This is a genomic window from Methylocystis sp., assembly GCF_051061225.1.
Lineage (GTDB): Bacteria > Pseudomonadota > Alphaproteobacteria > Rhizobiales > Beijerinckiaceae > Methylocystis.
This window is the reverse complement of the sequence record NZ_JBPFEB010000011.1, coordinates 1-48,616: the sequence shown is the minus strand read 5'-3', so window position 1 is coordinate 48,616 and position 48,616 is coordinate 1. Positions and strand designations below refer to the sequence as shown.

The window sequence follows — 48,616 nt, the reverse complement described above, 5'->3', positions numbered from 1 at the left end:
GCCAGCGCCCAGCCGGCATAGTCGTCGATATCGGTCGCAAATCGCAATTGCGCCCCGGGCCGCATGACCCGCGCGAGCTCCTCCAATGTCTCTTTCGAGACGAAGCGGCGCTTGCGGTGCCGGCGCTTGGGCCAGGGATCGGGGTAGAAGAGAAAGACCCTGCCGAGGCTCGCGGGCGGCAGGACGCGCAGAACCTCGGCGGCGTCGCCCTGGTGAAGGCGGATATTGGAGAGGCCGAGCGCGTCGATGCGGGCGAGGAGCTTCGCCATTCCATTCACGAAAGGCTCGCAGCCGATGAAGCCGACATCCGGCCGCGCGGCCGCGGCGGCGACGAGATGCTCGCCGCCGCCGAAGCCGATCTCCAGAAACACATCCTCGACGTAGGGTGAAAACAGGCCCCGCGCCGAAGGGCAGGGCGCGGAAAGGTCGAGCGTCAGCCTCGGCAGCAGCTGCTGCAGCAGGCGCGTCTGGCCGGCGCGAAGCGCTTTGCCCTTGCTGCGGCCATAGAGGCGGCGCGCCTTGGGGGCCGCGCCGCCGCTGGTCTCGATCATGGCGTCGTCGTCGCCAGGGATGGTTTCAGTCAGGCGAAATGCGCGTTCAGCGCGTCGACGAGATCGGTGCGCTCCCAGGAGAAGCCGCCTTCTTCGTCCGGCGTGCGGCCGAAATGGCCATAGGCCGAGGTGCGCGCATAGATCGGGCGATTGAGCTGCAGATGCTCGCGAATGCCGCGCGGCGACAGGCGCAGAATCTGTGGCAGCACCGCCTCGAGCTTGTCCTCCGGAACCTGTCCGGTGCCGTGCAGATCGACATAGATCGACAGCGGCTCGGCGACGCCGATGGCGTAGGAGAGCTGCAGCGTCGCCCGATCGGCGAGGCCGGCGGCGACGATGTTCTTGGCCAGATAGCGGGCGGCGTAGGCGGCCAAGCGGTCGACCTTGGTCGGATCCTTGCCGGAGAAGGCGCCGCCGCCGTGCGGAGCCGCGCCGCCATAGGTGTCGACGATGATCTTGCGGCCGGTGAGGCCGGCGTCGCCGTCCGGGCCGCCGATGAAGAACTTGCCGGTCGGGTTGACGTGCCACACCGTCTTGTCGGTGATCCAGCCTTCCGGCAGCGCCGCACGAATATAGGGCTCCGCCAGGGCGCGGATGTCGGCGGGGGCGAGGGTCTCGTCGACATGCTGATGCGACAGCACGATCTGGGTCGCCTCGACCGGCTTGCCGTCAACGTAGCGGACGGTCACCTGGCTCTTGGCGTCCGGCCCGAGGCCCTTCTCCTTGCCGGAGTGGCGGGCCTGCGCGAGAGACTCGAGGATCTTGTGCGAATAATAGAGCGGGGCCGGCATCAGATCCGGGGTTTCGCGAACGGCGTAGCCGAACATGATGCCCTGGGCGCCCGCGCCCTCGTCCTTGTTGCCGGAGGCGTCGACGCCCTGCGCGATGTCGACGGACTGCTCATGCAGCAGCACTTCGATGTTGGCGGTGTTCCAGTGGAAGCCGCGCTGCTCATAGCCGATCGCGCGGATGGCGTTGCGCGCGATCTCGATGATGCGGTCGAAGGAAATATGCGGACCGCGAACCTCGCCCGCGATGACGACCCGGTTGGTGGTCGCAAGGGTCTCGGCGGCGACGCGGATCGCGTAAGGGTCAATGCCGGCCTTCGGTCCCTCGCGGAAGAACTCGTCCACGATTTCGTCTGAGATTCGGTCGCAAACCTTGTCCGGATGGCCTTCTGAAACCGACTCGCTGGTGAACAGATAATTCTTCCGGGTCACGTCCGAATCTCCCAATGACCGCAGAGGCGACGAAAACATTCGCGCGATTCTACGAAGTTAGCGGCGTTGATGTGCCAGCCGCCGTTCGTTTCGTCAAGCCAGACGGGCGCAAGCGTTCGTTATAGAGAACTGCGGCGCGGGATGGGCCGGCGTCAGCCCTCGCTTGCTTCCTGGTCCGCGAGCGTGCTCACAAGGTCAAGGACACGCTTGCGAATTTTGGGGTCCTTGATGCGGGCGAAGGCGCGATTGAGATGCAGGCCCTCGGCCGTGGACAGAAAGTCGACGACATATTGCGAGGACGATCCCTCCGCGAAGCCGACCGGTTCCGTCGAAAGGCTTGGCGCGCCCTCGAAGAAGAAGGACGGGGGGACGTTCAGCGTCTTCGAAATCTGTTGCAGCCGGCTCGCGCCGATGCGGTTCAGCCCTTTTTCATATTTCTGCACCTGCTGGAAGGTGAGGCCCAGAGCCTCGCCAAGTTTCTCCTGACTCATTTTCATCAGGATGCGTTGCATTCGTACACGGCTGCCCACGTGACGGTCGATCGGATCCGGCGTCTTCTTCACGTTCCACCACCCTCCTGCCACGTTTTAGCTGAATGCCGGTCGAATGCAAACAAAATTAGTGACTTATCGGTGGGCAACCGAAAAAAGGCCATATCCCTCCAGCAGAAGCGTAACAATGCTCCATCCCGGAACCCGCACTGGAGCGTGCCGGGGCGAGCGCTTCCGGAGGCCGTCGCCGATCTCGTCGAGAATCCGAACACGTCAGATTTCCCGAGACGTCGAGGCCAGAATCCGACCCGCCAGGGCGAGGCCGAAGACCACCGCCCACAGAACCGCAAACACAATCGGGCCGCGCCGTGCGAAAAACGTAACGGGCGCCGCCTTGGGGAGACGCCCGTCGATGACGCCCTCCACGCCGAGCGGAAGCGACTCGATCACGCGACCATAGGGGTCAATCAGGGCAGAAATCCCGGTGTTGGCGACGCGGATCATCGGGAGTCCCTCTTCGATGGCGCGCAGTCGGGCCTGGGCAAAATGCTGATAGGGGCCCGGCGTTTGCCCGAACCAGCCGTCGTTGGTGACATTCAGCAGAAGTTGCGGTCGGCTCCCCGTTTCGCTTCCGGCGACGGCTTCGCCGGGGAAGACAGCTTCGTAACAGATCAGCGGCGCGATCGGCGGCAGGCCGGGCGCCGTGAGCGCGCGCGGACCCTGTCCCCGGTCCCAGATTCCGGGAACCAGTTGCGTGACCCCGAGCGGGCGCAGCAGCGTCTCGAAGGGGAGATATTCCCCGAACGGCACCAGATGCGTCTTGTCGTAAAAGGCGATGATGCGATCGCCTTGCAGCACTTCGACGGCGTTGAAGATCCTGCCGCGCCGGCCGCCGCCGTCGCCCTCCACCCGCGCGGCGCCGGTGATCAGGATTTTCCCTTGCAGCGCCCGCGCGATGGCCGCCAGCGCCTGCGGCTCGCGCGACAGAACGTAGGGGAAGGCCGATTCAGGCCAGATGAGATGCGTGACGTCGGCGACGCCCGTGTGGTCCGGTCCCGTCGCGCGATCGGAGAGCGCCAGATAATGGCGCAGAATGGCCGGCCCGTTGTTGGGGCGGAATTTCGCGTCCTGGGGCAAGTTCGGCTGCATCAGCCGCAACTTCACATCCGCGACTTCTTCGGTCGCGTTCAGGCTGAGCCGCAGGACGCCATAGACCGCCAGACCCGCAAGCAGAATGGCGGCCGCGAGCGCGGCGCCGTTGGACAGAAAGCGTGTTCCCGGTCGTCGGTCGACGATGGCGGCAGGCGCGGCGAAAATCACGATGGCCGCCAGATCGAGCCCGTGCAGGCCGACGAGCGCGGCGCCCTGGGCGAGCGGCCCCGCCTGCGCGAGGGCCATGCCGAAGTCATTCCAGGGAAAGCCGGTGAGGACATGCCCGCGCAGCCATTCCGACCCGCCGAGACCCGCGGCCAGCGCGAAAATGCGCAGGCTTCCCGGCGACCACAGCAGGCGGGCCATGGCGAAGCCCAGCGCCGGAAACACGGCGAGAACCGACGGCAGGCCGATGACAGCGAGGGGCAGGGCCCAGGCGAATTGATCCGCTTCGACCAGCATGGCGGCGCCCAGCCACCACAGCCCCGCGAGAAAATAGCCGAATCCGAGCCACCAGCCGGCGCCGGCCGCCGAGAGCAGCGGGCCAAGGCGCGTCCCGGCGCCGCGACCGACCGCGCCGTCGATCAGCCAGACGGCCGTCGTCAGCGGAATGGCCATCGCTGGCGTAAAGTCGAACGGCGGCAGGGCGAGCGCTCCGAAGGCGCCCGCGGCGAAGGCGACGCCGCGTCGCGTCCAGCCATCGGCGAGAATGATGCGGGCCGGAAGAGACGACAGTCCCGCCCGGGCGCCGGTCGTTTGCGCGATCTCGGCCATCGGACCCCATGCGAATCAGCCGCCTGGCGGCGACCGCTGCGTTATAGCCGGATAGTCCGCGACTGTGATGTCCAAGGTGTGTCTCCCGCCGACGGGCGGGGGGGCAGCCGCGGGTAACCCTGCCGCCGCTCAGGTATGGCGCCGCGCGCGCACCCGAAGCTTGCCGACGCGGCGGGGATCGGCCTCGACGATCTCGAATTCGAAGACCTCCACGGGCGTGGCGATGATCTCCCCGCGCATGGGCACGCGACCGGCCAGCCAGGCGACGAGTCCGCCCAGCGTGGTCACCTCCGCGGGCGTGTCCTCGAGGCGGAAGTCGACCCCGAGCCGCGCCGTCACTTCGTCGAGATCGGCGCGCGCGTCGACAAGGAAGTCGCCGTTGTCGAGCTCCTCGATCTCCGGCGGCTCGACGACGTCATGCTCGTCCTCGATGTCGCCGACGATCATCTCCATGATGTCCTCGATGGTGACGAGCCCGTCGGTGCCGCCATATTCGTCGATCACCAGCGCGAGATGGGTGCGCGTCGTCTGCATGCGAATCAGCAGATCGAGAGCCGGCATGGAGCGCGGCACGAACAGCACGGGCTTGAGCAGCTCGGCCTGCGAGACCAGCGTATCCAGATTGATGCGCGCCGAGTCGGCGCAGACCGCGATGTGATTGACGAAGTCGCGGATGTGAACCATTCCGCGCGGATCGTCGAGCGTCTCCCAATAGACGGGCAGGCGGGAGTGGCCGGCGTCGCGGAAGACGGCCAGCGCCTCGCGCAGCGTCGAGTCCCCGGGAATGGCGATGATGTCCGCGCGCGGAATCATCGCGTCCTCGACGCGGAGGTCGTGGAGCCCGAGCACGTTCTTGAGCAGCGCGCGCTCATGCGGCGTGACGTCGCCGGCAACCTCCTCGAGCGCGTCCTCGATGTCCTCGCGCACGGAGGCCGGCGCGAGACCGAGCAGGCTGCGCAGGCGATCGAGCAGATTGCCGCGCGCCTCCTGGCTGCGTCTTAAGGGTTCCTCTGCGTTTTCAGATCGTATCGACATGACCTTCGTTCAGTTCGCCCGCCCCGTCCTGATCGTCGGCCGCTTCGTCGGCGTAGGGGTCGCGCAGGCCCAACCGCGACGCGATCCGTCTTTCGAGGCCTTCCATCACTTCGGCCTCGGCGGCAATCTCGTGATCATAGCCGATCAGATGCAGAAATCCATGGATGACCATATGGGCGGTGTGCTCAGGCAGGGTCTTTTCCTGCTCGGCGGCCTCGCGCGCGACAGTCTCATAGGCAATGACAATGTCGCCGAGCAGCGGGCGCGCCGCGAGTTTTCCGGGAGTCGGGAAGGAGAGCACATTCGTGGGCTTGTCCTTGCCGCGCCAGTCGGCGTTGAGTTGCGCAATCTCCGCGTCGTCGCAGAAGGTCACGCTGACTTCGCAACCCTCGACCAGTTTCGCGCTTGTTTCGGCGAGGCTCGCCTCGACGCAGCGGCGGACGAGCGCCTCCAGCCCCTCAACCTTGTCCCACGCCTCGGCGGAGAGATTGACGTCGACGTCGATGGTCATGCTTCGCCGCGCGGCTTGCTTCTGGCGCGGGCGGCGCGGTCATAGGCGCCGACGATCTGGCGCACGAGATCGTGACGCACGACGTCTCCCTCGGAGAAGGTGACGCGACCGACGCTGTCGATCTCGGAGAGCAGGGAAATGGCCTCCGACAGGCCGGATGTCTGGCCCGGCGGCAGATCGGTCTGCGAGGGGTCGCCGGTCACGATCATGCGCGAGCCTTCGCCAAGGCGGGTGAGGAACATCTTCATCTGCATCGAGGTGGCGTTCTGCGCCTCGTCGAGCAGGACGCAGGCGCGGGTCAGCGTGCGGCCGCGCATGAAGGCGAGCGGCGCCACTTCGATGATGCCCGTCTGCATGCCGCGCTCGACCATGCGCGAATCCATGAAATCATGCAGCGCGTCGTAGATCGGCCGGAGATAGGGGTCCACCTTCTCGCGCATGTCGCCGGGAAGGAAGCCCAGCCGCTCGCCCGCCTCGACTGCTGGCCGCGACAGAATCAGCCGCTCCACAGCGCCCTGTTCCATGAGCTGCACGGCATGGCCAACGGCGAGCCAGGTCTTGCCGGTGCCGGCGGGGCCGGAGCCGAAGACCAGCTCGTAGCGCTTCAGCGCGCGCAGATACTGGTCCTGCGCCGCGTTGCGGGCGCGCACGAGGCCCCGCTTGCGGGTGATGATCTGCTCGAAGCCGCCGCGCGCGGGTTCGGCGTCCGGGAAGAGGCTGCGCTGGCGCGCGGTTTCCTCGATCGCGCCGTCGACGTCGCCGATCGCGACGGCCTGGCCCTTCGCGATGCGCTCATAGAGCGCCTCCAGCACGCGCCGCGCGTGCTCGCAGGCCTCCGTCTTGCCTTTCAGCGTGACGTGGTTGCCATTGGCGAAGGAGGCGATCTTCAGCCGCCGTTCGATCTTGGCGAGGTTCTGGTCGTAATGGCCAAAGACAAGAGAAGCGTATTTGTTGTTTTCGAAGGCCAGGGTGATTTCCGCGTCGGGCTCGGCCGCCTCGTCCGGGCGTCCGGTCCGCGTGTCGTCAATCGTCGTCAAGCCTTCGCCTCCTCGCCCACCAGCCGGCCCGCCAGGGAATTGGACCCCGCCGCGACAATCGCGACCCGGCCCACGCTTCCGATCATGTCAGCGGGGCCGCTGACATGCACTGCTTGCATATAGGGACTTTTGCCCGCGATTTGACCCTCGTGGCGGCCGGGTTTTTCAAAGAGCACGTCGATCGTTCTGCCGACAGTCGCCCCGTTGAAGGCCTGGCGCTGCTCCTCGAGCAGCGCCTGAAGGGCGGCGAGGCGCTCGCGCTTCAGCGCCTCGTCGATCTGATCCGCCCGTTCGGCGCCGGGCGTGCCGGGGCGCGGCGAAAATTTGAAGGAGAAGCTCGACGCGAAGCCCACCTCGCGCGCCAGCGCCAGCGTGTCCTCGAAATCGGCGTCGGTTTCTCCCGGAAAGCCGACGATGAAGTCGGAGGACATCGCCACATCCGGCCGCGCCCGCCGCAGGCGCCGGACGATGTCGAGATAGTCGTCGGCCCTGTGCTTGCGGTTCATGGCCTTGAGCACGCGGTCGGAGCCCGACTGAACGGGCAAATGGACATAGGGCATGAGCTTTCCGATCGACTCATGCGCATCAATCAAATCCTGCTCCATGTCGACAGGATGACTGGTCGTGTAGCGCAGGCGCGCGATCCCCTCCATCTCCGCGAGATGGGCGAGCAGGCGCGCAAGGCTCCATTCGCGGCCCGCGCCGTCGTGACCGCGATAGGCGTTGACGTTCTGGCCGATGAGCGTGATCTCGCGGACCCCGGCGTCCACGAGCCGTCGGGTTTCGGCGAGAATATCGGCGACCGGCCGCGAGACTTCCGCGCCGCGCGTGTAGGGCACGACGCAGAAGGAGCAGAATTTGTCGCAGCCTTCCTGAACGGTGACGAAGGCGGAGACGCCCCGGGCGCGGATCTGCGCGCGGCTCGGCTGGGGCAGGGCGTCGAACTTCTCCTCGACATCGAATTCCGTGTCGGTCAGGCGGCGGCCGTCCTTCGCCTGTTTCAGCAAGTCCGGCAGGCGGTGGTAGCTCTGCGGACCGACGACGAGATCGACCGCGCGCTGGCGCTTCAGCACCTCCTCGCCCTCGGCCTGCGCCACGCAGCCGGCGACGACGATCCGCATGTCGCGCCCCTCCGCCTCGCGGGCGCGCTTTTCGAGCGCCAGCTTGCCTAGCTCCGAGTAGATTTTTTCGGCCGCCTTTTCGCGGATATGACAGGTGTTGAGGATGACGAGATCGGCGTCCGCCTCGTCGCCTGTCTCGACGTAGCCCTCGCGTCCGAGCAGATCGGCCATGCGCGTGGCGTCATAGACATTCATCTGGCAGCCATAGGACTTGACCAGAACCTTGCCGCCAGCGGGCGCGCCCTCGGCGGTCGTCGTCTCAGGCGCCTGGAACAGCGCCGCCGCAGTCGAAACCGGGTTGGTAATCGTGAAGCTCCCTGACGCGCCAAGCGCCCGACTCATCCGGCGCTTTCCGTCTCCTGCCGGCAGTATAGGCGGTTTTGCCGGTCCCGCCGACTCCAATATTTCAGACAGCCGGCCGCGTGTTTAGCGCGCTGCGCGACGCTTGGCGGGGCTCACATCTCCAGCCGCAAATTCACCGCCGCGCGGCGTTCGCCATTGGCCCGCTGGTAGTAATTCTCGCGCCGGCCGATCTCCCGGAAGCCCGCGCGCCGATAGAGCTTCAGCGCCGCCGCATTGTCGTCCGCGACCTCGAGGAACACCAGACGCGCCCCGCCGCGCTCCAGATTTTCGAGATGCCGCTCCAGCAGCATCCGCCCGAGTCCGGCGCCGCGCCGGGCGGGATCGACGGCGAAGGTCAGCACCTCTCCGTCCGGCGGCAGAAGCCGGGACAGGATGAAGCCGCCGAGCCGGACCTTGGCGCCCTCGCTCACGGCGCCGTCGGCGATGACATGGGGGTCGGTGAGATAGCTCTCGAAGTCGATCTTGGACCAGCCGTAGGCGAAGGAGCTCCCGTGCAGGGCCTCGCACTCCTCGGCGCGCTCCGCCCCGATGGGGCGCACCACGAAAGTCGGTTTGGCGAAGAAGTTTGTCAGCAGGCTCATGGGGATAGACTACGCCTGCGCAGCTTCGCTGGCGAGCGTCTCATTGGCCGGCGGAGCGCCGGCGAGGCCCGATGGCGCCGCCGCCTCCTGCGGCTTGCCGGCGACCGTGACATCCGGCTCCTTGAGATAGAGCGGGCGCGCCGGCGCGCTTTCGGGCTTCGCCGCCAGACCGAGGCGCGCGACGTAGGCGATTTCGGGGGACGCGCGGTCGCTGACGATCCTGTGCGCGACGCCGCTGGCGCGCGCCTCCCGGGCGAGCAGCTCCGCGCCGGAGCCGACCAGCAGCAGCGGGCCGTCGCCCATCGCCCGCAACGCCTCATGGGCGCCGGCGCGGCGGGGAGGCAGCAGCGCCCGGCCGTCCGGGCCGAAGGCGGCGACAAAGACCTTCTCGTGACGGGCGTCGATGGCGGCGGCGACGACGCCGTCGAATTCCTCGAGGATGAGCGGGGCGGCGAGCGCCGCCAGCGTCGAGACGCCGACGACGTCCGCCTTGCAGGCGAGGCCGATGGCCTGGCCCGCGGCGAGTCCAATGCGAATGCCGGTGAACGAGCCGGGGCCGACCGCCACCGCGACGCGGTCTATGCTGGCGAAGCCGCCCTCGACCTTGCTCATGACCCGCTCGATGAGCGGCATGACAGCCTCCGCATGACCGCGCTCCATGGCGATGGTCTCGGAGGAAATGGGCTCCTCCGCCTCGCTGTCGAGCACGCAGGCCGATACGGCGGGCAGGGCGGTGTCAATCGCAAGGATTCGCATGGGCGGAGAATAGGACCCTTTTGGGCGCCTAAGCAACAAAGCGTGGGCGTGAAAAACCGGAAGCGTCCGGCGGCGTTGCGCGCGCATGGCCGAGCGGCGGCGATTTCCGCCGTCTGGGTAAGATCTTGCAGCGCCCGCGCGCTAGCGTAGCGAGTGGCTCAGGGCCTCGTAGAGCCCAAAATCCACCGCCGCGAGCATCACCCCGATCAGCGCGGCCTGCGCGACGAACCAGTAGTTCCGGCCGGTCTGCATCTCCAACTCCCCGCTCTCTGGCGGGAGGTAGCGGGGGACTGTTCCCTGGCAAGGGTTTCCGTCGGCGCTTTGGTCAACGGTCCGCGTCCGCTCGCTCTTCCGAGACCGGGAGGCGCGCGGGCAGGGGGCTCAAGGCTCCTCTGGCCCTTTGTAATTTGCCGGAACCGCGCCCGTCAGCGCGCCGAGGAAGGCGACAATGTCGGCGGCGTCCTGATCCGACAGCGTGGCGCCGAGCTGGGTCTTGCCCATGATCTTCACCGCCCTGGTCAGGTCCGCGACCGAGCCGTCGTGGAAATAGGGGGCGGTCTTCGCGACGTTCCGCAGGCTCGGGACCTTGAAGACGTAGAGATCGGCGTCGTTCTTCGTCACGTCCGCGCGCCCCTTGTCAGGGTTCGCGACGCCCGTCTCCTTCCAGTAGTCTTCCGCCACGCCGAATTTCTGGAAGGCGCCGCCGCCGATCCCCGCGCCATTATGGCAGCCGGCGCAGCCCGTATCGATGAATTTGCGCAAGCCGGCCTGTTCCTGCGGGGAAAGCGCCTTGGCGTCGCCGCCCAGAAAAGCGTCGAATTTCGAAGGGGTGAGCAGCGTGCGCTCGAAGGCGGCGATGGCGACGCCCCAGTTCTTCGAGCTGATCGGCTCCTTGTCGCCAGGGAAAGCCTTGGCGAAAGCCGCTGAATACTCGGGGGCTTCCTTCAGCTTGCCCATCGCCGTGGCCTGATCGGGATTTCCGAAACTCGCGGGGCCGAGGAGCGATTTCTCGGCCTGCTCCTCGAGCGAGTCGCGGTCTCCGCGCCAATGCTGCCGGAAATTGAGCGACGCATTGAACACGGTCGGCGCGTTGCGCGGATTCTCCTTGCCGAAGACGCCGATGGACTTCGGCAGGCCGTCGCTCCCCTGCTTGTCCGGCAGGTGGCAGTGCGAGCAGCTTACATTGCCGTCCATCGAGACGCGCGGCTCGAAGAAAAGCCGCCGGCCCAGGTCGATGCGGGCCGCCTGCAGGGGGTCCTTTGGCGCGGGGGCGGCCGAGATCGGCTGAAAGACCGCCTTGGCGTCGTCGAGAAGTTTCTTCGCCTCGCTTGCCCCGGCGGCGGGCGCCGCGATAGCGGCGGCGATGAGAAGGGAAGGGAGAATCGCGTGACGCATGGCTGCCCCCGGCGCGGGATTGGCTCTGTCGGTTTTGGGCAAAAAAAATCGAGCCAAGCAAGACGCGTCGCCAATGCGACGCCCATCTTACCGGCTCGATTTTTGGGAGCGCCCGCCGGAAAGCGGCGGCGACTCGCGCGAAATCCTTAGATTTCAGCCGACGAGTAGGCGGTGACTTCCATGCCCACGCAAACTTCGACGATCACAGGGGTGGTCCAAGCCATTTCATTTCCTCCATAATGGAACTCTGCCGGCTGCTCCTGCTCTTGTTTCCTCGACTTCTCGGGGTCGGGCGACGGGGGCAGGTTCGAGCTCGGCGAGAGCATTATCATGATCCACCGGGCCGCGCAATCTGGCCGCTCTCCACATGGAAAACGATTGTTCAGCAGCGACAACGCGTGTCGTGTTTGCGACAGGATGTCCTCTTTGCGCGCATGACGCGCCGGGCGGAAAGGATTGAAATCAATGAGGTTCGACGTCGCCGCGGCGATGGTTTCAAAATTGCTGGGACGGCTTTCGATTTCAAAAAGAGGGGAGCGCGGTCATGGACGGGACGCGAATCGGACGGCGGCCCGCCGCTCTCATCCTGGGCCTCAACGAGATCGCCTCGGCGACGGCCGTGGCCCTGCACAGGGCGGGCTACGCCTGCCTGATGTCGCACGATCCTTTCCCGCCCGTCATCCGGCGCGGCATGGCCTACCATGACGCGCTGTTCGGCGAGGAGATCGTTCTGGACGGCCTTCCGGGGCGCCGGGTCGAGACGGCCGCGGAGATCGCTGGCGTGCTGCGCGAGCGCCGGGCCATCGGCGTGACGCCGCTCGCGCTCACCGACATCATCCCCTTGCGCCTCCCGGACCTCCTGATCGACGCCCGGATGCAGAAATATCTGGCGACGCCCGACTGGCGGCATATCGCGCGCCTCACCGTCGGGCTCGGTCCGAGATTCGAGGTCGGGGCCAATTGCGACATCGCGATCGAAACGCGGCCCGCCGATGTCGGCCGCATCCTGCGGCGCGGCGTCACCGAGGCTGCGGACCATGCCGCCCGCGACCTCGGCGGGCTTGGCGCGGAGCGCTTCGTCTATGCCGAGCGCGACGGCCTCTGGCACACTGCCGTCGAGATTGGCGCGCGGGTCTATCGCGGCGTGGTGATCGGCCGGCTGGACGGCGCGCCGGTGACCGCGCCCCATGACGGCGTGCTGCGCGGCCTCCTGCGCGACGGCGGCCGCGCCTTCGCCGGGGCCAAATTGCTGGAGATCGATCCGCGCGGCCGCGCGGCGCGCTGGACCGGCGTCGACGAGCGCGGAGCGCGTATCGCCCGGGCTGTCGCCGACGCCGTGCGGCTCAAGGAGGCGGAGCAGGCCGCCCGACTCGTGGCGACGCCGCTGTCGACAGATTAGGCCGCGCCGGGCTGACGTCAGGTTGTTTTCCCTACGGAAGAATCGCCGGCGAGGCGCCTGGCGTCTCGACAGAGCGCCGGACGGCTGCTACGCATACGGCGCCTTCTGGATGGGCGCGCAACGCCGCGTCCGCGCCTGGGGCGTTGCAAGAAAAAGTCCTGGAATTTTCCTCCTGCTGACGGCTATAGCGGAGAAAGTTTCCGAGCCGCGGGGCGTTTCGCCGCGCGGCGTTCCAACAACCGCCAGGCGGCACGAGGCAGAAAGCGGATGAGCAAGGCGACGCTCGACGGCAAAGCGATTGCGCTTGAAGACGCCTATAAAGAGGCGGCGCGGATTTTGAGCGGCGCGACCTTCCCCCTCGTCGCGGGGCTGGGCGCCGACGTTCCCGGCGCGCGCGCGGCGATTCTCCTCGCCGAGCGGCTGCGGGGCGCCTTCGATCATCTCGCCTCGCGCGATTCGCTGGCCGACCTCGACGTGAAGCGCTCCTTCGGCATGTTCACGACCACGGCCAACGAGGCCCGCGTGCGCTCCGACGTGGTGGTGCTGCTCGGTCCCGGCCTCACGAAGCAATGGCCCGGCATGCTCGAACGCCTCGCGCTCGAACAGGCCCCGCGCCACGGCTCGCAGGCCGGCCAGCCGCGCAAGGTCATCTGGGTCGGCCCGGAGGCGGGCGAGGCCGCGGCGGTTCCAGGCGCCAGGATCATTCCCGCGAGCCTTCGGGAGATTTCGGGCCTGCTCGCCACATGGCGCGCGCGCGTCGGCGGCCGCCGGGTGGCGATGGACGCCGCCAGGCTCGAACTCGTCGACGGCGTCGCGCAGACCCTGAAAGACGCGAAATTCGGCTGCTTCGTCTGGGCGTCGTCGATCGGCCTCGACCCGCTGGCCATCGAAATGATGCAGGCGCTGGTGACCGACCTCAATGTCACCACCCGCTTCACCGGCGTCCATATCGGCGCCCGCGCCGGGGCGGGCGGCGTGACGCAGGCGGCGGGCTGGATGACCGGCTTTCCGCCGCGCACGGGATTTGGCCGCGGCTATCCCGAACATGATCCGTGGCGGTTCGAGGCTTCGCGCCTCGTCGACAGCGGCGAGGCCGACGCGGCGCTGTGGATTTCGGCCTTCGACGGCGAGGCGCCGGCGTGGTCCCGCAAGGACATCCCGCTCGTCACGCTCGCGCCGGCGGGCGCCGCGCCCGCGCGCGGGCTTTACATCGAAGTCGGCCAGCCCGGCGTCACCCATGACGCCGTGCTCATGGCCCAGGAGACCGGCGGCCTGACGCTGCGCGCGGCGACGGCGCCGTCCGACGCGCCGACGGTCGCGCATGTCATCGACGCCATTCTGGCGAATGTTTCGGAGGTCGCGCCTTGCTGACAGTTTTGCGTGGCGGCCATGTCGTCGACCCGGCGACGGGCAAGGACGGCGTCGGCGACGTCTGGTTGGAGGACGGCCGCATCGTCGCGCCTCCGGCGGGCGGCAAGGCCGACAAGGAAATCGACTGCGCGGGCCATGTCGTCATGGCCGGCGCCATCGACATTCACTCGCACATCGCCGGCGGCAATGTGAACACGGCGCGTCTGCTGCTCCCCGAGCTGCACCGCGCCATTCGCGCGCGTCGCGAGGGCACGCCGCTGTCGACGGCCAAATGGTCGACCTATGAGACCGGCCGGCTCTATGCGCAGATGGGCTTCACCACCGTGGTGGAGCCGGCGATGGCGCCGCACCACTCGTTGCAGACTCACTATGAGCTGAACGATGTGCCGATCATCGACAAGGGCGCGCTGACGGTTCTCGGCAACGACGACTTCCTGCTGCGCCAGATTCGCGCCGGCGAGCCGGAAAGCGCCATCAACGACTATGTCGCGCAGACGGTGAGCGGCACTCGCTCGCTGGGCCTGAAGTGCATCAATCCGGGCGGCTGCGAGGCCTTCAAGGAGAACATGCGCGCCTTCGGCCTCGACGACGAAGTGCCCTTCTATGGCCTCACCTCGCGCAAGATTTTCCAGGCGTTGCAGAAGGCGACGCAGGCGGTGGGCATCCACCACCCGCTGCATCTGCACATGAACAACCTCGGCATCGCCGGCAACATCCAGACGGCGCTCGACACGATCGACGCCGCGCAGGGCCTGCCGATGCATCTGGCGCATGTGCAGTTCTACGCCTATGGCAAGGAAGGCCCGAACGCCTTCTCCTCCGCCGCGGCCGCCTTCGCCGAGAAGATCAACGCCCATCCGAATGTCACGGTCGACGTCGGGCAGGTGATGTTCTCGCAGACGGTGACGATCTCCTCCGACGTGCTGAAGCAGTTCAACAGCATGCCCGGCGGAAGCCCGAAGAAGGGCGCGATCTTCGACGGCGACGCCAATGGCGGCGGCATCGTGCCCTACGCCTACAAGATCTCGAACTACTACAACGCCATCCAGTGGGCGGCCGGTCTGGAGCTGTTCCTGCTCATCAAGAATCCCGAGCAGGTTTTCTTCACCACCGACCATCCGAACGGCGGCCCCTTCACCGCCTATCCGGAGCTGTTCGCGCTGCTGATGAGCGCCGATCTGCGCGCCGAGGTGATGGCGCGGCTGCCGGCGGAGGCGCTGGCGCACACGACGCTGCCGTCGATCACGCGCGAATACACTTATTATGAACTCGCGCAGATGAGCCGCTCCGGCGCCGCGAAGCTTTTCGGCTTCACCGATCGCGGCACGCTCGCGCCGGGCGCCGTCGCCGATGTCGCGGTCTACAAGGAGAGCCGCGACAAGGCCGGCATGTTCCGCCGCGCGGCCTATGTCTTCAAGGACGGCGACCTTGTGGTGAAGGACGGCGAGGTGTCGCATTATCGCCGCGGCAAGACGCTGCACATCAGTCCGCGCTTCGACAAGACCATCAACAAGCGGCTGGACAGCTATTACGAAGAGCTTTACGGCCTGCCGCGCGGCATTTTCGATGTGCCGGACGCCGCGCTGCCGCACAAGGACGCCTTTGCGGAGGTTGCATGCAAGGTATAGTTCGCAACGGCGTTCGGATCGACGAGAGTTTCGCCGAAGCCTTCCCGATGGCCGCGACGGGCATCATCGTCACGGCCCCCACGCGCAAATGGGCCAATCAGGCGGCCCAGGTCGCGACCGGCTACGCCACCTCCGTGATCGGCTGTGATTGCGAGGCCGGGATCGACTGCGAGTTGTCCGAGGAGCAGACGCCGGACGGTCGCCCGGGCGTGCGCCTGCTGTTCTTCGCCTTCTCGGCGAAGGGCGCGGAGAAGGCGCTGGTCAATCGCGTCGGCCAGACGATCCTCACCTGTCCCGGAACGGCGCTCTATTCGGCCTTCGACGGCGATCTGAAGATCAAGATCGGCGACTCGATGCGCCAGTTCGGCGACAAATGGCAAACGTCCAAGTCCATCGACGGGCGCCGCTTCTGGCGCGTGCCGGTGATGGATGGCGAGTTTTTCGTCGAGAGCCAGGTCGGCGTGCTCAAGAAATGCGTCGGCGGCGGCAATCTGCTGATAATGGGCGCCGATTGGGACTCGACCATGCGCGCGACGGAGGCGGGGGTGGCGGCGATCCATGCGGTGCCGGACGCCATCATGCCGTTCCCCGGCGGCATCGTGCGCTCGGGCTCCAAGGTCGGCTCGCAATACAAGGGCATGAGCGCCTCCACCAATGACGCCTACTGCCCGACGCTGAAGGGCGTCACAAAGACGGCCCTCGAGGACGACATCGGCTGCACGCTGGAAATCGTCATCGACGGCCTGACCGACGAGGCCGTGCGGGCCGCGATGCGCGCGGGCCTGAAGGCCATCATCGACATGGGCCCGGAGACGGGCGCGAAGCGCGTCGGCGCCGGCAATTACGGCGGCAAGCTCGGCCCGTTCCACTATCACTTGAAGGATTTGCTGCCGTGAAGCCCTTCACCTTCACGCTCCGCCAGGAGCCGTCGCAGCGCGTCGATCTCTCGGCGCTGACGCCCGACCGCCTCGCCGGCAAGTCCGTCGCCGACATCGAGAAGATCGAGATCGGCACGACGCGCGCCTCGATCAAGGCGGGCGACGTGTTCAGGATCGCCGAGGGCGATCTCAAGAACGTCCGTTACGAGGGCGGCTCGTCGCGCTTCGACCTCGTCGGCGCGAAACTCCTGCCCGAGTTCTCGATCCACGTCGAAGGCGACGTCGGCGCCCAGCTCGGCCGGCTGGCCAAAGGCGGCAGGATCACGGTCTCGGGCTCGGCGGGCGTCTATGCGGCGTCCGGCAACGAGGCCGCTCATATCGAGATCAAGGGCGACGTGGGCGATCTGCTCGCGGCTCCGCTCGCGGGCGAGCTTGCCGGCATGTCGGGCGGCCGGGTGGTCGTGCGCGGCAGGGCCGGCGCGCGGGCGGGCGACCGGCTGCGCCGCGGCATTCTCATCATCGAGGGCGACGCCGGCGAGGATCTCGGCTCGCGCTTCATCGCGGGCACGATCGTCGCGCTGGGCAAGACCCCGGGCCGCGTCGGCTATCTCAACAAGCGCGGCTCGCTGGTGCTGGCCAAACGTCCGGACCTGCCGCCGACCTATGTCGACTGTGGCCCGCAGAACCTGACCTTCGCGAAGGTTTTCGCCCGCGGCCTGAAGGCCGACAGCGCCGGCGCGGCGGCTGTTCTTTCGGGGAAACTCCAGCGTTTTGGCGGGGACACGTCGGTCTATGGCAAGGGCGAAATATTGACCCCCGTCTGACCGGCATTACCCTTGCTAGTGAGAGAACGCCGCCCGAAATGGCGGCGTTGACGCAAGGGGTCGGGCCCATGAATTTCGTTCAACTGATCCTCACGGTCTGCGCGCTGTCTCAACCCACCGCCTGCGATGAGCGCAGGCTGACGCTCGAATCCGCGACAGGCTCCACACGCAACTGCATGATGCAGGCCATGCCCTATATCGCTCAGTGGTCCGGCGAGCATCCCAATGTGGCCGTCACGCGCTGGCGCTGCGTCACGCCGGGCGCGGAGGGAAGCAAAATCTAGACTGGCGCCTCGACGGCGACGCGCGCGTTGCGGTTGGCCCCTCACCCCAGCCCTCTCCCCTCGGGCGGGGAGAGGGGGTTTTCTGCTTCTCTGTTGCTCTTTGTTAAGCGTCCTGTGGCAGGATGTTACGGTCGAAATGAATTCGATGGGCGAACGCTCTTCCCTGTTCGGGAGATCAGATCGCCATGACGGCGATCAGGGGCGTGAACCAAAGGCGGCGCTCATGTACGGCCACTTCACTGGAGCGGAGCTTCCGGGCCATCAACTCGTTGCAATCCTGACATCAGAAACGACGCCGGAGGGCGACTCCGGGTCGGCCTCGGACGGTGACGCGAACGCAGCGTTGCTCGCGCTCTACCAGCACAAATTCCGTGACAATGTCGAGTTCTACGGGCGCATTCTCATGGCGCAGCCTGGCGTCTGGCCGGGAGAGGCGGCCGACGGCTGACGGGGTCTCGGGGCGGCGGGCCGGGCGCGGAGGGGAACAAAATCTGGACTGGCGGGCGCCTCGACCGCGACGCGCGCGTTGCGGCTTGCCCCTCACCCCAGCCCTCTCCCCGCAGGCGGGGAGAGGGGGCCGCCTCCCAGCGCCGGCGCGGCCATCTGTGGCGAATTGAACGCGTCCCTCGTCCCGAGCCCTTCCGCGTCCTCTTTCGCGCGCCCATATCCCTCGTTGGAGTGTTGTTTCAGCGGAACATGAACGAGGCGCTGCGAGACCGTGACAGACGCCAGAGAAGAACCGCCGCCATTCGCCGCGCCTTACGCGCCGCCGGACGAGGCGTTCGCCGCGCGCTTCCTGTCGCGGCCAATTAGCGGCGCGACCCGGAAAGCGATCGACGAAATCGCGCGCGCGCTCATTCGGGGGATGCGCGCCGAGCGCAGCGCGCTGGGCGGCGTGGAGGACTTCCTGCACGAGTTTTCGCTCTCCTCCCGCGAGGGTCTCGCCGTCATGGCGTTGGCGGAATCGCTGCTGCGCGTTCCCGACGACGCGACCGCCGACCAGTTGATCGCCGACAAGCTTTCGGCGGGGGATTTCTCGCATCACGCCGCCGAGTCGGATGTGCTGCTCGTGCAGGCCTGCGCCTTCGCGCTCGGCTTGTCGGCGCGGCTCGTGGGGCAGGGGGAGCCGCGCGGCCTCGTCGCCGATCTGGCGCGACGCATCGGATTGCCCGCGCTGCGCACGGCGGCGCGGCAGGCCATGCTGCTCATGGGGGCGCATTTCGTCTTTGGCGAGACGATCGGCGACGCGCTGGCGCGCGCGCAGGGGCGCCGGGAGAGATTTTCCTTCGACATGCTCGGCGAAGGCGCCCGCAGCGCGGCGGACGCCGATCGCTATTTCGACGCCTATGCGACGGCCATTCGCGCGATCGGGGCGGCGGCGGGCGGCAAGCCCCTTCCGGCGCGGCCGGGCATATCGGTGAAGCTCTCCGCGCTGCATCCGCGCTATGAGGCGCTCTCACGCGAGCGCGTGCTGCGCGAATTGCCGCCGCGCCTGCTGGAACTAGCGCGCCTCGCCCGCGCGCATGATCTCACCTTCACCGTCGACGCCGAGGAAGCGGACCGGCTGGAGCTGTCGCTCGACGTGGTCGACCGCGTCATCGCCGACCCCTCGCTTGTGGGGTGGGAGGGTTTTGGCCTCGCCGTGCAGGCCTATCAGAAGCGCGCGCGGGATGTGATCGACCATGTCGCCGCGCTTGCGGAGGCGCATGATCGCCGCTTCATGCTGCGGCTGGTGAAGGGCGCCTATTGGGACAGCGAAATCAAACGCGCGCAGGAGCGTGGCCTCGCTGATTATCCGGTGTTCACCCGCAAGGCGATGACCGATCTCAATTACGACGCCTGCGCCGCCGCGCTGCTGGCGGCGCCGCGTCTCTATCCGCAGTTCGCCACCCACAACGCCCGCAGCGTCGCCGAGATTCTCGTGCGCGCGGGCGAGCGCAAGGATTACGAATTCCAGCGCCTGCATGGGATGGGCGAACCGCTCTACGAAGCGCTGGCCGGCGTCAGCGATGCGCCTGTGCGCGTCTATGCGCCGGTCGGGCCGCATCGCGATCTGCTGGCCTATCTGGTGCGGCGGCTGATCGAGAACGGCGCCAATTCGTCCTTCGTCGCCCGCGCCGCCGATCCGGAAACGCCGGAAGACGCGCTGATCGCCGATCCGCGTGACGCCATCCGCCACGGCCAGACCCGCCATCCGCGCCTGCCCTTGCCCGCGGACATCTATCTGCCGCTGCGAGCCAATTCCAAAGGCGTCGAATTCGGCGACCGCCGCGCGCTGGCGTCGCTTCTCGACGAGATTGCGTCGGCGCGCGGTCCTTTCGAGGCGCGGCCCGCGATCCATTCGTCGAAGGCGCCGCGCCGAGTGGCGTCGCCGATCGACGGCGCCGAGCTGGGCAAGGTTGTGGAGGCGGATGACGCGGCGGCGCGCGACATGATGGCGACCGCCGCGCGCGCCTTCCCCGAGTGGAGCGCGAGGCGGGTCGAAACGCGCGCCCGCATGCTGGAGCGCGCCGCCGATCTGCTGGAGAGGCGGCGCGGCGTCTTTCTGGCGCTGTTGCAAAGCGAGGCTGGCAAGACGCTGGACGACGCGCTTGCGGAAGTGCGTGAAGCGGCGGACATGTGCCGCTATTACGCCAATCAGGCGCGTCTCGTTTGCGGGGACGTGACGCTTCCCGGCCCGACCGGCGAAGACAACCGGCTGCGCTACGAGGGGCGCGGCGTGTTTGTCTGCATCTCGCCGTGGAATTTCCCGCTGGCGATCTTCCTCGGGCAGGTCGCGGCCGCCCTTGTCACCGGCAACGCCGTCGTCGCCAAGCCGGCGGAGCAGACGCCGCTCATCGCGGCGCAGGCGGTCGCGCTGCTGCATGAAGCGGGCATCCCGCGTGGGGCGCTGCAACTCGCGCCCGGCGCGGGGGAGGTCGGCGCCACGCTGGTCAGCGATCCAAGGACGACTGGCGTCGTTTTCACCGGATCGGTCGAGGTGGCGCAGCACATCAATCGGGCGCTGGCGGCGCGTGAGGGGGCGTTGGCGACGCTCATCGCCGAGACGGGCGGGGTGAACGCCATGATCGTCGACTCGACGGCGCTGATCGAGCAGGTGGTCGACGATGTGCTGGCCTCCGCCTTCCGGTCGGCGGGGCAGCGCTGTTCGGCTCTGCGGCTGCTGTGCCTCCAGGAGGACATTGCGCCCGTCGCCATCGAGCGTCTGATCGGCGCCACGAAGGAATTGCGCATCGGCGATCCGCGCGAGCTGGGCGTCCATGTCGGGCCAGTGATCGACGCGGAGGCTCAGGAGAAGCTGGCGCGCTACGTCGCCGACGCCAGGGCGGCGGGGCGCCTGCTCTATGCCGGAGAGGCGCCGGGGGGCGGCTATTTCGTGGCGCCGGCGATTATCCGCCTTGCCCGCGCGGGCGATCTGCGGCGGGAGGTCTTCGGGCCGGTTCTGCATGTCGCGACATGGCGCGCGGGCGCGTTTCCGGCTCTTCTCGCGGAGATAGAAGCCGGCGGCTATGGTCTGACATTCGGGCTGGAGACGCGCATCGAGGCGCGCATGCAGGCGGTCGCGCGGCGCGCGCCGGCGGGCAATGTCTATGTCAACCGAAACACCATCGGCGCCATTGTCGGCAGCCAGCCGTTCGGCGGATTCGGATTGAGCGGGACGGGTCCGAAAGCCGGCGGTCCCGATTATCTGCGCCGCTTCCTGCGGGAGATCACGGTGACGGTCAACACCGCGTCGAGCGGCGGCGACGCGGGTCTGCTGTCGCTGGAAGAAGACTAGCCGCGATCCAAAGCTTTCGCCGCGCCGTTCAAATAGGCGGGGCGCCCGGCATATGGACTTGGAGGCGAGGAAACGACGCGCCATACTGAAGGCCGCGCCGTCGCTTTTTGGGCGCCTTGCTTCAGGGATTCCCGTCATGCAGGTCGAGGATTTTCTTGCTCACGCCATCCAGCTTGAGGCGGAAGCCGCCATGCGATTTGGCCAGTTGGCCGACGCCATGGCGACCAACGGCAATCCCGAAGCGAGCAAATTGTTCCGGCGCCTGTCCGATTACTCGCGGCTGCATCTCTCCGACGCGCGGGCGCGGGCCGGGTTCAGGGACTTGCCCGAGTTGCGGCCCGAGGAGTTCGTGTGGCCGGACCTCGAAAGCCCGGAGAGCGCGGCGATCTGGGGCGCCGATCCCTTCATCGGACGGGAGGAGGCCCTGAACATCGCGCTTCAGGCGGAGATGGCCGGGCTGGATTATTATCAGCAGATCTTCGAGACGACGGACGATCCCGAGACCAAAATCCTCGCGAAGGAATTCGTGGAGGAAGAGCGGGACCACGTGTCTGAGCTGCGCAAATGGATCGCGGCCCATGCGGCCGGCGAGTCGCTGCCGACCGATCCGTGATGTTGCGGGAGGCGCCCTCCGTTTCGAAGGGATGACGCCCCCGTTCGGCGGATTACATCGACGCCTGTTCGACCGACTTCACCTGCGGCAGGAAATGACGCAGCAGGTTTTCAATTCCGTTGCGCAGCGTCGCTGTGGAGGAGGGGCAGCCCGAACAGGCGCCCTTCATGCCGAGGTAGACGACGCCGTCACGGAAACCGCGAAACACGATGTCGCCGCCGTCGCCAGCCACGGCCGGGCGCACGCGGGTCTCGATGAGCTCCTTGATCGTCGCCACCGTCTCGGCGTCGGCGGCGTCGTAGAACTCGCCGTCGTGATCCGTCTCGGTCGCGGCGCCGTCGGTCAGCAGTGGCGCGCCGGAGACGAAGTGCTCCATGATCGTGCCGAGGATGGCGGGCTTGAGATGCGCCCAGTCAGCGTCCTTCTTGGTGACGGAAACGAAGTCGCCGCCATACATGACCGCCTCGACGCCCTCGATGGCGAGCAGAGCCTGCGCCAGAGGCGCCTTGGCCGCGGCCTCCGGCGAGCGGAACTCCATCGCGCCCTGGCCGAGCACGCTCTGGCCGGGCAGGAATTTCAGCGTCGAGGGATTGGGCGTGGCTTCGGTCTGGATGAACATGTTTCCACCTCCTGCGCCCGGTTCAAGGCCGGGGAATTGGCGCGTGCTTAGCACAGTTTCGGTTGAGCGCGATAATCTATGATTTAAGGACTCGGGCGGCCGGCCGAAAGAGCGCGCGGATTGCCATCGACACGCAAATGGCTGAAGGTCAGCGCATGGATGAAGACGCCCTCCTCGCCGCCAACCGCGCCTATTACCGCGCTTTTGCCGGGCGCGACCTCGCCGCCATGGAGGCCGTCTGGGCGGAGGACGGCGCCACCTGCGTGCATCCGGGCTGGCCGGCGCTCATCAGCCGGGCGGCGGTGATTGCCTCCTATCGCGACATCTTCCGCAATCCCTCCCAGGAGGCGGTGACGGCGCGCGACGAGCGCGCGCTGATCGACGGAGTCGACGGGCGCGTGTTCTGCGTGGAGGAAGTCGGCGGCGGGCTGCTGCTGGCGACCAACTGGTTCCGGCTGATCGACGGGAGCTGGCGGCTGCTCCATCACCAGGCGAGCCCGCTGGCCCCGGTGAAGCCGCCGCCGGAGGTCAAGCGGTCGTTTCACTGACCGAAAGACGGCCCTCGCCTCATTGCGTGAGATCCGAGAATTCCGGGTGTCGCCGCAGATAGGCCACGACGAAGGAGCAGGTCGCCCGCACCTTGAGCCCCTGCGCGCGCGCCGACAGCAGCGCCCCGTGGATCAGCCGGGAGGCGGCGCCGCGCCCCTGGAGCGCGGGCGGCGTTTCCGTATGGGTGAAGGTCATCACGCCATCATCAAGCACATAGTCCGCGAGCGCCAGATGCCCGTCGATGTCGAGTTCGAAGCGGTGTCTCGCCGCGTTGTGGCGCACGGCCGCGCTGTCCCCATCCATGCCAGGTCTCCTGTTGCGGTCCCGACATGGGGCGTCGCCGGGCGAAAGGGAAGGGGCCATCGCGGCGGTCCCCGGTCGCCGGCCGCGCGGCCTGAACCGGACCTGACGGTCGCCGGCCGTACGGCTAGCCCTTTATGCGCGACTAGTGTAGGCATTTTCCCGACGAGGGACGCATGAGCACGGACGCAGACGGGTCTAAGAAGCGCGGCATGTTTTCGCGCCTGTTCGGCAGAGGCGCGGAGCCGAAGGCGGAAGAGGCGCCCGCGGCGGAAGCCCCGGCGGCCGAGGAGCCGCCCAAGCGCTCCTGGTGGCAGAGGCTGTCCGGCGGTCTCGCCCGCACCTCGCAGGCGATCACCCAGGGCGTCGCCGACATCTTCACCAAGCGCAAGCTCGACGCGCTGACGCTCGAGGAGCTGGAGGACGTGCTGCTGCGGGCCGACCTTGGCGTCGGCGCCGCGACCCGCATCACCCAGGCCGTGGGCAAGGCGCGTTACGAAAAGGACATCGAGCCCTCGGAAGTGCGCGCGATCCTCGCCCGCGAAGTCGAGGCGACGCTGGCGCCGGTGGCGAAGCCCTTCGAACTCGACGAGACGAAGAAGCCCTTCATCATCCTGGTCGTGGGCGTCAATGGCTCCGGCAAGACGACCACCATCGCCAAGCTCGCCTCCAAATGGACGGGCGAGGGCAAGAAGGTCGTGCTCGCGGCGGGCGACACCTTCCGCGCCGCCGCCGTCGATCAGCTCAAGATCTGGGGCGCCCGGCTCGACGCCGAGGTCGTCGCGGGCAAGGAAGGCGCGGACGCCGCCGGCCTCGCCTTCGACGCCATCCGCCGCGCCCGCGAAACCGACGCCGACGTTCTGCTTATGGACACGGCCGGCCGGCTGCAAAACCGCGCCGAACTGATGGCCGAGCTCGAAAAGATCGTCCGGGTGATGAAAAAGGCGGAAGCCGAGGCTCCGCACGCCGTGCTGCTTGTGCTCGACGCCACCGTCGGTCAGAATGCCCTTCAGCAGGTCGACGTGTTCGAGCGCGTCGCTGGCGTCACCGGGTTGGTGATGACCAAACTTGACGGCACCGCCCGCGGCGGCATCCTCGTCGCCATCGCGGAGGCCCATGGCCTGCCGATCCACTTCATTGGCGTCGGGGAAGGCGCCGAGGATCTGGAGCCCTTCACCGCCCGTGACTTCGCCCGCGCGATCGCCGGCCTGAATGAAGAAGAAGCGCCGGAGGCGCCGGAAAGCTGAACCGCATGACCCAGGAAACCATGAGCCGGACAAAGCCCGCCGCCCAGACCGCGGAACCCAGGAAAAAACTCAGTCCCGGCCTGAAGATCGCGCTGGAGCTCGGGCCGCTGATCGTCTTTTTCGTGGTCAACAGCAAATACGGGATTTTCCCCGCCACCGGCGTGCTGATGGCGGGCGTGCTGCTCACGCTCGGCGTTTCCTGGGCGATCACCAAGCATCTGCCCGCCATGCCGGTCGTCACGGCGCTCCTCGTGCTCGTCTTCGGCGGCCTGACGATCTTTCTGCAAAACGAGGACTTCATCAAACTGAAGGTGACGATCCTCTACTCGATGTTCGGCGCGGCGCTGCTCGGGGCGCTTTACTTCGGCAAGCTGTTGCTGCCGATCGTGTTCGACATGGCGATCCATATCGACGACACGGGCTGGCGCAAACTCACCTGGCGCTGGGGCGTGTTCTTCTTCTTCCTCGCCGGGCTCAACGAGGTGGTGCGTCATTCCGTTTCCACGGATGTGTGGGTGAACTTCAAGGTCTTTGGCATTCTGCCGCTGACCATCGTCTTCGCCGTCGCCCAGGCGCCGCTGATCATGCGCCACGAAATCCCTGCCGAACAGGAAGACGCGGAGTCGCATTTCTAGGCTGGCGCGAGGACCGCGATCGAGGAGACGCCGCCGTCGGCGCCGGGAAACGGCCGCCGGCGCGGAAAACGCAATCTTCATCGTTAATTTTGACGCGAGCCTAACTTTAGAAACAACCCAGGATTTACGCTAAAGCCTGGCTATAAGAGAGTGACGGCCGTCAACCTTCGCGCGCTCGCAAGAGGCGCTCACGCGGTCTCGCTCCATGGCTCGACAGTCCATTTTCCAAACCTTCGTCATTGCGGCGCTTCTGGCCCCCGCCGCCGCGGCCGCCAATCCGGCCTGGTCCGCCGCGCCGCCTTCTCCGGATCGCTCCTACCCACGGCAGAGCGCGCTCGGCGGCGGGCTCGTCGAGGCGCTGTTCGGCGGCGGCGGCGCGTCGGGCGTCTCTGTCGCGGCGCCGCCAGCCGCTGTCTCGCGGGTGGCCTATGCGCCGCCGCATGCGCCGGAACGGACGCTCGACCCCGCCTATGCGCGCGCCGATGTCGATTATGACGGCGCGGAGCCGCCCGGCGCCATCGTCGTCGATACGCCGCGGAAATTCCTCTACCTTGTGCATGGCGGCGGCCGCGCCACCCGCTACGGGGTCGGCGTCGGCCGCCCCGGCTTCGAATGGGCGGGCGTCAAGACCGTCAGCCGCAAGGAGGAGTGGCCCGACTGGACGCCGCCGCCGGAAATGCGCCTCCGCCGTCCCGATCTTCCCCAACACATGGAGGGGGGGCCCGCCAATCCGCTGGGCGCGCGCGCGCTCTATCTGGGCTCGTCGCTCTATCGCATTCACGGCACCAACGAGCCGGGCACCATCGGGCAGAATGTGTCTTCCGGCTGCATCCGGATGATGAATGAGGATGTCATCGACCTCTATGATCGCGTGAAGGTCGGGACCCGCGTCATCGTGCGCTAGAGCTGCTCCCGGTTGCATTCTGTCGCGCTTCGCGCGATAGACTGGGAGCGGTTCTTGCTGACGAGTCCATTCCTTGCCCAGCCTTCTCCGATTCCTGGCCATTGTCGCCGCGATTGTCGCGCTGGTTTATGGCGCCATGGTCGCCGTGGTGTCCTTCGTGACGCCGCAGCCGCGCGAAATGACCTATACGATCCCGGCGCGGCGCCTCAACAAGTGAGGCGCCGCCGATGAACGCCCGCGCCGCCCGCCAGCTCGACGCGTTCCTCGACATGCTGGTGGCGGAGCGCGGCGCCGCGCGCAACACGCAGGACGCCTACCGGCGCGACCTTTCCGACTATATCGACTTTCTGCATGGCAAGCGGCGCGATCCCGGCGACGCCTCCTGCGATGATCTGCGCGGCTATCTCGCCGATCTCGACGCGCGCGGCATGTCCACCGCGACCGTCGCGCGCCGGCTGTCCGCTTTGCGGCAGTTTCACAAATTCCTCTATGTCGACCGCCACCGCGCCGATGATCCCGCCGCCGCGCTGGAGGGGCCGAGGCTGCGGCGCAATGCTCCCGGCGTGATGTCGGTCGCCGAGGTCGACCGGCTGCTGGCGACGGCCCGCGAGGGCCTCGACGACGAAAAGCGCCCGCTGCGGGAGCGGTTGCGCGCCGCGCGGCTGCATGCGCTGCTGGAAACGCTCTATGCGACGGGGCTGCGCGTTTCGGAGCTGGTCTCCCTGCCCAAAAGCGCCGCGCGCTCGCGCGATCCCTTCATCGCCATCAAGGGCAAGGGCGGGCGGGAGCGGCTCGCGCCGCTCACCGGGGCCGCGAAACAGGCCCTCGCCGGATATCGCGAACTGCTGGAGGCGGTCGCGCCGGCGCTGGCCGAGGGACCCTTCCTGTTTCCGGCCGACAGCGACAGCGGTCACCTGACGCGGCAGGCGTTCGCACGCGAGCTGAAGTCGGTCGGCGTCGCGTCCGGTCTGTCGGCGGCGCAGGTCCATCCCCATGCGCTGCGCCACGCCTTCGCCAGCCATCTGTTGCAGAACGGCGCGGATCTGCGCGTGGTGCAGGAACTTCTCGGCCACGCGGACATCGCCACGACCCAGATCTACACCCATGTCCTCGACGAGCGCATGCAGGCGATGGTGCGCGACCTGCATCCGCTCGCCGACGCCGGACGAGACAGCGACGACGCGTCTTTCTAGAAACTGTAAAGCCTTCCTGAGTCTGAACATTAAACGCGCGCTCGGGCGCCGGCCGGCTTCGTTCATCGATTTTCCGAGAATTCTTTTGGTCTAAAATGTTTTCAATTGCGACGGCCTTCGGTCCATCTTATTGTCAAGCTTACGCATGGAACTTGCGCGTCGGGGGAAGGAATGGCCGTCAATACAGCTTCCGGTTTCAGGCCGGATCAGGAAAATGTCATGTACATTGGCGCGGGCGTCACGCTCAAGGGCGAGATTTCCGTTCCCGATCTGATCGTGGTCGACGGAACGATCGAGGGCAATGTCACCGCGCGGGTGGTCTGCGTCGGCGAAACCGGCGTCATCCGCGGCAATATTTCCGCGACGGAGGCGGATATCAGCGGCGCGGTGTCGGACCATGTCGAGGCGCGCCAGTTGCTTCTGGTCCGCTCCACCGGCCGCGTCGAGGGGCGGGTGATGTATGGCGAGATCGAGCTGGAAAAGGGGGCCGTGGTGACCGGCGACCTATCGGCGACGGACGATTATCGCGCCGTTCCAAAGGTCGCCGCCGGCAAGACCGCAGCCGGCAAGGCGGCCGCGCAGGAGCGCGCCGACGCCGAGGCCCCCGTCGCGCGCATCTCGGGCGGCTCGGCCGAACGGGTGAGCGACGCCGTTCGCGTCGCCAGGAATGGCGCGGCGAAGGCTCCGATGTATATCGCGGGCGAGGTCGAGACGCCGCGCCGCACCCTGCTGCGCGCGCCGATATCGGGCCGCCGGGCGTCCGCCTGACGCGCTCTTTGGCTGGGGGGCCACGAGCGCCCGCTCTCCACAAGGGGGGCGGGCGTTTTGCATTTTTGCAATTTGGGTCGCGGGGCATGCCGCCGCGCGGGCGCCGCCTTATCTATAACGCTTCCCCAGCCCGCGCGTGCAGGAGCGAGTTATGGCCGAGTCGGCGCGCACTTTCTGGAAGGGTCATCTGCGTCTGGCCCTTGTCTCGATCCCCGTGCGCCTGGTGGCGGCGGAGAAGGCCGAGTCCGAAATCCGCTTCCATCAGGTGGATCGCAACTCGAAGCAGCGCATCCGCTACCTCAAGGTCGCGCCCGGCAAGGGCGAGGTGAAAAAAGAGGACATCGTCCTCGGCTATGAGGTCGAGCCGGGCAATTACGTCTTCATGGAGGATGAGGAGCTCGACTCGCTGAAGCTCTCATCCCGCCACACCATCGAACTCTCCCAATTCGTCAGCGCCGATGAGATCGAGCCGCTGTATTTCAACCGGCCTTACTATGTGCTCCCCGACGGCGAGGTCGCCGAGGAAGGCTACCGGGTCCTGCGCGACGCATTATGGGCGAAGCACAAGGTCGGCATCGGGCAACTGACCCTGCGCGGGCGTGAGCATCTCGTCGCGCTTTATCCAACCGGCGAGGGGCAGGGGCTTGCGCTCGATACGCTGCGCTACGACAGCGAATTGAAGGACGCCGCGGACATCTTCTCGTCGATCGGCCGCGACAGGCCCCGTGAGGACATGGTGCAGATGGCCGAGGATTTGATCGAACGCCGCAGCGAGCCGTTCGACGCCGGCAAATTCCGCAATCATTACGCCGAGGCGCTGCGTGATCTCGTGAAGGCGAAACTCGGGCGCGGCGAGACCGTCCCCGTCGAGGAACAGGTCGAGCCCGGCGCCAAGGTGCTCGATTTCATGGAGGCGCTGAAGCGCTCGGTGGCGGCCAGCGGCGGCGGCGAGGCGCCGCCGGAGCCGCCGAAGAAGGGTAGGGCGCCCGCGAAGAAGCCGGCCGCATCGAAGTCCGCGAAGACCGCGAAGGCCCCCGCGCGGCGGCGGGCGTAAGCCATGGCCGCGCGCGCCCGGGGCAGGGACGAAGACGCGCTCGCCGCCTATCGCGCCCGGCGCGACTTTTCACTGACGCCGGAGCCGCAGGGCGGCGTGTCGCGGGGCGCGGCGCCGCGCCTTGTCGTGCAGCGCCACTTCGCGCGCCGAGAGCATTTCGATCTTCGTCTCGAGATGGACGGCGTGCTGAAGAGCTGGGCCGTGACCCGCGGCCCCTCCAGCAACCCCGCCGACAAGCGTCTGGCCGTGCGCACGGAGGATCATCCGCTCGACTATGGCGACTTCGAAGGGCTGATCCCGAAGGGCGAGTATGGCGGCGGCACGGTGATGCTGTGGGAGGACGCAACCTATGCGCCCGAGAACGGCGATCCCTTGGCGGCGCTGGAGAAGGGCGAGATCAAGTTCCAGGCCGATGGCGAACGCATGCGCGGCGGCTGGGTGCTCGTGCGCATGAAGTCGCGCGAGAAAGCGGAGAACTGGCTCCTGATCAAGGAGCGCGACGCTTTCGCCGAAAGCGACGGCGATCTTCCGGCGCGTTTCGAGACCAGCGTCGCGACCGGGCGCACGCGCGACGAGATCGAGCGCGGCGCGAAGGCCAGGCGCCGCAAGGCGCCGGCGGCGCGCGCCCGGAAAGCCTATTGGTCCGACAGGCCATTGGCGAGCGCGCCAACGCCCAAATTTGTCTCGCCGCAACTCTGTGAGACGTCGGAGCAGCCGCCGACCGGCGCCGATTGGATCTTCGAGCTCAAATATGACGGCTACCGTCTGGAACTCGCCACCGGCGCCGACGGCGCGGTCGTCTACACGCGGTCCGGTCTCGACTGGACCAACCGCTTTCCGGGACTGGCGCGCGCCGCCTTCGCGCTGCCCTGTCGCAATGCGCTGCTCGACGGCGAAGCGGTCGTGTTCGACGAGAAGGGCCTGTCGGATTTCGCCATGCTCGTCTCGGCGCTCGAGGCCGGCCGCAGCGAGCGCGTGGAGTTCGTCGCGTTCGATCTGCTCGTGCTCGACGACGTTGATCTACGCAAGCAGCCGCTGCGCGAGCGCAAGGCGCAGTTGAAAAAGCTGCTGGCGAGCAGCGCGGGCGCGATCCGCTATGGCGACTATATCGAGAGCGACGGCGCCGCCGTGTTCCGGCAGGCGACGGAGGCGGGCGCGGAAGGGATCATCGCCAAACGCGCCGACGCGCCCTATCGCAGCGGGCGCTTCCCGGACTGGCAAAAGATCAAGGGCGATTTCCGCGAGGATGTGATGATCGTCGGTTATCGTCCATCCGAGAAGGGCGAGTCCTTCGCTTCTCTTGTGGCGGCGAAGGACACGCCGGACGGCCTGCGCTATGTCGGGCGCATCGGCACGGGCTATGGGGCGCAGATGAGACGGACGCTCGCGCCTCTGCTGGCAAAGCGCGCGCGCGGCAAGCCCCCCTATGACCTTCTTGCCGCGAACGCCATTCCCAGGGGCGCCGTCTTTCTGGAACATCCGTTTCCGGCGGAAGTGCGCTTCGGCGGCTGGACCATGGACGGACAAATGCGACAGGCGCGGTTCATTGGCGTGCGCGAGGATTTGCGCGCAGCGCAAAAACAGGAGAGCGCCGAGGCCCCGAAACTGACCCGCGTCACCCATGCGAGCCGGATCGTCTTTCCCGCCGATGGCGTCACCAAAGGGCAGATCGCTGACTACTATGACGCCGTCGCGCCGCGCATGGCGCCGCATCTCGCCGACAGGCCGATCAGCCTGTTGCGCGCGCCCGAGACGGTCAGCGAGTTGTTCTTCCAGCGCCACCCGCTGAAGGGCATGACCAGGGGCATTTTGAAAGTGCCGGACGACGACGAGCCCTATATCGCGCTCGACGGCGCGCTCGGTCTGCACACCGCGGCGCAATTCGGCGCAATCGAAATTCATGGCTGGATGTCGCTGGCGAGCGATCTCGACCGGCCGGACAGAATGGTATTCGATCTCGATCCGGACGAAGACCTTCCCTTCGCGGAGGTGCGGAAGGCCGCCGCCGATCTGCGCGATTATCTTGCGGAGATCGGACTGAAAAGCTGGCCGATGGTTACCGGCGGCAAGGGCGTCCATGTCGTCCTGCCGCTCGACCGTTCTCTTGCCTATGCGGATACGGAGGTTTTCGCCGAGGGCTTCGCGCGCGGGCTGGCGCGGCAGGAGCCGAAACGCTTCGTCGCCAATATGAGCAAGCGGCGCCGCGCGGGTCGCATCTTCATCGACTGGCTGCGCAACAAGAAGACAGCGACCGCGATCCTCCCCTGGTCGCTGCGCGCGCGGCCGGGCGCGACGGTGGCGGCGCCCTTGTCATGGAAGACGCTGGAGTCGGTGGAGCGCGCCAACGCCTTCGATCTTCGCAGCGCCCTGCAAATCAAGAACGAATGGCGCGGCTTCTTTGATGCGCGCCAGACGATCGCGGCGGGCGCTCTGGCCTTCATGCGCGAGCAGGCGCGCTGAGGACACGCCCTACCGTTCTGCGCCACGCTTGCTCCCTTGGGTTGAGTGACGACGCGGCGCTTTGTCCCCATGATGGCGGCGCGTCGTCCGTTGGGAGAAGGCGAGAATAATTTTTCAGGGAGTTCTCGAAATGTCGTTCATCAACAACAACAATTCGGTCCGGCAACATGGCGGCGCGCCCTCTGACGAGGACTCGGAAAGCTCAACGTCCTCTACAGGCAGGCATCCGACCAGTAATAACGCCATTATCGTCGGCGGCGCATCCAACAACTCGATGGTCGCGGAGATAAAAGAACACAGCGCCGAGGCCGATCGTCTCGATCAGCAGATCGCGCAGCAAGGGCAGAGTCCACTCACGCAGCGGCTCATTTCGCAGGTGTCCGTAAGCAAGCGCTCTTTGGAGAATTCGTCCCAATTTTCGGCAAATAACGCGCAACAGGATGACGCGCAAACGATCGACGTCATGCCAATGAAAAACCGAAACAAGGGCCTGTCGCTGGGGGGTGTGGTCAAGAGCGTCGCCAAGGTGTTCAAGAGACTGTCCTCGGGCAACCACGGTTCTGTGAAAGCAAAACACAACAAGAGTTACAATAACAGTCATCCCGACGACGCGAGCAGCGAGGACGATCTGTTTCACAGGGCCAAGGCGGCGGCCGACCATGCGAAGCTTCTGGAGGAGCGACGGAAAGCAGGGCTTCCCCCGATCTCCGGGCCGGGGTTCATGGGACCATCGACATGGCCGGACAGCGCAACGAACAACAGAGACCTACAGATCGAAGACGGGGAGTTTGATGGGCTCGACGCCGCCAGCGAATCCGAAGACAGGTCGGACGCTTCCGTCGAGCAAAAGGAGCCTGCCAAGAAGGAGCCGGAGAAGAAGGAGCCCGCCCGTCCCGACGACAAAAAGAAGGATTAGCAGCCGCGCGTTCGCGGCCACCGCCGCTGGCGCGTCGGGCGGTCTGTCAGCGTGAATGATGCAATCTGCGCGGCGTGTCCCGAGACAGGCGCCAACTGTCGCGGGCGTCCGCGCAATTTATTTTTGTCGATCGTTTTCTTTTCGTGACTTTTATCAGCCCGACCTGTCTCGGTCGAGGTTAAGCTCATCCATGGCTTGAAAGGTCACGCGCGACACGGAGCCGGAGGATTACTCTTCGAGGGAGGGGGCTGTGTCTATTCATAATAACCATCCCGGAGATTTGCAGCGAGCGCTTGGACGGCTTGGAAATTCGCCTGCTCCAGAGGAGACGGGGCAGGGGGCAGGCGTCAATCCGACGACGAACGCGACAGTCACGCTGGATAGCGACAAGGTGGTCGAAGGGCTCGCGCAGTTCTTGGGAGCCACACTGTATGGCGCCGATTATGATCGGGAGTTGCAGGACAACTCGGGGAATTCGTCGAATTTCGGAAACTTCGCATCGTTTGGGACGGTGCGACTGCAACAAGCACAACCGTACCGTGGCGCGTCCAACGCTGCGTCGTCGAACGCCGCTCATGAGGAGACGCAGTTTTCAGTAAAGGTTTACGCGCCGCCGCCGCCAGAGACATGGGCGCAATCGGGCGTAACGGTTGAAGAGGTCCCCGAGACGCATTGGGCTGGAGTGAGCAATAACGGAGGCGCGTCACCTCCGGTTTCAGTTCAGCCCGACCCGACCCCACCGGCGCATGCGGGCGCGCAGTCCGGCCTGGTGGGCTGGGTGCATTATGGCGCCTCGGCGCTGATGAGCTACTTCTGGAAGTCCGCATCAGCGCCGACGGGCAATGTGGACGATCATCAGATCAAAGAGGATATCGGGAAGAAAATGACACAAAAGGATCGAGATGATCCTCATGTGAACGACATCATCCAGTACGCGGCGATTTTCGTGAAAAGTTCCCTCGGCGACTTCGAGGGAAAGCAGGTGACCAGCGAGCAATACAATAGAATTGTCCAGGATTCGCTGCAGGCCGCCAGAGACATGTTCATGCTCTAGCCGCCGCAGGCGCGCCTTGCGCCTGCATTTTACGCAAAGACGCATGGACTCTTGATCCAGCAATCAAGAGAGGGGCAATCCGTTTCCGCGCTGATGCTGTGCCGGAGGCGATCTCAGGGCGACCAAACTTCCGAAAGAACGGGGCCATGTCCGACAGCAATTTCCGCCTGGATAGCAATCGTCTGAGAGGCTTCGATCGCAGCTGCGACGCTGAGACACAGGAGCAGCCGCCGGTGATTGGCGCTCATCCAACGCAAGAGGGTGTTGTCATCTCGGCGCCACGCTCTCGCGAGAGCGCCGCAGTCCCGCAAAACCAGTCCGATCTCATGCCAACCAGCAATGAAGCGAGCGCCCTTCGGTCGAGCGCTGACGGAGAGACAGGAGGATGACAACACCAGCCTGTCCCATTACGTCGTCGCGCAGGGCGGGCGCTCGTCCACGAGCTCTCTTGAAAGCAGCGCAGATCAAGAAGACGATACTACGGATTTCCATAGCTTTTCCACGGACGCTTATCATAGCCTGACGGACACGGAGGACGCTCAATTCCTGACGCCAATGCAGAGCGAGGGTGAAGAGCTCGATGGCGATCACGCCTTGGAAGACAGCCGATCAGACGCCGATGGGGAAGCCACGAAGACAAAAGGAACATCGTCTTCCGCGCGACCACGGCGTGATGATGGCGCAACCGCACTCTTCGGGTCTCCGGGGTCGGTCCCGGTAGCGGAGGTCGAAACGGGGTTGGTTGACGCCTCTCCCTCTCCCTCTCCCTTGCCAGCGCCTGAGGCGAAAGCTCATAACGAAGAACGCAATCGGGAAGGAGGCTCCCTTGCCTCAATTCTCGGCGGCGTGACGCATTGGTTGAGCTCGCTCTTCTACCAGGGCGATGACGACGACACGCCGATCCCATACATCCCCTGGGGCGGCGATAACAACGATACGCACAGCGACGCCGGCATCTCTCACAATAACGCCAACGTCTCGCACAACAACGCGAGCGTTTCCGGCAACGCTGGCAGCCGCTCGCCGGCCCTCACTCAACTGCTCGACGCCATGGCTCAAATTTCGCCTATGGACGAGCTGATGGCCAGCGCGACGGCTTTTCTCCGCGAGAGGGGCGTTGATCCGGGGGGATTTCATGACGCTGTCGTCATGCTTGTGACGCTGCAGATGCTGGACGCCGCCTCTCGTCGGATGGATCACCAGGACTTCCTGTCGCTCCTGACGATCATCGTCGGCGACAGCATCGAGCGATTGAACGACGCCCTGGCGCCTTATCGATCGGCCTTGTCTGCGGGGGGCCACAGTCTCGATCGTATCGCCGCTCTCGCGGCGGTCAAGTTAATGACGTCGGACGTCGACACGACGCTGGATCAATGTGCAGCGGAGGCGTTTGACGCACGCGATGAGGCAGACGCAGACACTTCGTCTTCCGTTCGGGGTTTCCCCCTCAGTTTGCTTCCGCGCGACATGCTTGAAGCGAATGTTCAGTTCCGTGTGAATCTTCTCGTGAGCCAGAAGGCTGATTACGATGTTCCTGCCCTCGCCGCAGTGGTGGGGGACATGATCGCCAACGTCATGGAGCGCGTGTCGAGGCTCCCCGGGTTGACCGATGAGCTGCTCGACGCAATCATTCTCCAGGAGTTCGACCGCGCCTTCAACGGGGACGGGTAAGGTTCGCGGCGGCGCTCCCCGGGGCTTGCGCGGGGCGCGGCCCGATCAGGCCGCCAGATCCGCCACCACGGCGTCGAGAACCGGGAAGCCCTCGGAACTCACCCGCAGGCGGTTTTCGCGCGTCACCTCGACGAGCCCATCGCCGACGAGTTCGCTGATCCGCGAGGGCGCCAGCTTCCTGCCGGTGAGCAGGAAATAGCGCTGCGGATCGATGCCCTCGCGCAGGCGGAGGCCCATCAGCAGGAACTCGTCGCCTTCCTGCTCGGCGTTGAGCAGTTCGTCCTCGACGAGGCCGTGCCCTTCGGTCTCCACGCAGGTGAGCCACATTTCCGGATGACGCTCGCAGGCCTGCGCCCGGCGGCCGCGCGAGGTGACGATGCGGCCATGGGCGCCGGGGCCGACGCCCGCATATTCGCCGTAACGCCAATAGACGAGATTGTGCCGGCACTCCGCGCCGGGGCGGGCGTGGTTCGAGACCTCATAGGCGGGCAGGCCGTGGCGGGCCGTAACCTCCTGCGTCACATCCCACAGGGCGCGCTGGGTGTCGGCGTCGGGAATTGTCATCTTGCCGGTGTTCACCATGCGCTCGAACATGGTGTCCGGCTCGATGGTGAGCTGATAGAGCGAGACATGCTCCGGGCCGCGGGCGAGCGCGAGATCGAGCTCCTTGCGCCAGGCGGCGGGCGTCTGGCCGGCGCGGCCGTAAATGAGATCGAAAGAGGTGCGCTCGAAAACCTGATTGGCGATGTCGACCGCCATCAGCGCCTCGGCGACCGAATGCTGGCGCCCGAGCCCTTTCAGGTCGATGTCGTTCAGGGCCTGCACGCCGAGCGACACGCGGTTGATCCCGGCCGCCTTGAAGCCCCGGAAGCGCGAGGCCTCCACGCTCGTCGGATTGGCTTCGAGCGTGATCTCGACGTCCCTGGCCATGGTCCAGTGGCGGGCGATCTGTCCGAGGATCGCCTCGGCGGTCGAGGGCGACATCAGCGAGGGGGTGCCGCCGCCGAAGAAGACCGAACGCACTTCGCGGCCCGGCGTGAGGCGGGCCCGATGGGCCAGCTCCACGGCGAAGGCCTCGACAAAACGGTCCTCGTCCACGTCGCCGCGGCGGACGTGGCTGTTGAAGTCGCAGTAGGGGCATTTCGACAGGCAGAACGGCCAGTGGACGTAAACGCCGAAGCCCGGGTCAAAAGCATTCCGAATCGTCGCCATGCTCCTATATCGCACGAAATTGGCGGAAACGCAGGGCGTGGACGCTCCGGCCCCTATATTTCCCAGTCGGGCCAGGCGGACAGGCTGAGCGCCTCCCGCCTGCCTGAGCCGCCAGAGCGTCACAGCGACGGTTAAGGGCTTGCTGCAAAAGGAGACCTCCTTGAGCCGGATCCTCATTGTCGGCGGAACCGGCTTCATCGGCCGCCATATCGCCGGGCGGCTGGCGGCGGCGGGCCATTCGATCATGGCCGCCGGGCGCCATGAGGTCGACCTCGCCCGCGACGACGAGGCCAGGCTGGGGGTCAAGGTCGCGGGCTTCGACGTCGTCGTCAATTGCGCCGGTCTGGTGCGCGACGTGGGCGCCAACACCATGGACGCCGTCCATGGCGAGGGGGCCATGCGGCTTTTCTCGGCCTGCATCGACGCCGGCGTCCGCCGCCTCATCCATATTTCGGCGCTGGGGGCCGCGCCGCAGGGCGAGACGGATTATCAGCGCAGCAAGGGCGCGTCCGAGGCGTTTTTTACGGACGCCGATTCGCATGGCGAACGGCTCGACTGGCGCGTCCTGCGCCCGTCGGTGGTGGTGGGGCGCGGCGGCGCCAGCACGAGCTGGCTGCTGGCGACCGCCGCCTTGCCGATATTGCCCCGTATCGGGCGCGACGACTGGCTGTTTCAGCCGGTCCATGTGGACGATCTCGCACAGCTCGTGGCGCGACTGGCGGAAGGGGGAGACTCGTCCCGCATGATCGACGTCGTCGGGCCGGAGCCGATGACAGCCTATGAGCTGACCCGCATCCTGCGGGCGTGGCTGCGGCTGCCGCCCACGGGGTCCGTGCGCATACCCGACCGCCTGTTCGAGATCGCCACGGAGATGGGCGGGCGCTTCACGAACGGGCCGCTCAATCCCGATGTGATGAAAATGCTCGCAGGCGGCAATGTTTCGGACCCGAGAGCGCTGACGGCGGCGCTGGGGCGGCCGCCGCGCAGCATCCGCGCCGCCCTCGCCGAGGAGCCGGCCTCGGACGCCGACCGCATGGGCGCGCGCCTGTTTTTCCTCAAGCCCCTGCTGCGCTGGAGCCTGGCGCTCCTGTGGATCATGACTGGCCTGCTGTCTTTCGGCCTGTACCCAATCGAGAAGAGCTACGAGCTGCTCGCCGCCATCGGACTGAGCGGCGCGGTCGCCGCGATGGCGCTCTATGGCGGCGCGGCGCTCGACCTGATCCTCGGCCTTCTCTTGCTCCGCCGCTTCCGGCCCGTTCTGATCGGCTGGCTCCAGCTCGCGAGCATGGCCGCCTTTACCTTGCTCGCGATCGGCCTGCCCGGAGACTACTGGCTGCATCCCTTTGCGCCGATTCTCAAGAATCTTCCTATTGCCGCGGCGATCCTGGTGATGATCGCGCTGGAGGCCGACTGACATGTTCGACGTCACCGTTTTGAAGTGGATTCATATTCTGAGTTCGACCGTGCTGTTCGGCACCGGGCTCGGCACCGCCTTCCACGGGCTGATGACGAATCTGCGCGGCGACCTGCGCGCCATTGTCGCCGGCGACAAAAATGTCGTGCTCGCCGACTGGATTTTCACGACCCCGGCGGTGATCATCCAGCCGCTGACCGGCGTCGCCCTCGCGCGGGAGGAAGGCTGGCCGCTGGACAGCCACTGGATCCTCGCCTCCATCGCGCTTTACATTTTCGTCGGCGCCTGCTGGCTTCCGGTGGTCTGGCTACAGGTTCGGATGGCCCGCATCGCCGAGACCTGCCTCGAAAGCGGCGCGCCCCTGCCGCCCGAATACAGGCGCTGCTTCCGGTGGTGGTTCGCGCTGGGCTGGCCGGCGTTCACCGCCATGCTGGGCATTTTCTGGCTGATGGTGGCGAAGCCGCAATTTTGATCCTACCGGATGGCCACGCCTCCCTCGCCGCGCCCGCCCCGCGGCGGCTGGGCGCCCCTGTCCAGGTCGTAGATGTCGCGGCGGAAATGCGCCGGGCCGTCGCCGGTCGCCCAGCCGGTCATATAGACCCAGGCGACGGGGGTGGGGTGGCGCAATTTGATCTTCTCCGTGCGGCCTTCCTCAACCAGGTCGCGTAGCGCCGCCTTGTCCCATCCTCTCTGGTTGGGGCCGAGCAGCCAGGCGGCGAGGTCATAGACGCCCTCGACGCGCACGCAGCCATGGGACAGGAAGCGATAGTCCCGATCGAAGAGCTGCTTCGTCGGCGTATCGTGCATATACACCGCGTCCTTGTTGGGCATGGAGATGCGCAGCGAGCCCAGCGAATTGTGGGGGCCGGGGTCCTGCCGGAAGGTGAACCTTGCCGCGCGGGCGGCTGAAAGACGGCGGAGTCTGGCGGGATTGATTTCATGCCCGCGCCCGTCAAGCACCCTGATGTGCTGACGCGCGAGGAAAGCGGGATTTCGTTTCAGCTTGGGCAGAAATTCCTTGCGGATGATCGTCGCCGGCACGGTCCAGGCCGGATTGACGTCGATGGTGACGATCCGCGCCACGATCTGAGGCGAGGGGTCCTTCTTGCCGCCGACGATGGCGGTGTAATGCGCGTGCAGCTCGTCTCCCTCGACGGCTTCGACGGAGGTCGCGGGGATGTTCACGGCGACATAGCGATCGCCGAAGCGGAAGCGCATTCTCGACAGGCGTTCGGCGGACGCCTGGAGCGCGCGGGCGCGCGCGGCCGGCGGCGCATTCAGTTCGCGCAGGGTCGCGCGCGACACGTCGCCTGTCTGTTCCAGCCCCATATTCGCCTGGAATCGCTTCACGGCGTCCACGAGCGCATCGTCCCACTCGCCGCCGCCGTCGTGGGCCTCGTCCTCGGTCAGATAGCCTTCGAGCGCCAGCCGGCGTCGCAGCGCCTCGACGGGCTTGCCCTGTGATTTCGGGCCGAGCGGATGCGCGATCCTGGGCCAGCCGCCCGAGGCGGCGATATCCGCGTAGCGGCGCGCGGCGTCGAGGGTGGCGCGTTGCGTCTCTCGCCCATAGCTCGGGGCCTGGTCCGCTGGCGCGCTCGCGGCCGGGGGCTCGTCGGCAGGCTCGACGGCCCGTGCGGCGGACAGCGGGAGAAAGAAAACGGCGGCTGTCATCAGCCGGAGAGCTGAGGCGTGAAGCGTCATTGTCATGATGGGCGGCTCGCTGCGCCGGCGTCGCGGCCGCCGGCCTTGAGCCGACATAATTAGCGCGGCTTCCGGGCCGGTCAGCCCTGACGCAGCGCCGTCCTGATTTCCTGCAACAAATCGTCCATGTCCGGATCGGCGAAGGCGTCGCCGGAGGGTTCCAGCCGCACCACGGGGTCGCGTGTGCAGAGCCGGAGACAGTCGCGCGTCGCGATCTTCAGCCGCCCATCGGCCAGCGCCTCGGAACAGGCGGCTTTGGCGGCCCCCTGAACCTCGGCCAGCAAGGCCCGGCCGCGTCCTTCGGCGTCGCAGCGCGGACCCACGCAGACAAGAAGACGGACCGGCTCGCTCCCCGTCATTGCCAGATCGGCGCGACCTGGTCGCGGAAGCGCTGTCGCAGGGCGTTGGCGTAATCCTGTCCGGTCCATCCGCCGGGTTCGCGCACGAAGGCGAGCAGGGCGCAGGCGGCCTCGATGAGTTTCGAGTCCGGATCGTCCGGATCGTCGAGGCTTTCGATCAGCACGGGAAGCACGCGCCGGTCGCCGCGCTTGGCGAGTCCCGCGATCGCTTCCAGGCGGACGTTCTCGAAAGAGTCTCCGAGCCGCCGCGCCAGCGCGTCGCGCACCCGGGCGGAGTCGAGGTCTCCCCAGACTCCGAGGCTGAAGGTCGCCCAGTCGCGCACGTCCTCGTCGTCGTCGCCCATCAGCACCATCAGTCCCGGATGGCTGACCGGATCGCTGACAAAACAGCCGAGCGCGAAGGCGACGGCGTGCCGCAGCACGGCGTCCTCATGCGTGACGAATTTGTAGATGACGGGGAGCGCGCGAGGGTCCTCGATATGTCCGAGGGCGACAATGGCGGAGGCGGCGGCGCGCGAATGCGTCTCCTTGTGAAGCAGCTCGATGAGCAAATTGCAGGATTCCGCGGGGAAGGCATGTGGGCGTCCCGCCCCGACCCCGATCTGCCCCAGAATATCCGCCGCGCGCGCCCGCTCCAGCGCATTGTCGGATTGCAGCCATCGCGCCGCCCACTCGAAAACCTCGCGGGACCCTGTGGACCGGAGGTCGTTCACCGCCTCCCATGCGTCGTCGTCGTCGTAATCACAGGCCAGCGTGCGCTGGAACAGACTCGAAATCTTATCATCGCTTCTCATTGACTCACACCCGGAGGGCCGAGCCTCCGTCACACATCAAGGTTGGCTACATTCAGTGCATTCTCGTGGATGAACTCGCGGCGCGGCTCGACGACGTCGCCCATGAGCTTGACAAAAATATCGTCCGCCTCGGCGGCCTCCTTCACTTTCACCTGCAACAGCGAGCGCGCGTCCCGATCGAGGGTCGTCTCCCAGAGCTGCTCGGCGTTCATCTCGCCGAGGCCCTTGTAGCGCTGGATGGTGAGGCCCTTGCGGCCGATCTGGCTCATGGCGTCGTAAAGCGCGATCGGCCCCGAGAGCTGCGCCTCGTCGCCACGGCGAATGAGCGTCGCGGGGCCGGCGAAAATATCGCGCAGACTCTCGGCGCGTTCGTGCAGCTTGCGGGCTTCGGAAGAATTCAGCATGGCGGCGTCGAGCACGACGGCCTGCATCACGCCGCGCAGCGTGCGCTTGAAGATGAATTCATATCCCTGGCCGCCCTCGCGAACCTCGCCGGTCCAGCCGCGTTCGGTCTCTTCCGCGATGGCGTCGAGACGTTGGGCGACCACCGCCGCCAGACGCGCGGCTTCGGCCTCGTCAGCCTGCGGCGCCAGCGCGCCCGCCATCGCCGCCTGTTCGACGACGACGCGGTCGTAGCGCGAGTGCAGCGCCGTCATGATGGCGCGGAAGGCGCGGGCGTCTTCGAGCACCTTGCGCAAATCGGCGCCGGCGCGGTCTTCGGTTCCCGTGCGCAGCACGGCGCCGTCGAGCAGGCTGTCGATCAGATAATCCTCGAGCGCGCGCTCATCCTTGAGATATTGCGTCGACTTGCCCTTGGAGACCTTGTAGAGCGGCGCCTGCGCGATGAACACATGGCCGCGGTCGATCAGCTCCGGCATCTGCCGGTAGAAGAAGGTCAGGATCAGCGTGCGGATGTGGGCGCCGTCGACGTCGGCGTCGGTCATGATGATAATCTTGTGATAGCGCAGCTTGTCGGCGTTGAACTCGTCACGCCCGACGCCCGTGCCGAGCGCCGTGATCAGCGTGCCGATCTGCTCCGACGACAGCATCTTGTCGAACCGCGCGCGCTCCACATTGAGAATCTTGCCGCGCAACGGCAGGACCGCCTGAAACGCGCGGTTGCGGCCCTGCTTGGCGGTGCCGCCGGCCGAGTCGCCCTCGACGATGAAGAGTTCGGCCTTCGCCGGGTCGCGCTCCTGGCAGTCGGCGAGCTTGCCGGGCAGGTTGGCGACGTCGAGCGCGCCCTTGCGGCGGGTGAGTTCGCGGGCCTTGCGCGCCGCCTCGCGGGCGGCGGCCGCCTCGACCACCTTGGAGACGACGTTCTTCGCCTCGGCCGGGTGCTCCTCGAGCCACTGGCCCAAAACCTCGTTCATGACATTTTCGACCGCGGGACGCACTTCGGACGACACCAGCTTGTCTTTTGTCTGAGACGAGAACTTAGGGTCCGGGACCTTTACGGACAAGACGCAGGTGAGCCCCTCGCGGCAGTCGTCGCCGGAAAGATCCACTTTTTCGCGCTTGGTGAGGCCGGAAGAGTCGGCGTAGCCGGTGATCTGCCGCGTCAGCGCCGCGCGGAAGCCGGCGAGATGCGTGCCGCCGTCGCGTTGCGGGATGTTGTTGGTGAAGGCCAGCACATTCTCGTGATAGCTGTCGTTCCACCACAGCGCGACCTCGACGCTGATGTGCTCGCGCTGGCCCTTGATCATGATGGGCGCCGAAACGAGCGGCTGCTTGGCGCGGTCGAGCCAGCGCACGAAAGCCTCCAGCCCGCCTTCGTAGAATAGCTCCTCGCGCTTCACTTCCGCGTGGCGGGCGTCGGTCAGAACGATGCGCACGCCGGAGTTGAGAAAGGCGAGCTCGCGCAGCCGGTGCTCGATGGTCGCATAGTCGAATTCGACCATGGTGAAGGTCACGGAGGAGGGCAGGAAGGTAACTTCCGTCCCGCGCTTGGGCGCGCCATTCTCGATTGGCGCGTCGCCGACGACGCGCAGCTTCTCGACCGCGTCGCCATTGGCGAATTCCATGAAATGTTCTTTGCCGGCCCGCCAGATGCGCAGTTTGAGCCAGACCGACAGCGCATTGACCACCGACACGCCGACGCCGTGCAGTCCGCCCGAAACCTTGTAGGAGTTCTGGTCGAACTTTCCGCCCGCGTGCAACTGGGTCATGATGACTTCGCCCGCCGAGACGCCCTCTTCGGGGTGAATGTCGGTCGGGATGCCGCGGCCGTTGTCGGTGACGGTGCAGGAGCCGTCGGCGTTGAGCGTGACGGTGACGCGCGTCGCATGGCCGGCGAGCGCTTCGTCGATCGCATTGTCAACGACCTCATAGACCATGTGATGAAGGCCGGTGCCGTCATCCGTGTCGCCGATATACATGCCGGGACGCTTGCGCACGGCGTCGAGGCCGCGCAGCACCTTGATCGACTCGGCGCCATATTCAGCAGGGTCTTGTCTGTCGTTCTCGCTCATCTCAACCGCTTTTTGCGAAGGCCAAGGCCTCGTGATTCGTAAATCGCATTTTAGGCGCGATTGCAAGGCAAATACACGCCGGAAAAGATGTTTTTGAGTGTTTACAAATATTTGATTGTAAACCGGCTTCAAGATCGCCGCCGTGGCGCGCGGCGGCCTCGCTCCGGGCCGCCGGCGCCAAAGTCAGCGATAGCCTTCCTCGGCCAGAACCTGCGCCACGGCAGGCCGTTTTTTCATGCGCTGATAATGTGTTGCGCAATTTGGCGGCAAGGTCATGCCGGTCTTGTCGGCCCAGAACTCGACATAGAACAGCGCGGCGTCGGCGATCGAAAAGGCGCCCACGGCATAGTCTCGCCCGGCCAGGACGCTGTTCATCGCCTCGAAGGCGGCGGCGGCGATGGCGCGCCCCTCGGCGATGGTCGCCTCCCGGTCGCCAGCGTAACGCTCCGGCGTGAAGACGCGTCGAAAGCCCTCGCCATGGATGTGCCGGGTGCAGAAATCGAGGATGGCGCCTGCCTCCTCCGCCAGGGCGGGGTCCTCGGGGAGGAGCTTTCGGCGTGGGTGATTTTGCGCAAGCCATGTCGCAATGCCGACGAAATCGGTCAGCGCCGTCCCGTCGTCGCGAAGCAGCGTCGGGATCGTGCCATGCGGGTTGATGGCGAGATAATCTGGCCTGAGATGATCGCCGCGCGGGAGATTGAGCACATGGGCTTCGAAAACGAGGCCGACTTCTTCGAGAAGGATGTGGATGCCGGTCGAGCAGGAGCCGGGCGTCATGTAGAATTTCACGTTTGCCGCCTTTCTGTTGCGCGGAAACGTGCAACCGGCGCGCCAGCGGCGTGCGGCGAGGGGGCCGTTCAGCCCAACGCTTCGTTCAGCGCGTCCAGAAACGCGTCGCCATAGCGCGCCACCTTGCGCTCGCCGACGCCATGCACGCGCAACATGTCGTCGAGCGTCGAGGGGCGCTTCTCCGCCATGTCGATCAGCGTCCGGTCAGCGAAGATCACATAGGCCGGAACCCCTTCGTCCTGCGCCAGTTCGCGGCGCTTGCGCTTCAGCGCGGCGAGGATCTGGTCGGTCGCTTCGTCGAGGCTCGCAACCTCCTTGCGGCGTCGCTCGCGCGGCGTCAGCGGATCGCTGCGCAGCAGGATCGTTTCCCGGCCGAAGAGAATATCCTCGCCTTTCGGCGTCAGCGCGAAGCCGCCATGCTCGGCGCTCGCCGTCTCCAAGGCTCCGGCGGCGAAGAGCTGGCGCAGGATCGAGGCCCATTCCTGCCGGGTGTGTTCCTTGCCCACGCCGAAGGTCTTGATGGCGTCGTGCCCGTGCCGCCGCACGGCGTCGGTGGCCTCGCCAACGAGCACGCTGGCCAGATGCGTGGAGCCGAATCGCTGGCCCGTGCGATAGACGGCGGACAGCGCCTTCTGCGCAGGGATCACGCCGTCGAAGACAGCGACCTTCCCCTGACAGACGTCGCAGCGTCCGCAAGCCGGCGCCTCTTCCGCGAAATAGGCGAGCAGCGTCTGGCGCCGGCATCGCGGCGTCTCGCACAGCATGGCGAGCGCGGCGAAGCGCGCGTGTTCGACGCGGCGGCGGTCCCCGTCGATCTCCTTTTCGTCGATGCGGCGGCGGCGAAACGCCATGTCGTCGAGACTGTAGAGGGTGAGCGTATCGGCGGGCAGGCCGTCGCGACCGGCGCGGCCAATTTCCTGATAATAGGATTCCACTGAAGACGGCATGTCGGCGTGCGCGACGAAGCGCACGTCCGGCTTGTTGACGCCCATGCCGAAGGCGATGGTGGCCACGGCGATGACGCCGTCTTCGCGCAGGAAACGATCCTGATTGCGGTTGCGGGTCTCCTGATCGAGCCCGGCATGATAGGCGAGGGCGTCATGGCCCTGTTCGCCGAAATAGCGCGCAAGGTCCTCGGTGCGCTGGCGCGACGAGCAATAAACGATGCCGCTCTCGCCCTTGTGACGATCGAGAAAATGAGACAACTGCCGTCGCGGCTGATCCTTCACCGCAAAGTTGAGCGCGATGTTGGGCCGGTCGAAACTGTGCAGGAAAAGCTGCGGCGGCGCGGGAAACAGGCGGCGCGCAATGTCGTCGCGCGTCGCGGCGTCCGCGGTGGCGGTCAGGCCGATGACCTGCACATTGCCGAGCGCCTCCGCCGCGCGGCCGATTTCGCGATATTCGGGCCGGAAATCGTGCCCCCATTCGGAGACGCAATGCGCCTCGTCGATCGCGAGACGGCGGAGCGCCGCGCGCCGCAGCTCCGCGATCAGCCCGTCCATGAGCAGCCGTTCCGGAGAGACGAACAGCAGCCGCAGATCGCCATCGCGCATGGCGCGGCGCGCCTCGTCGTTTTCCGCCGGACTGTTCGCGGAATTGAGAGTCGCGGCGGAAACGCCGAGCGCCTGCATCTGGCGCACCTGATCGCGCATGAGCGCGATGAGCGGCGAGACGACGACCGTGAGCGCGCCCTCGAGGATGGCCGGGAGCTGATAGCACATGGATTTGCCGCTGCCCGTCGGCATGACCGCGAGAACGGGGCCGCCCGCGAGCACCGCCGCGACGATCTCCGCCTGTCCGGGCCGGAAGTCATCGTAGCCGAAAACGGATTTGAGCAGCGCGCGCGCCTGCGCGGGGAGGGTGGACATGAGGGCAGGGATAGCACAGGCGAGGGGCCGGGAGCCAACGGCCTCGTCCGGCGCGTCATGTGCGCCGCCGCACCTGCGCGGCCGGCGATCCGGCCTAAGGTCGTCTCATTCTGGCGGCGCAAGGAGAGGACAGATGTTTACGGCGCTTCGGAAACTCATCGAGCGGGAAACAGGGCTTGCCGTTCCGGCGGCGCATCTGACGCCGCGCGCCAATCTCTATGAGCTGGGCCTCACCTCGTTCGACGCCATCCGCCTGCTCCTCGCGGTGGAGCGCGCCTTCGGGGTCGAATTTCCCCGCGAGTCCCTCAAGCGCGAGAGCATGGCGACGATGGAGGCGATCGCTCTGGCCGTCGGAAAGCGCCGGGCCGCGCCGCGCGAGGCTTCGGGCCTCCAGCGGGCCGCCTGAACAGCAGCGGGGCTTACCGGCTCGCCGTGGCGCCCGTGGCGCCGCGCGACGCGACCTTGCTGCTGTTGGGGGCCTTGGCCATCAGGCCGTCGATGCGGTCGCGCTCCTTCCTGAACTCGGCCAGCATACGGCCCTCGATCTCGCGTGTGCGCGCCAGCTTGACGCGCATGGGATCGACGAAATGACCGTTGACCATGACCTCGTAGTGCAGATGCGGGCCGGTCGAAAGGCCCGTCGAACCGAGGAAGCCGACAACCTGTCCCTGCTTGACCCGCACGCCTTCCGTGATGCCGCGCGCAAAACCGGACATATGGTTGTAGGTGGTGATGTAGCCGTTCGCGTGCTGGATTTCGACGCGGCGGCCATAGCCCGAATCCCACTGGGCCTTGATGACCGTGCCATTGCCGGCGGCGAGAATCGGCGTGCCGATCGGCGCCGCCCAGTCGACGCCCGTATGCATCTTGAAATATCCAAGGATCGGATGGCGTCGCATGCCGAAGCCCGAACGGGTCTCGCCGATGGAGATGGGCTTGCGAACAAGGAATTTGCGGCTCGAACGGCCGTTCTCGTCATAATAATCGACAAGGCCGTCGTCGGGCGTCTGGAAGCGGTAGTAGCGATAGGTCTCGTCGCGCGTCGACAGCGACGCATAAAGAAGCGAATCGCGGCCCGGGCCAGACCCGTCTTCCGGCTCATCGTAGAAGAGGTCGAGCGCGTCCCCGCCGGAGACGGCGCGCTGGAGGTCCACGTCATTGGCGAAGACGCGCACCAGCTCATTGATGATCGGCTTGGGAATCTGCTGCTTCAGCGCCGTCTCATAGAGAGAATCATACAGGCGCATGGCGCCGGGATCTTCCTCGATGTCGCCGAACTCATCGAGAACCGGGCTGTTGCGCTTGGCGCCGCCGCGTCGCGCGACGTTGGAGGGGCCGGTCGGCGTTTGCACGAAGGTTCCCTTGTCCGTGGCCGCGACGACCGACTCCAGCTCCTCGTCGTTGTAGACCGACACGCGCGCGAGCTGCATGTTTTTGCCCGAACCGTCGAAATCCGCGAAGAGCAGCTTGACGCGCTGGCCTTCGCGCACGGGATCGCGCTTTCCCTTGTAGGCGGCGACCGCCGCCGCGATGCGCGCGCGCGGCACGCCATTCGCGGCCAGAATGTCTTCCAGCCCTTCATTGTGACGCACGACGGCGAGCTTTTCCTCCATCTGCGTCGGCTGCGGCGTGTCGCGCGGCGCGATGGTGACATTCTCGGGCACCATGCGCACCTCGATCGAGGAGAAGGGCGCGGTGAGCGACGCGCCGGGCGTCGCATAGGCGAGAGCCCCCGGATCGATGCCGGCCGCGCGGCTGGTGCGCGACAGCAGAAGCTGGCCGGGCAGGGGCAGGGCGGCCTTCGGGCCGGCCGCCAATGTGCTCTTCACCTGCTCCAGCACCTGCGCCTGGGCCTCGTCGAATGAGAGCTGGGCGCTTTGCGTCTCGATTTCAGCCGATCCAAGGTCCTTCGTGACGAAGGACACTTCCGCCTCGTCCAGCGCGACGTCCGAATCGCCGTTGCTGTCGGGCGCGCGGGCGTCGCTGACGAGCTTGAGCGGGTTGTAGGAGGGCACTTCGCTCGCGAAGCTCGTCGGCGAGAGCGTAAGCGTCGCCGCGACATGGGTGAAGGCGCGCGTGCGCACGACTTCCTTCTCGCCGGATTTGGAGGTGGTGGCGGCGCGGAACGTCTGCTTGGCGGCGACGACGTCGACGGCGCGCATGATGCGGTCGCCCTTTTTCGGATTGACCACATTGCCTTCCGCCTCTGGCGCGCGCGCGGCCTGCGCACGGGTCGGCGCCTCGGCGAACCGGGTCTGCTGGTCGAGCGCGGTGTAGGCCGCCGCGCTGATCAGCAACGCGCCGGAGAAGCCTGTCAGCACAGTGCCCGAAAGCCATCGCGCGGAAACCCGGCGGCGGTCATCCGCCGTGTGGCGGCGTCCGTCGACTTCAATTGCAGGTTCATCGACCCTGTCGAGCCAGTCCGAGCCGCCGGAAGCGGACGTCGCCAGACGGCTGTTCATTTGCAAAGGCATATAGCTGAGCCGTTACCTTTCAAGATGTTTTGAGAACGCAGCGACTCCGGGTGGGCGCAGCGCTTTACGTGATGTCCGCGCGCCGGCTCCCCGTAAACGGCGCGAAGCAACGCCATATCTCACAAGGGACGAAGCCTTCGCATTATGGCCCATTTGGGGCGCAAGGGAACACGGCCGACAGCTTTACCCACAGGCGTATCCCAAGAAAACCGGGCCTTTGCGCGGATACATGAAGAAAGTTCGAAAGTTTTTTGAAAGTCTTGTTGACCCTCTGGGAGGCTCTGGCTATAACGCATTCATCGACGGCGGCGCTGCTGAAGAGCGGGGCCTGCGGTCGTTTCTCTGCCTCCTGACGGGGTTGGTTGATCTTCGACTGGATTTTGGTCGGGGTGCGGAGGAGTG

Annotated in this window: 46 protein-coding genes; 24 read left to right on the top strand and 22 right to left on the bottom strand. The window is 66.6% G+C overall.

Annotated elements, in window-relative coordinates; all coding sequences use genetic code 11:
- From trmB to pqqA, 12 genes are all read right to left on the bottom strand, one after another.
- Nucleotides 1–551: tRNA (guanosine(46)-N7)-methyltransferase TrmB (gene trmB, locus ACR652_RS03210; RefSeq protein WP_434505078.1), on the bottom strand; the 551-nt coding region annotated here is incomplete at its 3' end.
- A gap of 29 nt (nucleotides 552–580) precedes the next feature.
- Nucleotides 581–1,771, bottom strand: coding sequence for a methionine adenosyltransferase (metK, locus tag ACR652_RS03205; protein ID WP_434505077.1), 1,191 nt, complete (start codon nucleotides 1,769–1,771; stop codon nucleotides 581–583).
- Nucleotides 1,772–1,923: 152 nt separating this feature from the next.
- Nucleotides 1,924–2,334 carry a helix-turn-helix domain-containing protein gene (locus tag ACR652_RS03200; protein WP_434505076.1) on the bottom strand — a complete coding sequence of 137 codons (411 nt, stop codon included), beginning with the start codon at nucleotides 2,332–2,334 and terminating at the stop codon, nucleotides 1,924–1,926.
- A 201-nt stretch (nucleotides 2,335–2,535) separates the two neighbouring features.
- Nucleotides 2,536–4,188 (bottom strand): apolipoprotein N-acyltransferase, encoded by a 1,653-nt coding sequence (gene lnt / locus ACR652_RS03195; RefSeq protein WP_434505075.1) that lies wholly within the window; start codon nucleotides 4,186–4,188, stop codon nucleotides 2,536–2,538.
- 129 nt (nucleotides 4,189–4,317) lie between these two features.
- Nucleotides 4,318–5,223, bottom strand: coding sequence for a hemolysin family protein (locus ACR652_RS03190; RefSeq protein WP_434505074.1), 906 nt, complete (start codon nucleotides 5,221–5,223; stop codon nucleotides 4,318–4,320).
- Nucleotides 5,207–5,734 carry an rRNA maturation RNase YbeY gene (gene ybeY, locus ACR652_RS03185; RefSeq protein WP_434505073.1) on the bottom strand — a complete coding sequence of 176 codons (528 nt, stop codon included), beginning with the start codon at nucleotides 5,732–5,734 and terminating at the stop codon, nucleotides 5,207–5,209. The genes ACR652_RS03190 and ybeY overlap by 17 nt, the downstream gene beginning before the upstream one ends.
- The gene (locus tag ACR652_RS03180; protein WP_434505072.1) at nucleotides 5,731–6,771 is read right to left on the bottom strand and encodes a PhoH family protein; all 1,041 of its coding nucleotides are present in this window, start codon (nucleotides 6,769–6,771) and stop codon (nucleotides 5,731–5,733) included. The genes ybeY and ACR652_RS03180 overlap by 4 nt, the downstream gene beginning before the upstream one ends.
- Nucleotides 6,768–8,234, bottom strand: coding sequence for a tRNA (N6-isopentenyl adenosine(37)-C2)-methylthiotransferase MiaB (gene miaB, locus ACR652_RS03175; protein WP_434505071.1), 1,467 nt, complete (start codon nucleotides 8,232–8,234; stop codon nucleotides 6,768–6,770). The genes ACR652_RS03180 and miaB overlap by 4 nt, the downstream gene beginning before the upstream one ends.
- 113 nt (nucleotides 8,235–8,347) lie before the next feature.
- Nucleotides 8,348–8,836, bottom strand: a complete 489-nt coding sequence (locus ACR652_RS03170; RefSeq protein ID WP_434505070.1) for a GNAT family N-acetyltransferase — start codon at nucleotides 8,834–8,836, stop codon at nucleotides 8,348–8,350.
- Nucleotides 8,837–8,845: 9 nt separating this feature from the next.
- Nucleotides 8,846–9,592: a tRNA (adenosine(37)-N6)-threonylcarbamoyltransferase complex dimerization subunit type 1 TsaB gene (tsaB, locus tag ACR652_RS03165; RefSeq protein ID WP_434505069.1), complete on the bottom strand. Its 747-nt coding sequence runs from the start codon at nucleotides 9,590–9,592 to the stop codon at nucleotides 8,846–8,848.
- A 381-nt stretch (nucleotides 9,593–9,973) separates the two neighbouring features.
- Nucleotides 9,974–10,987, bottom strand: a complete 1,014-nt coding sequence (locus ACR652_RS03160) for a cytochrome-c peroxidase (RefSeq protein WP_434505068.1) — start codon at nucleotides 10,985–10,987, stop codon at nucleotides 9,974–9,976.
- Nucleotides 10,988–11,133: 146 nt separating this feature from the next.
- On the bottom strand, nucleotides 11,134–11,211 hold the full coding sequence (gene pqqA, locus ACR652_RS03155) for a pyrroloquinoline quinone precursor peptide PqqA (protein WP_154420341.1): 78 nt from the start codon (nucleotides 11,209–11,211) through the stop codon (nucleotides 11,134–11,136).
- A gap of 320 nt (nucleotides 11,212–11,531) precedes the next feature.
- Here pqqA and ACR652_RS03150 point away from each other — a divergent pair, with 320 nt between their 5' ends.
- From ACR652_RS03150 to ACR652_RS03110, 9 genes are all read left to right on the top strand, one after another.
- Nucleotides 11,532–12,386, top strand: coding sequence for a xanthine dehydrogenase (locus ACR652_RS03150; protein ID WP_434505067.1), 855 nt, complete (start codon nucleotides 11,532–11,534; stop codon nucleotides 12,384–12,386).
- 267 nt (nucleotides 12,387–12,653) lie between these two features.
- Nucleotides 12,654–13,757, top strand: a complete 1,104-nt coding sequence (locus ACR652_RS03145) for a formylmethanofuran dehydrogenase (RefSeq protein WP_434505066.1) — start codon at nucleotides 12,654–12,656, stop codon at nucleotides 13,755–13,757.
- Nucleotides 13,751–15,385 (top strand): formylmethanofuran dehydrogenase subunit A, encoded by a 1,635-nt coding sequence (locus ACR652_RS03140; RefSeq protein WP_434505065.1) that lies wholly within the window; start codon nucleotides 13,751–13,753, stop codon nucleotides 15,383–15,385. The genes ACR652_RS03145 and ACR652_RS03140 overlap by 7 nt, the downstream gene beginning before the upstream one ends.
- On the top strand, nucleotides 15,373–16,281 hold the full coding sequence (gene fhcD / locus ACR652_RS03135; RefSeq protein ID WP_434505064.1) for a formylmethanofuran--tetrahydromethanopterin N-formyltransferase: 909 nt from the start codon (nucleotides 15,373–15,375) through the stop codon (nucleotides 16,279–16,281). Before ACR652_RS03140 ends, fhcD begins: the two co-directional genes overlap by 13 nt.
- Nucleotides 16,278–17,087: a formylmethanofuran dehydrogenase subunit C gene (locus ACR652_RS03130; RefSeq protein WP_434505063.1), complete on the top strand. Its 810-nt coding sequence runs from the start codon at nucleotides 16,278–16,280 to the stop codon at nucleotides 17,085–17,087. The genes fhcD and ACR652_RS03130 overlap by 4 nt, the downstream gene beginning before the upstream one ends.
- A gap of 68 nt (nucleotides 17,088–17,155) precedes the next feature.
- Entirely contained in the window at nucleotides 17,156–17,371 is a 216-nt protein-coding gene (locus tag ACR652_RS03125; protein ID WP_434505062.1) for a hypothetical protein, read from the top strand.
- Nucleotides 17,372–17,516: 145 nt separating this feature from the next.
- On the top strand, nucleotides 17,517–17,819 hold the full coding sequence (locus ACR652_RS03120; RefSeq protein WP_434505061.1) for a hypothetical protein: 303 nt from the start codon (nucleotides 17,517–17,519) through the stop codon (nucleotides 17,817–17,819).
- A gap of 270 nt (nucleotides 17,820–18,089) precedes the next feature.
- A complete protein-coding gene (gene putA / locus ACR652_RS03115; RefSeq protein WP_434505060.1) occupies nucleotides 18,090–21,149 on the top strand; it encodes a bifunctional proline dehydrogenase/L-glutamate gamma-semialdehyde dehydrogenase PutA in 3,060 nt (1,019 codons plus the stop codon).
- A gap of 136 nt (nucleotides 21,150–21,285) precedes the next feature.
- Nucleotides 21,286–21,762: a ferritin-like domain-containing protein gene (locus tag ACR652_RS03110; RefSeq protein ID WP_434505059.1), complete on the top strand. Its 477-nt coding sequence runs from the start codon at nucleotides 21,286–21,288 to the stop codon at nucleotides 21,760–21,762.
- A gap of 52 nt (nucleotides 21,763–21,814) precedes the next feature.
- On the opposite strand, the gene ACR652_RS03105 is transcribed toward ACR652_RS03110, so the two are convergent.
- Nucleotides 21,815–22,381 carry a NifU family protein gene (locus ACR652_RS03105; protein ID WP_434505058.1) on the bottom strand — a complete coding sequence of 189 codons (567 nt, stop codon included), beginning with the start codon at nucleotides 22,379–22,381 and terminating at the stop codon, nucleotides 21,815–21,817.
- 155 nt (nucleotides 22,382–22,536) lie between these two features.
- Between ACR652_RS03105 and ACR652_RS03100 the strand changes: the two genes are divergently transcribed.
- Nucleotides 22,537–22,929, top strand: coding sequence for a nuclear transport factor 2 family protein (locus tag ACR652_RS03100; RefSeq protein WP_434505057.1), 393 nt, complete (start codon nucleotides 22,537–22,539; stop codon nucleotides 22,927–22,929).
- A 19-nt stretch (nucleotides 22,930–22,948) separates the two neighbouring features.
- Here the strand turns inward: ACR652_RS03100 and ACR652_RS03095 are convergent, their stop codons facing one another.
- Complete coding sequence (locus tag ACR652_RS03095; protein WP_434505056.1) at nucleotides 22,949–23,233, bottom strand: GNAT family N-acetyltransferase; 285 nt, start codon at nucleotides 23,231–23,233, stop codon at nucleotides 22,949–22,951.
- Between the two features lie 173 nt (nucleotides 23,234–23,406).
- Between ACR652_RS03095 and ftsY the strand changes: the two genes are divergently transcribed.
- The 11 genes from ftsY to ACR652_RS03040 all read left to right on the top strand — a co-directional run bounded on the left by ftsY (nucleotide 23,407) and on the right by ACR652_RS03040 (nucleotide 35,132).
- Nucleotides 23,407–24,477 (top strand): signal recognition particle-docking protein FtsY, encoded by a 1,071-nt coding sequence (ftsY, locus tag ACR652_RS03090; protein WP_434505055.1) that lies wholly within the window; start codon nucleotides 23,407–23,409, stop codon nucleotides 24,475–24,477.
- Between the two features lie 5 nt (nucleotides 24,478–24,482).
- A complete protein-coding gene (locus tag ACR652_RS03085) occupies nucleotides 24,483–25,112 on the top strand; it encodes a septation protein A (RefSeq protein ID WP_434505054.1) in 630 nt (209 codons plus the stop codon).
- A 205-nt stretch (nucleotides 25,113–25,317) separates the two neighbouring features.
- Entirely contained in the window at nucleotides 25,318–26,016 is a 699-nt protein-coding gene (locus ACR652_RS03080; protein WP_434505053.1) for a L,D-transpeptidase, read from the top strand.
- Between the two features lie 73 nt (nucleotides 26,017–26,089).
- A complete protein-coding gene (locus tag ACR652_RS03075; RefSeq protein ID WP_434505052.1) occupies nucleotides 26,090–26,233 on the top strand; it encodes an oxidoreductase in 144 nt (47 codons plus the stop codon).
- A gap of 10 nt (nucleotides 26,234–26,243) precedes the next feature.
- The gene (locus ACR652_RS03070; protein WP_434505051.1) at nucleotides 26,244–27,209 is read left to right on the top strand and encodes a tyrosine recombinase; all 966 of its coding nucleotides are present in this window, start codon (nucleotides 26,244–26,246) and stop codon (nucleotides 27,207–27,209) included.
- A 219-nt stretch (nucleotides 27,210–27,428) separates the two neighbouring features.
- Nucleotides 27,429–27,977, top strand: a complete 549-nt coding sequence (locus tag ACR652_RS03065) for a bactofilin family protein (protein ID WP_434505050.1) — start codon at nucleotides 27,429–27,431, stop codon at nucleotides 27,975–27,977.
- 151 nt (nucleotides 27,978–28,128) lie between these two features.
- Nucleotides 28,129–29,031 carry a Ku protein gene (locus ACR652_RS03060; protein ID WP_434505049.1) on the top strand — a complete coding sequence of 301 codons (903 nt, stop codon included), beginning with the start codon at nucleotides 28,129–28,131 and terminating at the stop codon, nucleotides 29,029–29,031.
- Nucleotides 29,032–29,034: 3 nt separating this feature from the next.
- Nucleotides 29,035–31,491 (top strand): DNA ligase D, encoded by a 2,457-nt coding sequence (gene ligD, locus ACR652_RS03055; protein WP_434505048.1) that lies wholly within the window; start codon nucleotides 29,035–29,037, stop codon nucleotides 31,489–31,491.
- Nucleotides 31,492–31,621: 130 nt separating this feature from the next.
- A complete protein-coding gene (locus ACR652_RS03050; RefSeq protein WP_434505047.1) occupies nucleotides 31,622–32,407 on the top strand; it encodes a hypothetical protein in 786 nt (261 codons plus the stop codon).
- Nucleotides 32,408–32,657: 250 nt separating this feature from the next.
- Nucleotides 32,658–33,461, top strand: coding sequence for a hypothetical protein (locus tag ACR652_RS03045; protein ID WP_434505046.1), 804 nt, complete (start codon nucleotides 32,658–32,660; stop codon nucleotides 33,459–33,461).
- A 339-nt stretch (nucleotides 33,462–33,800) separates the two neighbouring features.
- Nucleotides 33,801–35,132: a hypothetical protein gene (locus tag ACR652_RS03040; RefSeq protein WP_434505045.1), complete on the top strand. Its 1,332-nt coding sequence runs from the start codon at nucleotides 33,801–33,803 to the stop codon at nucleotides 35,130–35,132.
- Nucleotides 35,133–35,177: 45 nt separating this feature from the next.
- On the opposite strand, the gene hemW is transcribed toward ACR652_RS03040, so the two are convergent.
- Entirely contained in the window at nucleotides 35,178–36,344 is a 1,167-nt protein-coding gene (gene hemW / locus ACR652_RS03035) for a radical SAM family heme chaperone HemW (protein ID WP_434505044.1), read from the bottom strand.
- 160 nt (nucleotides 36,345–36,504) lie between these two features.
- Here hemW and ACR652_RS03030 point away from each other — a divergent pair, with 160 nt between their 5' ends.
- Together ACR652_RS03030 and ACR652_RS03025 are read left to right on the top strand one after the other, a co-directional pair.
- On the top strand, nucleotides 36,505–37,758 hold the full coding sequence (locus tag ACR652_RS03030; protein WP_434505043.1) for an SDR family oxidoreductase: 1,254 nt from the start codon (nucleotides 36,505–36,507) through the stop codon (nucleotides 37,756–37,758).
- A 1-nt stretch (nucleotide 37,759) separates the two neighbouring features.
- Entirely contained in the window at nucleotides 37,760–38,230 is a 471-nt protein-coding gene (locus tag ACR652_RS03025) for a DUF2269 family protein (RefSeq protein WP_434505042.1), read from the top strand.
- Between the two features lie 2 nt (nucleotides 38,231–38,232).
- Here ACR652_RS03025 and ACR652_RS03020 read toward each other — a convergent pair whose 3' ends face one another.
- The 6 genes from ACR652_RS03020 to recQ all read right to left on the bottom strand — a co-directional run bounded on the left by ACR652_RS03020 (nucleotide 38,233) and on the right by recQ (nucleotide 45,740).
- Nucleotides 38,233–39,465 (bottom strand): L,D-transpeptidase family protein, encoded by a 1,233-nt coding sequence (locus ACR652_RS03020; RefSeq protein WP_434505041.1) that lies wholly within the window; start codon nucleotides 39,463–39,465, stop codon nucleotides 38,233–38,235.
- Between the two features lie 74 nt (nucleotides 39,466–39,539).
- Nucleotides 39,540–39,818 carry a (2Fe-2S) ferredoxin domain-containing protein gene (locus ACR652_RS03015; protein ID WP_434505040.1) on the bottom strand — a complete coding sequence of 93 codons (279 nt, stop codon included), beginning with the start codon at nucleotides 39,816–39,818 and terminating at the stop codon, nucleotides 39,540–39,542.
- Nucleotides 39,815–40,612 carry a HEAT repeat domain-containing protein gene (locus ACR652_RS03010; protein ID WP_434505039.1) on the bottom strand — a complete coding sequence of 266 codons (798 nt, stop codon included), beginning with the start codon at nucleotides 40,610–40,612 and terminating at the stop codon, nucleotides 39,815–39,817. The genes ACR652_RS03015 and ACR652_RS03010 overlap by 4 nt, the downstream gene beginning before the upstream one ends.
- A gap of 29 nt (nucleotides 40,613–40,641) precedes the next feature.
- On the bottom strand, nucleotides 40,642–43,083 hold the full coding sequence (gene gyrB, locus ACR652_RS03005; RefSeq protein WP_434505038.1) for a DNA topoisomerase (ATP-hydrolyzing) subunit B: 2,442 nt from the start codon (nucleotides 43,081–43,083) through the stop codon (nucleotides 40,642–40,644).
- A 183-nt stretch (nucleotides 43,084–43,266) separates the two neighbouring features.
- The gene (locus tag ACR652_RS03000) at nucleotides 43,267–43,872 is read right to left on the bottom strand and encodes a glutathione S-transferase family protein (RefSeq protein ID WP_434505037.1); all 606 of its coding nucleotides are present in this window, start codon (nucleotides 43,870–43,872) and stop codon (nucleotides 43,267–43,269) included.
- Nucleotides 43,873–43,940: 68 nt separating this feature from the next.
- Nucleotides 43,941–45,740: a DNA helicase RecQ gene (recQ, locus tag ACR652_RS02995; protein WP_434505036.1), complete on the bottom strand. Its 1,800-nt coding sequence runs from the start codon at nucleotides 45,738–45,740 to the stop codon at nucleotides 43,941–43,943.
- Between the two features lie 133 nt (nucleotides 45,741–45,873).
- Here recQ and ACR652_RS02990 point away from each other — a divergent pair, with 133 nt between their 5' ends.
- On the top strand, nucleotides 45,874–46,146 hold the full coding sequence (locus tag ACR652_RS02990) for a phosphopantetheine-binding protein (RefSeq protein ID WP_434505035.1): 273 nt from the start codon (nucleotides 45,874–45,876) through the stop codon (nucleotides 46,144–46,146).
- Nucleotides 46,147–46,159: 13 nt separating this feature from the next.
- Here the strand turns inward: ACR652_RS02990 and ACR652_RS02985 are convergent, their stop codons facing one another.
- The gene (locus ACR652_RS02985) at nucleotides 46,160–48,214 is read right to left on the bottom strand and encodes a M23 family metallopeptidase (RefSeq protein ID WP_434505034.1); all 2,055 of its coding nucleotides are present in this window, start codon (nucleotides 48,212–48,214) and stop codon (nucleotides 46,160–46,162) included.
- Between the last annotated feature and the right edge of the window lie 402 nt (nucleotides 48,215–48,616).

What these genes read in the sequence shown, in the direction of transcription:
- lnt (WP_434505075.1), bottom strand. Translation starts at nt 4,188, where the DNA reads ATGGCCGAGATCGCGCAAACGACCGGCGCCCGGGCGGGACTGTCGTCT.
- ACR652_RS03190 (WP_434505074.1), bottom strand. Translation starts at nt 5,223, where the DNA reads ATGTCGATACGATCTGAAAACGCAGAGGAACCCTTAAGACGCAGCCAG.
- ybeY (WP_434505073.1), bottom strand. Translation starts at nt 5,734, where the DNA reads ATGACCATCGACGTCGACGTCAATCTCTCCGCCGAGGCGTGGGACAAG.
- miaB (WP_434505071.1), bottom strand. Translation starts at nt 8,234, where the DNA reads ATGAGTCGGGCGCTTGGCGCGTCAGGGAGCTTCACGATTACCAACCCG.
- ACR652_RS03170 (WP_434505070.1), bottom strand. Translation starts at nt 8,836, where the DNA reads ATGAGCCTGCTGACAAACTTCTTCGCCAAACCGACTTTCGTGGTGCGC.
- tsaB (WP_434505069.1), bottom strand. Translation starts at nt 9,592, where the DNA reads ATGCGAATCCTTGCGATTGACACCGCCCTGCCCGCCGTATCGGCCTGC.
- ACR652_RS03160 (WP_434505068.1), bottom strand. Translation starts at nt 10,987, where the DNA reads ATGCGTCACGCGATTCTCCCTTCCCTTCTCATCGCCGCCGCTATCGCG.
- pqqA (WP_154420341.1), bottom strand. Translation starts at nt 11,211, where the DNA reads ATGGCTTGGACCACCCCTGTGATCGTCGAAGTTTGCGTGGGCATGGAA.
- ACR652_RS03150 (WP_434505067.1), top strand. Translation starts at nt 11,532, where the DNA reads ATGGACGGGACGCGAATCGGACGGCGGCCCGCCGCTCTCATCCTGGGC.
- ACR652_RS03145 (WP_434505066.1), top strand. Translation starts at nt 12,654, where the DNA reads ATGAGCAAGGCGACGCTCGACGGCAAAGCGATTGCGCTTGAAGACGCC.
- fhcD (WP_434505064.1), top strand. Translation starts at nt 15,373, where the DNA reads ATGCAAGGTATAGTTCGCAACGGCGTTCGGATCGACGAGAGTTTCGCC.
- ACR652_RS03125 (WP_434505062.1), top strand. Translation starts at nt 17,156, where the DNA reads ATGAATTTCGTTCAACTGATCCTCACGGTCTGCGCGCTGTCTCAACCC.
- ACR652_RS03120 (WP_434505061.1), top strand. Translation starts at nt 17,517, where the DNA reads ATGGGCGAACGCTCTTCCCTGTTCGGGAGATCAGATCGCCATGACGGC.
- ACR652_RS03110 (WP_434505059.1), top strand. Translation starts at nt 21,286, where the DNA reads ATGCAGGTCGAGGATTTTCTTGCTCACGCCATCCAGCTTGAGGCGGAA.
- ACR652_RS03105 (WP_434505058.1), bottom strand. Translation starts at nt 22,381, where the DNA reads ATGTTCATCCAGACCGAAGCCACGCCCAATCCCTCGACGCTGAAATTC.
- ACR652_RS03100 (WP_434505057.1), top strand. Translation starts at nt 22,537, where the DNA reads ATGGATGAAGACGCCCTCCTCGCCGCCAACCGCGCCTATTACCGCGCT.
- ACR652_RS03095 (WP_434505056.1), bottom strand. Translation starts at nt 23,233, where the DNA reads ATGGATGGGGACAGCGCGGCCGTGCGCCACAACGCGGCGAGACACCGC.
- ftsY (WP_434505055.1), top strand. Translation starts at nt 23,407, where the DNA reads ATGAGCACGGACGCAGACGGGTCTAAGAAGCGCGGCATGTTTTCGCGC.
- ACR652_RS03085 (WP_434505054.1), top strand. Translation starts at nt 24,483, where the DNA reads ATGACCCAGGAAACCATGAGCCGGACAAAGCCCGCCGCCCAGACCGCG.
- ACR652_RS03080 (WP_434505053.1), top strand. Translation starts at nt 25,318, where the DNA reads ATGGCTCGACAGTCCATTTTCCAAACCTTCGTCATTGCGGCGCTTCTG.
- ACR652_RS03070 (WP_434505051.1), top strand. Translation starts at nt 26,244, where the DNA reads ATGAACGCCCGCGCCGCCCGCCAGCTCGACGCGTTCCTCGACATGCTG.
- ACR652_RS03065 (WP_434505050.1), top strand. Translation starts at nt 27,429, where the DNA reads ATGTACATTGGCGCGGGCGTCACGCTCAAGGGCGAGATTTCCGTTCCC.
- ACR652_RS03060 (WP_434505049.1), top strand. Translation starts at nt 28,129, where the DNA reads ATGGCCGAGTCGGCGCGCACTTTCTGGAAGGGTCATCTGCGTCTGGCC.
- ligD (WP_434505048.1), top strand. Translation starts at nt 29,035, where the DNA reads ATGGCCGCGCGCGCCCGGGGCAGGGACGAAGACGCGCTCGCCGCCTAT.
- ACR652_RS03050 (WP_434505047.1), top strand. Translation starts at nt 31,622, where the DNA reads ATGTCGTTCATCAACAACAACAATTCGGTCCGGCAACATGGCGGCGCG.
- ACR652_RS03040 (WP_434505045.1), top strand. Translation starts at nt 33,801, where the DNA reads ATGAAGCGAGCGCCCTTCGGTCGAGCGCTGACGGAGAGACAGGAGGAT.
- hemW (WP_434505044.1), bottom strand. Translation starts at nt 36,344, where the DNA reads ATGGCGACGATTCGGAATGCTTTTGACCCGGGCTTCGGCGTTTACGTC.
- ACR652_RS03025 (WP_434505042.1), top strand. Translation starts at nt 37,760, where the DNA reads ATGTTCGACGTCACCGTTTTGAAGTGGATTCATATTCTGAGTTCGACC.
- ACR652_RS03020 (WP_434505041.1), bottom strand. Translation starts at nt 39,465, where the DNA reads ATGACAATGACGCTTCACGCCTCAGCTCTCCGGCTGATGACAGCCGCC.
- ACR652_RS03015 (WP_434505040.1), bottom strand. Translation starts at nt 39,818, where the DNA reads ATGACGGGGAGCGAGCCGGTCCGTCTTCTTGTCTGCGTGGGTCCGCGC.
- ACR652_RS03010 (WP_434505039.1), bottom strand. Translation starts at nt 40,612, where the DNA reads ATGAGAAGCGATGATAAGATTTCGAGTCTGTTCCAGCGCACGCTGGCC.
- gyrB (WP_434505038.1), bottom strand. Translation starts at nt 43,083, where the DNA reads ATGAGCGAGAACGACAGACAAGACCCTGCTGAATATGGCGCCGAGTCG.
- recQ (WP_434505036.1), bottom strand. Translation starts at nt 45,740, where the DNA reads ATGTCCACCCTCCCCGCGCAGGCGCGCGCGCTGCTCAAATCCGTTTTC.
- ACR652_RS02990 (WP_434505035.1), top strand. Translation starts at nt 45,874, where the DNA reads ATGTTTACGGCGCTTCGGAAACTCATCGAGCGGGAAACAGGGCTTGCC.
- ACR652_RS02985 (WP_434505034.1), bottom strand. Translation starts at nt 48,214, where the DNA reads ATGCCTTTGCAAATGAACAGCCGTCTGGCGACGTCCGCTTCCGGCGGC.